This window comes from Acinetobacter silvestris, from assembly GCF_002135235.1.
GTDB classification, from domain to species: Bacteria; Pseudomonadota; Gammaproteobacteria; order Pseudomonadales; family Moraxellaceae; genus Acinetobacter; species Acinetobacter silvestris.
Genome location: NZ_NEGB01000003.1, coordinates 286,256 through 341,341 on the forward strand (window position 1 = coordinate 286,256; position 55,086 = coordinate 341,341).

The following is a 55,086-nucleotide window of genomic DNA, read 5'->3' on the forward strand; positions in this document are numbered from 1 at the left end:
CTCAGGGTTGTCATATGTATTCAAACGACGCGTCATACCCATGAAACCAAGGATATAAAGTGGAATAAATGCAAAATAGAAACCGAAGAACCAGAACCAGAAAGATGCTTTGCCCCAAGCTTCACTTAACTTCCAACCAAACATTTTTGGCCAGTAGAAGGTGATACCTGCAAACATACCAAATACCACACCACCAATAATTACGTTATGGAAGTGAGCAATCAGGAACAGTGAGTTATGTACCAAGAAGTCAGCTGGTGGAACAGCCATTAATACACCCGTTAAACCACCAATACCGAAAGTTACAAGGAAACCAATTGTCCAGTACATCGGGGTAGTAAAGGTAATGCGACCTTTATACATGGTGAATAACCATGAAAAGATTTTAACACCCGTTGGGATTGCAATAACCATGGTCATGATGCCGAAGAACGCATTAACGTTTGCACCTGCACCCATGGTGAAGAAATGGTGAACCCATACCACGAACGCAAGAACTGTAATCGCGATAGTTGCATATACCATTGATTTATAACCAAACAATGATTTACGGCTAAATACAGAAGTCACTTCAGAGAAAATACCAAACGCAGGTAAAATCAAGATATAAACTTCTGGATGACCCCAAGTCCAAATCAAGTTCACATAAAGCATTGGACTACCGCCAAGCTCATTGGTGAAGAAGTGGAAATCGAAGTAGCGGTCCAGCGTTAACATTGCAATCGTTGCAGTTAATACTGGGAATGATGCAATGATCAATACGGCTGTACAAAGTGCAGTCCAAGTAAAGATCGGCATATCCATTAAGTTCATGCCAGGTGCGCGCATTTTAATGATGGTAACAAAGAAGTTAACACCCGTTAATAACGTACCTAGACCTGAAATTTGCAGAGCCCAAATATAGTAGTCAACACCGACACCAGGAGAATATTGAATGCCTGACAGAGGAGGGTAAGCCATCCAACCTGTTGCAGCAAATTCACCTAATACAAGCGATGCCATCATTAAGCCAGCAGCACCAGCAAATAACCAGAAACTTACAGAGTTTAATAATGGGAATGCAACGTCACGTGCACCAATTTGAAGTGGTACAACGATGTTCATCATACCTACAACTAGACCCATGGCTACGAAGAAGATCATAATCACGCCATGTGCGGTGAAGATCTGGTCGTAATGGTCAGGATGTAAGTAACCTTCACCGCCACCTTTAGCAAGGAACAGTTGAAGACGCATCATAATTGCATCTGCGAAACCACGAAGTAGCATCACAACAGATACAAGGATATACATAATACCGATTTTTTTATGGTCTACAGATGTAAACCAAGTTTTCCAGAGGTAGCCCCATTTTTTAAAATAAGTAATACCACCAAAAACTGCAATTGCACCAAGAGCCATAATGACCATTGTTACAAGTACAATCGGCTCTTTAGGGATCGCATCCCAGTTGAGTTTACCTAATAACAACATGTCTTATTCCCCATGAGAAGCATTAACATGTTCAACATTTGCATGTTCAGCACCTTGATGGTCTGCACCATGATAGTTGCTCATGTATTTGGTGATAATGCTTTCGAACAAGTTAGGCTCAACTGAAGAATAATAAGTTACAGGATGAGGCTTAGTAGGGAATGGACCTTTACGTTCAGCTTCTTCTGCAAGGGCTTTTTCTTCTGGTGTGTGAGCATTGTTAAGCATCGCTTCAATTTGGTGCGTAGAACGGTCACCATCTTTAAGAGAATCAAACTCTGCTTTATCTAAAACAGTTTTTTGAACAGCTTCAGGATTGATTGAAGTGCCGTTACCTGCTTTCACTGCAGCAATCCAACTATTAAAGTCGGCTTCTGTCACACTGTGTGCTTTAAAGCGCATTTGTGTAAAGCCATAACCGCTATAGTTCGAAGAGATACCACGGTATACACCAGGTTCATTTGCTAACATGTGAAGTTGAGTTTTCATGCCTGCCATCGCATAGATTTGACCTGCTAATTTCGGAATGAAGAATGAATTCATTGTGAAATTAGAAGTAATATTGAAGTTGACAGGTGTTTTCTCAGGAAAACGTACTTCATTGATTGTTGCTATTTGTTGCTCAGGATAAACAAAAATCCATTTAAACTGTTCAGCAATAACCTGAATAGTTAATGGTGCTTTGTCTGATTCTAATGGTCGATATGGGTCATACTTGTGTGAGCCCCACCATGTTAGATAAGCAAGAATAGCAATAATAATACACGGGATACCCCAAACAACAATTTCAATTGCTGTAGAGTGTGCCCAAGTAGGTTTATAGTCTGCATCTTTATTTGACGCGCGATATTTCCAACCAAACCATAATGCCATGATGATTGATGGAATCACCACCAATAGCATTAAATAGATCGCTTTCATCATCAGGTCACTTTGACCTTCTGCTACTGGACCTTTAGAGTTCAGAAGTACCATATCACCACCACACCCTGTTAAAAGCGCGGCAAGCGTTGATAAAGACAATACAGCTAAAATCGTTTGTCTCATTTTACAACCTCGGTGAAGAGTCCCATTCCCTAAATTAATATGGGATAGCGATTAAAGTGTCGCATGATTGAGAATTAAAATTATTTTCATAAATGAAAAGCATTCTCAATCATATGACACCGCTACGTTGTAGGGCATTATGCCTTATATCAACAAACTAAGCTATAGATGCACGGGCATTATGTTGATGTTAAAATACTTGATATTTTTAGTCGGAATTGTCGGTATTTTATTTATAATAATGTTTATTATTGAATGCCTTATAAGAAAAAAGAGGCGAAAATCGCCTCTCTATTAATTTGAAATATCAATGACTTTTGTTTTTGCAAGGCGATCATGCAAGCTATTGTTTCCTTTGTAGAAAAACAATACTAGATCGGCGATAAAGATCAGCGCGATTATAGGTAAAATACTGATGAATTGCGATAAGACTAAAAACAGAAATGAACGTATAAAAAAGCCACGTAACTGTCCAGGGAGTTGATTGGTTTCTGCGTCAACAATTTGAAGTTTAAATAGCTTTTTACCGATGCTTTGTCCTGATTTAGTAATGAGTAAGTTTTGAATGAAAAGTAACACAAGTGTGTAGGCTAATAATGCAAGTGGTACCCATGTTGGCATGCTATCTTTTAGCATTTCGGCGAGGCGTATTTGATTTTCAACTGAAAAATCCGTACTTTGTTGGATTACCTCAGTGGGGATAAAAAGCATTGTGACGATGATTTGCGGTAAAATTAACAAAGCAAGATCAATCATTTTTGCTGAAATACGTTTACCCACGGATGCAGCTACAATTACTGTAGTGCCTTCTTTTTTAGGGGCAACTTTCTTAATTTCATCTTGATGGTGCCATTGGGCGTGCGTATTTTCTGTTTTTGGGGCAATATAATCCGTAGGTTCATAAACAAGTTTACCTTGCGTTATTTCACCTAATGCTTTCCATTCAGTCATACCTTGATGCCAAACTAAATCGGTAAGTAACACTTGTTGGCTTGCGAGCATCTGATTTAATTGCTCAACGGTATATGGCCCAGCTTGTTGATTATTTCTCGCCAAGTAAATTTGCATAAAACTAAAATCTCAATCTAAAAAAAGATGGGTAAAAAAAAGACCCATGCATGGGTCTTTTTTAACATGTTTTATTACACTTGTTTAGTCTTTTCTTCTGCTAAGAAGAACCAAGTTTCTAAAACTGAGTCTGGGTTTAATGAAACAGACTCAATTCCTTGTTCCATTAACCATTGCGCTAGATCTGGATGATCAGAAGGGCCTTGACCACAAATACCGATGTATTTACCAGCTTTACGACAAGCATGAATGGCCATAGAAAGCAATGCTTTTACTGCTGGATCACGTTCGTCAAACAAATGCGAAACGATACCAGAATCACGATCTAGTCCTAAAGTTAACTGAGTTAAGTCATTAGAACCGATAGAGAAACCATCGAAATGCTCAAGGAATTGTTCAGCCAATAATGCATTGGTTGGCAATTCGCACATCATGATCACTTTAAGACCATTTTCACCACGTTTAAGACCATTAAGCGCCAATAACTCAATAACACGTTTCGCTTCTGCAACTGTACGTACAAAAGGAATCATGATTTGAATATTGGTTAAGCCCATTTCATCACGTGCTTTTTTCAAGGCGCGGCATTCTAGCTCAAAACAATCACGGAAGTTGTCAGAGACGTAGCGACTTGCACCACGGAAGCCCAACATTGGATTTTCTTCTTCAGGCTCATACAATTTACCACCAATGAGATTCGCATATTCATTTGACTTAAAGTCAGACATACGAACAATCACTGGTTTATTAGCAAATGCAGCGGCAAGTGTAGAAATACCTTCAACCAATTTTTCTACATAGAATTCGATTGGAGATGAGTAGCCCGCAGTACGTGCCAGAACAGCTGCACGTGTTTCACGTGGAAGGCTATCGATATTTAGAAGTGCTTTAGGATGCACACCAATCATACGGTTGATGATGAATTCTAAACGTGCAAGACCGATACCTTCATTTGGAATTTGAGCGAAGTCAAATGCACGGTCAGGATTACCCACGTTCATCATAATTTTGAACGGAAGTTTCGGCATAGATTCAATTGAGTTACGTTGAATTTCAAAATCCAAAGCACCTTCATAAATAAAGCCAGTATCGCCTTCGGCACATGAAACTGTAACTTCTTGACCATCGACCAAGACTTCAGTTGCATTACCACAACCGACGATTGCAGGAACACCTAATTCACGTGCAATGATTGCAGCATGACAGGTACGACCACCACGATTGGTAATAATCGCAGCAGCACGCTTCATAACAGGTTCCCAATCTGGATCAGTCATGTCAGAAACAAGTACGTCACCGTCTTGGACTTTGTCCATTTCTTTAATTGAAGAAACAATACGAACACGACCTGAACCGATACGTTGACCAATCGAACGCCCTTCACAAACCACAGTACCTTTTTGTTTTAACAGGTAGCGTTCCATGGTGCCGACGTTTTCACGACTTTTTACTGTTTCTGGACGCGCTTGAACGATGTAAAGTTGTTCGTCATCACCGTCTTTTGCCCACTCGATATCCATTGGAGAACCATAATGTTCTTCAATAATTAACGCTTGTTTAGCCAGTTCTTGAAGTTCTAAATCATTTAATGCAAATTGTTGACGTTCTTGTTTTTCAACATCAACGACTACAACAGACTTACCTGTAGAACCTTCTTCACCATAAATCATTTTTTGGTGTTTAGAACCGAGATTACGACGAATTACAGAGTGTTTACCGTTACGAAGCAATGGTTTTGAAATGTAGAATTCGTCAGGGTTAACCGCACCTTGAACGACCATTTCACCCAAACCATAAGATGCAGTAATAAATACGGCATCACGGAAGCCAGATTCTGTGTCTAATGTAAACATGACACCAGCAGCGCCCGTTTCAGAACGAACCATGCGTTGAATACCCGCAGAAAGGGCAACCACATCATGGTCAAAGTTTTGATGTACACGGTAAGCAATTGCGCGGTCATTATAGAGTGACGCAAATACTTCTTTAATTGCAATTAAGACGTTATCGATACCGCGAATGTTCAAGAAGGTTTCTTGTTGTCCAGCAAATGAAGCATCTGGTAAATCTTCAGCGGTTGCAGACGAACGTACTGCAACAGCAACATCTGGATTGCCTTTAGACAGTTCAGCGAAAGCATCGCGAACTTCTTTTTCGAACTCAGCTGTAAGTGGCGTATCGATAATCCATTGGCGGATTTTTGCACCTGTTTCAGCCAGTACTTTTACATCATCAACGTTCAGTTGTTTTAATTCAGCAGAGATTTTGGCATTTAAACCACTTTGCTCTAGGAATTCACGATACGCAGCAGCAGTCGTTGCAAATCCACCGGGAACAGATACACCAGCATTTGCTAGATGACTGATCATTTCTCCAAGTGAAGAGTTTTTGCCACCCACGATCTCAACGTCGTGTTTCCCTAGTTTTTCCAGACCGATTACGCGTGCTTCCAAAGTTGTTGCTCCACTTTTGCAGTATTAATCACTATCTTGGCATGAAATTATAACAAAAAACTTAGCATTTTGATCTAACTAAGTGATAGTCATGTAAGATGAGTTCACTATAAAGATTATACAGTGCTAAGACAAATGTTTGAGGAGAATTTTAATGTCAGAAAGTAACCAAATAAAGCGTAGCGTGTTTTTTATTTCGGATGGCACTGCAATTACAGCTGAAACCCTTGGACATTCACTACTTGCACAATTTCCGCATGTTAAGTTTGATATTCATATTATTCCTTATATTACCTCAGAAGAAGCCGCAATGAATGTGGTCGAAGAGATCAATCAACGGGCTGAAAAAGATGGGCAACCCCCTTTAGTTTTTGATACTTTGGTTGACCCTTATGCACGTGATATTATTAACACTGCAAATGCTATAAATCTTGATGTATTTGAAGGTCTTATTAGTAAGTTGTCAGATGTTTTGGGTACGGCGCCTACAACTTTAGTCGGACAGACCCATGCAGTAACTGATTCAGAGTCCTATAAAGCAAGAATTGATGCAGTACATTTTGCTTTGGACAATGATGATGGTGCGCGGACGCGTCATTATGATAAAGCTGATTTAATCTTGATTGGTGTATCTCGCTCAGGGAAAACACCCACTTCAATTTATTTGTCATTACAGTTTGGTATTCGTGTTGCAAACTACCCACTGACTGAAGAAGATTTAGACGATAATCGTTTGCCGAAAGTCCTTAAAGAACATAAGAGTAAGTTGTTTGGTTTGATGATTGATGCGGAGCGTCTTGTCGCCATACGAACTGAACGTAAGGCAAACAGTCGTTATGCCAGTTTTAGTCAATGTCAAATGGAACTACGCGCTGTTGAAGGGATTTATATTTCAGAAGGCATTAAATATTTGAATGTCTCTGAAATGTCGATTGAGGAAATTTCAACACGCGTTTTACAAATGACAGGTTTGAAACGTCGTATTGGTTAATGGTCATTAGATTATTCTATAGATATAAGAGTCTCTGTGTAGGCTCTTATTTTATCTCATAAATAATAAACAGAATGGGTGAGTTATATGAAAAAAATATCAAAAATTACTAGTTTTATGATCTTCTCTGTTGGTTTTTTAAACCATAGTTATGCCAATACCACGACTTTAAGTACTTTGGAACAACAGGTTTATACAAAATATGCTGCGCAAGACTTTTATACAGTCAATCAACAACTTGAAAGTGATGTAGTCAAGCTGATTGAAAAAAATGCAGATAGTTATGCTTATCGCTTTCCCAAACTTACCAATAGTTTGGGCTTAACTATTCATTACACGCCTGATCAATTGTTTAAAACCTATACTTTTGATGTTGGCGGCGGTGGCACCATGGGGACCTATTCATCTTATGCGCAGTTTAAAAATGCGCCTAAAAAGAAGCTTCAAACCATTGAGGCGGGTTTTATTCGAAGTGTTGATCAAGTCACGATGTCTGGACAGCCTATTTATTTGATCCAAAGTTACTATAAAGGCGATAGTTGTGTAGGTGCTTATAAAATACAAGCCTATAAACAGCAGAGAAATCAGTTGAATCCAGTACAAATTTTCCAAACCAAAACCAAAAAATTGGACACGATTGGTGTGGATTATAATTGTCAATATGATGCCGAGCGTAAAGGGGATTATATTCGTGTCTCGAAGGATATGAAGTTTATTGATATTAACTTGTTAGATCAAAATACTAAACCAACGGGTAAATACCTACGCTATCAAAAAACTACCAACAATTATCAATATATTGGTGTCGTGAAATAGAGCTGAAAAGAGGCTTTCAGCCTCTTTTTTTTGATATTCAATAAGTCGTAATAATGATATCAACTAGATGCTCAATTCCTTCCATCGTTTGAATCGAAGTTTCTGTAACTTTTATAATTGGCCAAGTAATTAAGTGACAGTTTTCACGCTGCAGTGTGGAATAATAGCGATCAGATTTGAAGAATACTTTATGCTCAGCGGCTGAGTTTGGCATCAGTTGACGTTTTAACCATTGATCCTGAATTTGAGAATCCAAATAGCGAATGGCCAATAATGATTTCACCCGATTATTAAATAAACGCCGATTTTTAATAATTAAGGGATGTGAAACTAATCTGTGAATACCTTTTTCTGTATGTGGTAGTACAAAATGTGGGGTGATTTGGAAAACTTTTACACATTTTGCCTGTTGAGTAATGGTTTCCAAATGCATGACTGTTTGCTGGTTTGCACCAATAATAGCAACTTTTAATGCTGTGAAATCAGTTGCTTTAATATCCTTGGCAGATATTAGTTGCCCATTAAAACTTTTAAAAAACTCTGGCGTATTTTGAAAAAAACCGTCCTGTTGGTTATTTTTTTTGATGACCATATTCATATCCTTTTTTTATTTTAGTGTATTACAGTAAGTTTTGACGTTAATTGATATATCTAAGATAGAGTCTGAGGTAAAGATATTTATAGAATCTAGTCAGTCATCTTCATACTGGTATGGATGAAAATGTGAAACTATTTTTGCTTAAAGTTGATGGTGTTGCGTGTGAAATAGGATGATTAGTTGATCTGAAAAACAAGACTTGTTCTGAGAGAACAAGTCTTGTTTTTCAATGTCATAGAAGGTTTGATCATAATGGGAAAAAAGGAAATAGCTTGCTTTAGCACAGCTTAATTTTGTTCATTGTCATATTCTATATTTTCAACGGGTGTTTGTGAATAATGAGGAACACTTGGCATTTGTGTATGCATTCTAAGATAGTCTAAATCTCGAATATTCTTTTGTACGGCAACTGCACCAAATAAGCTAAGTAAAAAAGCCATGATATAAAAGCCTTTTTCACTCAATTCAAGTGAAGCATTCCATAGACCAATGCTCAACAATGCGACACAGATTAAAATTGAAACCCAACAGAGTCCAAAATAAATAGCGGTTACATGAACGCCTTCAAGCTTATCTCGGATAATTTTTTGCAAAGATACTGCGGCGAATAAACCATATAAAATAAGAATTAAATAATAACCTTTTTCATTGAGTAGCATGTCTGCATTCCACAAACCGACCATATACGCTGCTGCACCTGCAATCAGAGCAACCCAACTGGCAGCGATAAATGCAGATGTTGGTTTATTAATATATTGATTCATTCTGTTTTCCATTTTTGTATTGGATTATTTTTTATATCACTATATATGCAGAAGTTGAATAAGATCGCAAATGCTGTTTAATCTGAACTGAGTAAAGATGGTGGTTTGCAATAAAACATAGCACCTGTCTAAGGTACTATGTTGGGAAGTATTAAAGTGATTAGGCGTTTTTGATATTCATTAATAAACTAAAATTTTCCAGTCGTTGTTGAGTATCATAAATATCACAAGTGAAAATAAATTCATCTATTTGATATTTTTCTAACAAACTTTCTAGACCTTGTTTGACTGTTTCTGGAGAACCAATTTGCGCCATTGCGAGGAAGTTTTGTACTGCAATTTTTTCTGAAGCAGACCAGCGTCCTTGCATACTATCAACCGGTGCTTTGAGTTTTAAGCTTTGACCCGTGAGTAAGCTTTGAATACGTTGATATACGCTGGTGGCTAAATATTCTGCCTGTGCATCTGTCGCTGCGACGACCGTTGGAACACCCATAGACACGTAAGGTTGTGCTAAATATTCAGACGGTTCAAAATTGTCCCGATACAGTTGAATGGCTTGTCCCAACATTCGCGGTGCAAAGTGTGAGGCAAATGAGTAAGGAAGTCCTAATTTTGCAGCCAATTGTGCACTAAATAAACTTGAGCCTAAAAGCCAAACGGGTACATGTGTGCCTTGACCTGGTGTGGCAGTAATTCTTTGATTCGGTTGTGCATCTGCAAAATAATTTAAAATTTCAATGACATCTTGCGGGAATTGTTCTTCTGTTTCCTGACGCCCTCGTCTTAAAGCACGCATAGTGACTTGATCAGTACCAGGTGCACGACCTAAGCCTAGTTCAACTCGATTAGGATACAAGGTAGCTAAAGTACCAAATTGCTCTGCGACAACCAAAGGTGCATGATTGGGCAGCATGATGCCACCTGAACCGACTCGAATTTTTTGAGTATTGGCTAGTATATAACCGAGTAAAACTGCAGTTGCAGAACTGGCGATACCATCCATATTGTGATGTTCTGCTAGCCATAAACGCTCATAACCCAATTTTTCAGCATGCTGAGCCAGTTCTAAAGCGTGTCTAAGTGAAAATTCAACGCTTTGATCATCTCGAACTGGGGCAAGTTCAAGGATTGAAAATTTGGTATCTTTTAATGTGAGCATTTTATTGTCGACCTAAGGTTTTAAACTCTATATCGAGATAATACGATATAAAGTGTGTTTTGTATATCGATTAATTGCGATATATTGTGTGTGTTAATATTCACCTTAGATGAAAAAAGCACCCGAAGGTGCTTTTAGTATGCTTTAGAGTTAATCATTCCAGTGGCGATTTTTATGGTGACCTAAGTGACGACCATTGTCGTGGCGATATGCTCGGTCATTATAGCGATATTTATTGTTGCGATAGTCGTTACTATAGTGATTTCTATCATCATAGCGGTCGTTGTAACGATCATCAGAACGACGGTCATCACTGACTTTACGACCTAAAGCTGAGCCACCAGCAGCACCTAAACCTGCACCAACATAGCCACCAGTGGTCCCACCTACATTTTTACCAACGGTATAACCGCCGACACCCCCAAGTGCACCCCCGATTGCAGCACCAGTTCGGTTATGACGATCGCTTGAAGCGGCTGCGCCACCCGCACCACCAATGGCAGAACCAATCATGGCACCTGTTGAACCACCCATTTTTTGACCGACAGCTGCACCAACGACACCACCTAAAGCAGAAGTAAGGGCGACACGGGTTCCATTGTCTGCGTGTGCTGTTGTCATCATTGTTGCTGTAATGATGGTTGCAGTCATTATTGCTTGTAATTTCATGTTCAAACTTCCTGTCGGAGCTGCTGTAACTGGTTTATCTTGTTGCTAAATTTACTTAAAAATTACGATTTGATTGTGAATAGCAATGTAGTAAAGAAGCATAAATTAGTTAACCGATTGTAAGTTGACTCAGTTATTTCTTCATATTGTTCTATATTTTGCTTAAATCTAGCAGAGGTCTATTCGCTCAATGTGCTAAGCCATTGTCGATTAAAATCATAAAAAGATAAAAAGGGATCTGTAAAAGGGTGGTGAATGATCATATTCGAAAATCATTTAATATTTTGAAGTCATAAATTGATGCTGTGTAAATATATAAAAAAGCACTCAAAGGTGCTTTTTTATATCATTCATAAATCAATGGTGACGATGTTTTCTATGGTGTTTTTTGTTGTATTTACGATTGTCATAGTGACGATCTTCAGAGACCTTTTTACCTAGAACTGAACCACCGGCAGCACCCGCAGCAGCACCAATATAACCACCTGTTGAGCCACCTAGGTTTTTACCCACAGTGTAACCACCAACACCACCTAAGCCACCACCAATTGCGGCAGCCGTACGATCACGACGATTTGTTGCAGCGGCAGCACCACCAGCACCACCAACAGCAGAGCCAATCATAGCGCCTGTATTACCACCTAATTGCTTACCAATTGCGGTACCTGCAACACTACCTAATGCTGAAGTTGCCGCAATACGAGTTGAGTTGTCAGCATGTGCGCTTACGGTAAACATTGAAGTTACTGCAAGGGCAGTACTTAATAACATGGCATTAAATTTCATCTGTTGCTCCATGTCCTTATTTGGACAGCTCTATCTCTATTTGATGCAGCAAATGTAACAAAAATGATTCCAAAGAATATGGAGATGAATCTGCATAATTCGCGTATTTGTTATTTAAATGTATATATTCTAGTGCGATCGCCGATAAAATAAGCAATTTTACTAAAAAGCTCATCATATGCAGTACATAATTTAATTGATCTGTGAAAGTTATCGACCTTTAATTACTTTTTAATTGGCTAAATCGTCAGTGTTTGATAAAGGGATGTTAATTAAAACTCAGAATCGGTAAACTATAGGTAATTATTGTGTTTGCTTATCTTACTAAATTTTCTTTAGATAAATTTATCTAGAATTTTAAAGCTAAGGTTGAGATTGAGAATTTATTTAAAATGAAAGAATCGTTACGTTTACGATTAGATCAACTTTGTGATCGACATGAAGAGTTAACTGCACTATTGGCTGATATTGAAGTGATATCGGACAATAAACGGTTTCGTAATTTGTCACGTGAGCATAATGATTTAACTGAAATTACAGATGTTTGGAAAAAATACAAACAAGCTGAAGAAAATATTGAAACGGCTGGGGCAATGTTGTCAGATCCTGACTTTAAGGAAATGGCACAGGAAGAAATTAAAGAAAGTAAGGCCATCATCGAGCAGCTTGAAGCAGATCTTAATATCTTGATGATTCCGAAAGATCCAAATGATGCAAATTCTGCCTATTTGGAAATTCGTGCTGGAACGGGTGGCGATGAAGCAGCGATCTTCTCTGGCGATTTATATCGCATGTACAGTAAATACGCTGAAACGCAAGGTTGGCGTCTTGAAGTGCTGTCTGAAAATGAAGGCGAGCATGGCGGTTATAAAGAAGTGATTTGCCTGATTAATGGTGATGGTGTTTACGGTCGCTTGAAATTTGAAAGTGGTGCACATCGTGTACAGCGTGTGCCTGCGACTGAATCGCAAGGGCGTGTTCATACTTCTGCATGTACCGTGGCAATTTTACCCGAAGTCGATGTGGATACTTCGGTGGAAATAAACTCATCAGAATTACGTATTGATACCTATCGTGCTTCGGGTGCGGGTGGTCAGCATATTAATAAAACTGATTCCGCTGTTCGTATTACCCATTTACCAACAGGTACGGTGGTGGAATGTCAGGACGAGCGTTCACAGCATAAGAATAAAGCCAAAGCGATGGCATTATTGGTGTCTCGCTTAGAAAATGCGAAGCGTGCAGCTGCAGATGCTGCTACTTCGGAAATGCGTCGTGACTTAGTTGGTTCCGGAGATCGTTCAGAGCGTATCCGAACTTATAACTATCCACAGGGTCGCATGACAGATCATCGTATTAACTTAACTTTATATAAGTTGGATGCGGTAATGGAGGGTGATTTGACCGAGTTACTGGATAGTTTACATCGTGAATATCAAGCTGATCAGTTAGCAATGCTTGCACAACAGAATGGTGGCTAATGAATATTGCACAGGCTTTAGCCTTACGTGGTGAAGCAGAAAGCTACGAACGCCAAGAAAATGCGTGGTTACTTGAATATATTACCAAAATTGATTCATTTGATTTGGTGATGAAAAAGGCACAAGAACTGACTGTTGAGCAAGAGCAAGCTTATGTGGCTGGTTTGGCACGTATTGCAGCTGGAGAGCCATTGGCTTATGTCACAGGTTCGCAGCCCTTTTGGACGTTGGATTTAAAAGTAACAAAAGATACTTTGGTACCACGACCCGATACAGAAGTTTTAGTTGAAACAGTTTTGCATCTAGAGCTACCTGAAGATGCACGTATTGTCGATTTAGGTACAGGTACAGGTGCTATAGCTTTGTCTCTCGCCAGTGAGCGAGCGAATTGGGCGGTGACTGCGACTGATATTTATGAGCCGACCTTAGAAGTTGCTGTATTTAATGCTGAAAAACACGATTTACCACAAGTGAAATTCTTCTTAGGTGATTGGTTTAAAGCGTTGAATCGACAATATTTCGATGTGATTGTTTCCAATCCACCTTATATTGATGCCGACGATGAGCACATGCCAAATTTGGCCTCTGAACCTGAACGTGCATTGGTGGCAGACCAACAGGGTTTATCTGATATTGAACATATCGTTCAGCAAGGTAAAAAATGGTTGGCAGCAGAAGGTTGGATTGTACTCGAACATGGTTATGATCAAGCCGATGCAGTACAGAAAATTTTTAAAGATGCTGGCTTTCGTCAAGTGCGTACCGTTAAAGATTATGGCGGCAATGACCGCGTGACTTTAGGGCAATGGCTGAATTAGTCAATCCGATGAATACTTAATTTTGCACCATAAAAAAACGACTCGATTGAGTCGTTTTTTTATGGTCATCAGGGTTAAATTGGATAATCTTGTAGACTATCTGCAATTTCAACGTATTTGAGCGCATCTGATTCTAGAGCCAAACACAGTGCAACAATTTTAGCGGTATCCGCAAGATTGTCTTTTTTTAGCGATGAACCTATTTGAATCGCCTCAATTTGATCTTTTGAAATATCAAGTGCTTGAGCAACTTCAGTAGCATCATTTTGAGAAAAGAAATCTGCAATTGCATGATTCAGTTCAATATCTGATGCATTTATAATAGCCATCATTAATTCATCGGTTGGTTCAGTTTGACTGGAAAGCGAGTTCAGGAAATTTTGTACAAGATTTTGTTCAAATACATCAATCATCTTAAGCATGGTATGACCTATCTTGAGGGTGAAGCAAAAAAATAGCAGGGAGAAGTACAGCCAGAATAAGCATAAAATACGCTTTTAATTTGGGTGAAAAATAACCTATTTTTAAAGTAAAAGCAAACTAATGAGGCAGATTGAAATGCGCTTAAGGATGATATGTCTGCTCAAAACATACAGATCTATTTAATAATTAAGAAAATGTGATTTTGTATATTTATGTGAATGTTTTAGTCTATTCATCCTTTAATTCTCGATATGCACCTGGACTCACGCCCGTCCATTTTTTAAAAGCCCGATGAAATGCACTTGGATCATGAAAATTAAGTTCATCGCTAATTTGGTGTAGTGATTTTTTAGTTTTTGTGAGTTGTTCGATGGCAGTGTCACGCCGGATATCATTCTTAAGTTGTTGATAGCTCATACCCTCAGCTTTTAAACGCCGTTGAATGGTTGCTTCTGAGGTATTTAAATGCATCGCCAACGCATGTAATTCTAACCATTCAGATGGATGGACTTGCATCAGCTGTTTGCGAATAATGGAGCTTAAGGCATTCGGATTTTTAAAACGCACCAATAAATTGTGCGGCGTATTTTGGATAAATTGATGCCATGATTTTTGATCTTGCTTAATTGGATACTTTAAGTAATTAGCATCAAACTGCATGTAGTTTTCATCGGCATGGTATTGGATATTCTCACAAAAGCGAACTTTATAATCTTGATTATCTAAGGGAGGATTGCATTTCAATTGAATTCGGTTGAGTAAGACCCGTTGCCCGATAAGCCAGCACATTAAGCCATGAATCAGCATTAAATAGGTGGCATAGCTGAACATACGTTTGGTCGGTTGGCGGTCATAAATGACGATATAAGCATAATTTTCTTCAACCAATAACTTACTTTCAAAATCATCTAAAATCAGATTTAAAAACTGCAAAGTTTGTTGTACGGCTTTGCCCAGAGTTTCTGCATGTCTGACCATTTTACACAATAACTGATAACTGCCACGCCGCATGGGATGTGAATCCATAGCGAAGAACTCATCATTCATCGTGTCTGCAAGTACAATCCATAATTGTGCATAAGCACTCACAGATACACGAGTTTTAGTTGAAGACATTAACTCAAGTGCAATCCCTGCTTTTTGTAAAAGTTGTTGTGTATTTAAGCCTTTATCTTGTGCAGATATTAAGGCTTCATGCACAAGGCTGATGGAAATTGTCCCTTTGCTATAGTGTAGTTGTTGTTGATCCACTGCATATTCCATTATTTTCGTGAGGCTGAATTGTCCAAATACATCATATAGGATGCAACTTTTGGAAATTGTACTCAAGCTTAACTGTGTTTAATCTGCATCTTAAGCCGAGTTGTCATTAAATAAAGAATAGGAAAGCAACATGAATATTACAGGAAAAGTATTTGTCGTGACGGGTGGTGCATCTGGTTTGGGTGCAGCAACGGCTACATATTTAGTGGGTAAAGGTGCAAAAGTGATTATGGTTGATATGAACCAAGCACTTGGACAAGAAATGCAAAGCCGACTGGGTGCTAATGCTAAATTTGTAGCACTTGATGTGACTGATGAACTTAGCGTAGAGCAGTTCTTTAAAGAGATCGAACAAGAATATGGGCAGCTGAATGGTTTAATTAACTGTGCAGGTATTGGCCCATCGGCGAAAGTATTGGGGAAAAATGGTATTCATGCACTGGATGCATTCCAAAAAGTCTTGAATATCAACGTAACGGGGACATTTAACATGTTGCGGTTTGCAGCAGATGTAATGTCTAGATATGAACTCAAAGCAGGTGAAGAAGAACGTGGTGTGATTGTGAATACTGCTTCAGTTGCCGCTTTTGATGGTCAGATTGGTCAAACGGCCTATGCCGCTTCAAAAGGGGCTGTCGTTGCAATGACATTGCCTTTAGCGCGGGAATTGGCTAGAGAGTGCATTCGTGTGATGACGATTGCGCCGGGGATTATGGAAACACCAATGCTGAAAGCTTTGCCACAAAACGTGCAAGATGCTTTAGGACAGATGGTACCTTTCCCACCACGTTTGGCCAAGCCTGAAGAGTTTGCACATTTGGTTGGGCATATTTGTGAAAATAGTTATTTAAATGGTGAAGTGATTCGCTTAGATGGTGCAATTCGGATGCAACCTAAATAATAGGTTTGATAAAGGATTTATTCTAATTTTTATCCTTTGATACGAAATTAAAAGGTTTATATAAGCTGTTTAATATTCGCAGTAAATTTTTATTGCTGTGAATTATTGAGATATAAATCATTTGGTTACTTTTATTTTATTGAAAGTAACCAAATGTCTTCGAATGACTTTTTTACTGCATATCAAATTTTCTTAAAATTTCAATACTTTATTCATGTGATTTCTAAGACTTCGCATAGGTATTTTATCACCTAAATATATACGAGAGGGATGCTCAATGATTTTAAATGATGAACAAAAAATGGTTCAGGATATGTTGCGTAGTTATTCACAAGATAAACTGAAACCATCTGCTGCTGAACGAGATAAAACCCATCAGTTTCCGACACAAGAACTTAAAGAATTGGGTGAGTTGGGCGCTTTAGGAATGACTGTTCCTGAGCAATGGGGTGGTGCAGGTTTGGATTACATCTCATTAGTGCTTGCAATTGAAGAGATTGCCGCAGCTGATGGTGCAATTTCGACCATTGTTAGTGTACAAAATTCTTTACCATGTGGCATTACTTTAAAATACGGATCCGAAGCTCAAAAACAAAAATATTTAACAAAACTCGCAACAGGTAAATGGCTTGGGTGTTTCTGTTTAACCGAACCCCAAGCAGGTTCAGATGCAGGTGCGTTGGAATGTAAAGCTGAACGTGACGGTGATGAATGGGTACTGAATGGGTACTGAATGGAACCAAACAGTTTATTACCACAGGTAAACATGCACAGGTTGCGATTGTTTTTGCAATAACGGATAAATCGGCAGGGAAAAAAGGCATTTCTTGCTTTTTAGTACCCACAGAGACACCGGGTTATATTGTTTCGCGTATTGAAGACAAAATGGGGCAACATTGTTCTGATACCGCAACGATTGTTTTAGATAATTGTCGTATTCCAGCTGAAAACCTGCTTGGAAAAGCAGGTGAAGGTTACAAGATAGCACTGTCTAATTTAGAATCAGGCCGCATTGGGATCGCAGCGCAATGTGTAGGGATGGCACGTGCAGCTTTTGATGCAGCAGTAGAATATGCCAATGACCGCAAAGCTTTTGGGGTGGAAATAGTGCAACATCAGGCCATGGCTTTTCGTTTAGCAGATATGGCTACGCAAATAGAAGCTGCACGTCAATTAATTTTGCATGCAGCCAGTTTAAAAGATGCAGGATTACCATGTTTAAAAGAAGCCTCTATGGCCAAATTATTTGCATCTGAAATGGCAGAAAGAGTTTGTTCTGATGCGATTCAAATTCATGGTGGTTATGGCTATGTCTCAGATTTTCCAGTTGAGCGTATTTATCGCGATGTACGTGTTAGCCAAATTTATGAAGGGGCATCGGATATTCAGCGTTTAGTGATTGCAAGGGAAGTTACCAAAGCTTAATTTTAAAGCTTAAGTTAAAAATTAGAGGCATCCGTCAATATCTCTGTCTTACTAGGATGAATATTTATTCATCCTATTTTTTGCTTAAATTTTGATTTTTGAGGTTATTTGAGTCTAAATCTGAGGAATTTCCAAAAGCTGCAATACGAATGAGGTCTTTGGAAATTGATGTGCAAGTATATCCATGATTATCTATAGGTAGAAATAGACTACACAGTTCAATGATTGAGCTGAGTAATACAACAACAAAACGGAATATGGATATGCAAAGCAAGTTGCTTTGTCAACAACAGGATGAGAGGTTGCCGTCATGAAGACACTAGAACAAGCCTACCAAGAATTTAATTATGAAACATTAATTCATCAACAATTGGCTGGTACACCACAAGCGATTAATGCATATGTAGAATGCTGTGGGAGACATTAGGTTCAAATAAAACAGCCTTAATTTGGGAAGGTATAAATGGTGCAGTCGAACAATGGAGCTTTGAACAACTGGCGGAAGCTTCAGGAAAACTTGCCAATTACTTAACCACACTGGGTTTAAAAGCAGGTGATTGCATCGCAGGTTTATTACCTCGGACACCTGAATTGCTGATTACGATTTTGGCCACATGGCGTATCGGTGCGATTTATCAACCTTTATTTACGGCATTTGAATCTAAAGCGATTGAGCACCGCGTGGAAACCGCAAAGACACAACTCATTGTGACCAATGAAGAGCAGCGTTCAAAGCTGAATGGGGTTCATCTTCCGCATATTTTAACGGTGCATGCTCAAAATACGATTGAACCAAAAAATGCAGATTTTTGGCAGGTAGTGGAGACACAATCTACGGACTTTGAGCCTGTGATGCTAAGTTTCGAAGATGATTTTTTGATGATGTTTACCTCGGGAACAACAGGTTTAGCTAAGTCTGTGCCTGTGCCTTTAAAAGCGGTATTGGCATTTAAAGAATATATGCGACATGCTGTTGATTTACATTCTGAAGATTCATTTTGGAATCTAGCAGATCCGGGTTGGGCATATGGTTTGTACTATGGAATTGTTGGGCCATTGGGCTTGGGTCATAGCATCATTCTGAACGAATCTGCATTTAGTGTGGATAATGCAGTACAAGTAATTAAAAAATATAAAGTTAGTAATTTGACAGGCTCACCAACTGCATTTCGGATGTTCTTTGGTTTTAAAGAAAAATTTGATGCTTCGATTAAAGCGCATTTACGTGTCGTGAGTAGTGCAGGTGAACCACTCACACCTGAAGTCATTCATTGGTTTAAGCATGACTTAAATGTCAATATTTATGATCAATACGGACAAACTGAATTGGGGATGGTGGTGGGTAATCATCATGCCTTGCAACATCCCATTAAAGTTGGATCAGCGGGTTATGCAAATCCGGGACATCGTTTTGCTGTGTTGAATCAAAATAATGAAGAGCTTGAAGTGGGTGGCATTGGTACACTAGCGATTGATTTTTCACAATCTCCCTTAGCATGGTTTAAAGGCTACGGCGGCAATAATCGTAAATCATTTGTTGGGCATTATTATTTAACGGGGGATACTGTTAAATTAAATGAATTGGGTGGTGTGGATTTTGTTGGTCGTGCTGACGATGTCATTACAACGTCAGGCTATCGTGTAGGGCCTTTTGATGTTGAAAGTACGTTGCTTGAGTGTGCAGAAGTACTGGAGTCTGCAGTGGTGGGTAAACCTGATCCTGAACGCACTGAGATTGTAAAAGCCTTTGTAGTACTGAAACCGCAAGTTTTAGCTTCTGCGGAATTAAATACTAAATTAAAGGAATATGTACGTTCCCGTTTATCAAAGCATGCTTATCCTAAAGAAATTGAATTTGTAGATGCTTTGCCTAAAACATCCAGTGGTAAGATTCAGCGTAATTTACTTAAACAACAAGAAATTGCCAAAATGCAGGGAATTCAGCAAGTCAGTTAATTGGTTTTGAATTTTTAACGTTGCATGCTTCGCACCTGTAAAAAGGTGCTTTTTTTAATATTAAAACTATACCTTATAACAGCCTATGTATTAAGGTGGTTTCCCTCATTCAGTAATAAGAGATAGGACACACCAGTGGTTCAGCTTATAGACACAGATTTAGAACTTACAGAAGAAGAAATGCACTTCTATTCTCGCCAAATTTTACTGGATGGCTGGGACATTGAGGCGCAAGAAAAACTTAAATTGGCTAATGTGCTAATTGTTGGCTGTGGTGGTATTGGTTGTACCACAGCAGAATTACTTGCACGTGCAGGTGTGGGGAAAATTACCCTTATTGATGCAGACACCATTGAAGTGAGTAATCTGCAACGTCAAATTGCGTATACAGCGCAAGATATTGGATTTTATAAAGCTGATATTTTGGCCAAACGCTTATATCAGGTTAACCCACATATTCGTATAGAAAGCTATATCACTAAACTCGATGCAAGCAATGCTCAACAACTGATTATAAATCAAGATTTGGTTTTAGATGGTTGTGATAATTTCACGACGCGTTATTTAGTTAATCAAATTTGTACACAATTGAATATCCCTTTAATTAGTGCCTCAGCAATAGGTTTTCAGGGTCAACTATTTATGGTTGAAGGTGAGTCTGCCTGTTATGAATGTTTATTTCCAAAACAACAGCATGCCAGTGAAAGCTTACGTTGTGCAGATTCAGGTGTACTTGCAACCACACCCAATGTGATGGCAAGTTTGCAAGCCCATCATGCATTATTATTTTTAGGTTTAGCCAAAACTCCTCTTAAGCAAAAGCTGCTGCTGTGGGATGGTTTAACGATGCAACAACGCATTTTGGCATTTGAAAAAGACAGAGATTGTGTAAACTGTCAGGCAAGCCATTCTGCACATCCCCATTAATTTGTTACACTCAGACTAATTTAATTCTACTTAGAGATTATGAAAAACAATATCTGGTTAGATGGACTGCGCTCAGTTGCCCGAGTTGGGGAAACTGCGGTAATTGCAGCAAGAGCAGGCATTAAATATGCCACTGAAAAACCAAGTAACGCAAAATTGATGCGTGAAACATTTGAGTCCTTGGGTTCTACCTATATTAAATTGGGTCAATTTATTGCCAGTACGCCATCATTATTTCCACGTGAATATGTGGAAGAATTTCAGGGTTGTTTGGATCAAACTCCATCACTACCTTTTAGTTATGTGCAAGGTGTTTTAGCTTCTGAATTTGCAGGTCGGAATTTAGATGAAATTTTTGCGTCAATTGAAGAAAAACCTTTAGCTTCAGCATCGATTGCACAAGTTCACGCGGCTAAATTGGTGAGTGGTGAAGATGTTGTGATTAAAGTGCAAAAGCCAGGTGTGGAAACCATTCTCTATACCGACTTAAATGTATTGCATTGGGCAACTAAAATTTTAGAAAAAGCAGTACCCAAAGTAAAGTTTGCTTCGCTAGCAGATATTGTTGATGAAATTAAAACGCGGATGGTACGTGAAGTTGATTTTATTGAAGAAGCACAAAATTTAGATGATTTTATTAATTATTTGAATGTCACACAAAATCAAGCTGCAACAGCACCAAAAGTCTATCATCAATATTCAACCCGCCGTGTACTGACCATGCAACGCCTATATGGTGTACCTTTAACCGATTTTGAAGTCGTGAAAAAGGTAGCGAAGGATCCATCTCAAGTGCTGGTTACGGCAATGAATACTTGGTTTGGTAGCTTAATGCTGTGTAAGAGTTTTCATGCTGACTTGCATGCTGGTAATCTGATGTTACTGGAAGATGGTCGCATTGGATTCATTGATTTTGGTATCGTTGGACAGTTAAATCCTAAAGTTTGGACTGCGTGTATGGCCTTTATGGATGCATTGCAACGGACGGATTATCCAGCAATGGCCAAAAATATGTTGAATATGGGTATGACCAGTAAACATATTGATACCGATGTTCTCGCTGCAGATCTAGAGCGTTTATTTAGTGGCGTAATCATGGCAGATCCACAACAAATACTCAGTTCAAATCCTGCGGATTTAAACGATATCATGATGGATATGGTGGGTGTAGGTGAGCGTCATGGCATTAAATTCCCACGAGATTTTGCCTTATTGTTTAAGCAGATGTTGTACTTTGATCGCTTTATGCGCATTCTTGCGCCATATACTGATATTTACGCAGACCAACGATTGCAAATGGTGCAAAATATTGATCCTCAGATACTGTTGAAAAATTAACTTTAAATCACGACTCATCTCTCTTTGGTTAGGGGGATGATTCAGTGAGAAATGAATAAAAGGTTTGCTATGGATGCAATTGTGATCGAAGGTTTAAAGGTGGAAACAGTCGTTGGTTGTTTCAATTGGGAACGTCAAATTATTCAACCTTTAATGTTAGATATGAACATTCACACTAATTTAGAGCAAGCATCTAATTCAGATGAATTACAGGATACGTTGAACTATGCAGAAATTTGTGAAATTTCAGCAAAAGTCATTCAAACCGCAGCTCCGAAATTGATCGAACATGCTGCTAAATTAGTATTAAACGCGCTTTTTACTACCTTCCCAGCGATAGATTCGATTATGATTACCATCCGTAAGCCTGCCATTATCGCGCAAGCAAATTCTGTAGGAATTCGTCTTGAACGCCACCGAAACGATATTCGCCCTAGCATTGGCGAGTAATTTTCATCCTAAACAAAACTTTGAAACTGCAATTGCACAAATTTCTGCTTTAGGTGAAGTGATATTTTCTAATATTTATTTGATCCCTTGTCGGGATGGTGTTGGCTCAGACTATTGGAATTCTGCATGTTTGTTGAAAAGTCATTTAGCCGTAAATGAAATGATGACTTTACTGAAACAAATGGAGGCTGCTTCGGGGCGGATCCGTCCATCACATCATATTTCACTAGATGTCGATTTAATTGCATGGGGTGTAGATTTGTCAGTAATGCAATTTAATCCGAAGAAAATACCTTTGGCTTTAGATGTTAAAATTCCAATGCAAGACGTTTGGAGTGATGAAAAATTTAGTCATGCGCAACATCAGTTTCCTATCGTAAGTTGTGATGCAAGAACTGAATAAAATGAGAAGAATATTTTTAAAATAATACTATTTCATATTGCTTGAAATACAATCCAAATTGTTTTTGTGGTTTTGTAAAGTTAGGATATGGATTCTTTATTTTATTAAATTCAACTTTTGAAAATATAGAGCCAACTCATATTGAAGTGGCTAAAAATATTGAATTGATTAGGATTCTAAGCAGAATATTGAATTATTGGTTTTCTGCAGCTTGAGCATGTTTTTTCGCAATTTCTGCATACTGTTGCTGATATTTCTTTTGAGTTTCAGCATCACTTTTTGCTGCAAAAAAAGCCATAACAATAATAAAAATAGGAACTAAAAGTCCTAATCCCATGAGTAACCACGGTAGAGGTTTTTTCTCAGTAGTTTTTGGGTTCATGTTGGTTTTTCCAAAATTGATCTCAGCGGCGCACTATAGCAAAATCTATTGGATTGCCCAAGTGATCAGAAAAGCTAAACTCTTAAATAGATTTTAAAAGTTGGCAGTTAAAAATAAGTTCACTACTCACTAAGAGGTGAACTTATTTTTAACTGTTTATGATCGAAAATGTGGAAATAAATTAGATAAAATAACTGGTTTTGGTCATCAGTTTAGAAATAGCAGTCATGGTAATTTTAACTGGAATGGGTAAATCGACACCGCCTGCATTTAAAGCCGTATCACGATGATGTAATTCATCTTCATTCATTTGCACTAAAATTTGACGTGAACGTTCATCTTGTGCAGGTAGCTGACTAATGTGGTGCTGTAGATGCATACTAACTTGGCGTTCAGTTTCAGCCACGAAACCTAAGCTATATTTGTCACCAGCAAGCCCTGCAATCGCGCCCATTCCAAAAGAAAGGCCATACCAGACAGGGTTGAATAAACTGGTATGACTATCCAGTTCTTTTAAACGCTCTTCACACCAAGCTAAATGATCTTGTTCCTCAATTGCAGCAAATTCCATTTCACGACGTACATTGGGAAGTTTGGCGGTTAAAGCCTGACCATGGTACAGTGCCTGAGCGCAAACTTCGCCACTATGATTGACACGCATTAAGCCCGCAACATGACGAGCCTCACTCACGCCTAATTTAGTCTCTACATCATTTGAAGGACTTGTTCTTTGTGCAGAAGTCACACCAGGAACCAGACTTCTTAAAGCTTGATCGAATGAATTGATCAGTTTGTCTATACCCGTGTATTGACGCATGTTAGTCCTCCAAGAAAATAGGGGTAGAGGCTGCCAACGGTTTAAGCCGTAGGAGTAGCCAAATACTGAAAATGGCACTGAAGATCGCAGTGATACAAAACAGTATTTTAATATCAATTTTAAATATACTTAAGATAATTATAGAGAAAACTGCGGAACAGACCATGAAAATAGCATTAAAAATATTATTTGCTGCAACGACACGAGCACGGTGTGATTTCGGTGCATACGCTTGCATCATGGCATAGAGCGGTACGATATAAAAACCACCACTTATTCCCAATAATGTCACCGCAAGCATCACGTGGTAATAGGCCATTCCTAGATGAAACATATCGCTAATGCCAATCAGGTTGCCTGTGCGTGTCGGAATAAAGGCTAAGCTGGCAGCCAAATAAAGTGCAAAAACAGTTAATCCAATTGCACCAATAGGAACCATTTTAATATTCACCGCAGCCCCCCCAATTTTTCGGCAGAGTAGTGAGCCTACACCAATACCTACCGAAAAAAAGGTGAGTAATAAACTCACGACATTTTCATTGGCATGTAAGTTTTGTTGCGTCAGTTGGGGAATTTGTGTGAGATAGGTTGCCCCATAAAACCAATACCATGAATTACCCAATAATATTAAAAACACTAGGGGTAAACTTTTTGCATATTGGATGGTTTGAAAACTGGTACGGAAAAAATTCCAATCTATATCTAAGTCTAAATTTGTGGTGGGTTGTTTTAAAATAAAACGACTACAGATGTAACCAATCACTGCAATTAGAGTCACGGTTAAGCTAATCCAAATGAGATTGCCTTGTGAGCTTGAAATCACTGCACCACCTAAAATCATCCCAATGAGAATGGCTATTGATGTTCCTGATTGGAATAAGGCATTGCCTGACATAAGTTCATTTGGTTTTAAAATATCAGGCAAAATCGCATATTTAATGGGGCCAAAGAAGGTGCTATGAGTTCCCATTAAAAACAGAGCAAATAAAAGTATCCATAAATTCCCCAATAAAAAGCCGATTGAAGCAATCAACATGATGACAATTTCTAATATCTTAATACTTCGAACTAAAAATGAACGTTCATACTTGTCTGCAATCTGTCCTGCAGTCGCAGAGAAAATAAAATAAGGTAAAATAAATAAGAGTGCAGCAAGATTGTTTAATGTGCTTATATGGGCAGATTGATGTTGAATCCACCCATAGGTAATAACCAGTAACAATGATTGTTTAAAGACATTATCATTTAAGGCCCCAAAAAATTGGGTGAGGAACATCGGTAAAAAACGACGTGTACCTAATATATGCTCATTTTTTTCCATTGTTGAATGTCTTCACTAAGTTTTATTAAGAAATGTGACGAATTGTTAACTGTATCGCAAAATCATGTATGATGTTTTAACCTTAAAAAAATGTCAAAAAACCACCTTATTTATATGTAATGTAGCACTTTAGTTCGCGATTTTTACATCAATTAAACAATGAGATTTAGAGCTCGGTATGCCAGCAAAAATTAAATTTAAAAAATCCGTGCTTGCTTATTGTTTGCAGAGCATGTTGAACACAAATGATATCAATAAATTGTTGTGTACAAGTATTTTTTTAAGTGTATTTGCTACGCCTTGTGCTTTTGCAGAACAAAGTAATGCTGAGGTTGTTCCAACAACAGCGACCTTATCCGATCAAATATTAGCGGATGCTGATTTAAAACATGCCCCAGAACAATCTAAAAATGGATTGAATCAGCCAGATTTAGCATCGAAGCAAATAGATGGCTTAGTTCAAAAGAATCAAAATACTCAACAGCAAAGTACATTTGATAGTGCGTTGATGTTACAACAACAAGAACAAAATCCAAATGAGATTTCTGATTTTAAACCGATTCAATTTGATGATTTAGAGAATTTATCCATTGCTCCGGTAGATCCCTCTTTGGTTAATGATATTTACCAAGAAGCAGAATCAGCGAAAAATGAAGCCATAAAATTTAGAGCGAATGTTAAGGTTACACCAGAAAAAACTGTTGCAGATGCGACTCATCAAGAACTCACGGAAATCAGTCAAGCACCTGTGAATGTTGATCAGTTGATCAACAGTATTAAAGCAGATAGCAAAATTGTGGTTGAGGCAAATGAATCAGGAAAGACGCTAGCGGAATCGGTATTGGATCCATTGGGCCAAGAAAAAGAAGGGCCGAATTTCTTTAAACGGTTATTACATAAAGTTCGCCCACCACAAGATAATGTGGTTGCTGTAGCCCGTATCAGTGCGGTTGTAGAGGGGGCACCAGCGTCTTTGGCCAATAATATTAAGGCACAGTTATCAAGTTTTACCACTGAAGCATTTTCAGACTTTAACTCGGCAGTTCCTCAATTACGAACGCTTTCTAATCAAGCAGCCCAAGCAGTGGGCTACTACAATGCTCAATTTAAATTTGAAAAGTTGAATCATGAAAAAGTTAAAGTTCTTGTTACACCCAATGATCCAGTCAAGGTTCAAGAGCAAAATATTGAGTTTACAGGTGCAGGAAAAAATTTAGCGCAATTTCAAGTCATTCGTGTCCTGCCTGAATTGGATATTGGCGATATTTTAAATCAAGGTTTATATGAAGCGACAAAAACTAAAATAGCAGATGCTGCAACCAATAACGGATTTTTCGATAGCTATTGGCGGTTACATGATGTCAAGGTTGAGCAACCACAAAATAAAGCATTTATAAATTTAAAATATGAAACAGGTGAGCGTTATAAGTTAGGTGAAGTCGAATTTAGAATGAGTGATCCCACTAAGCCATTACCGCTTGATTTAAAAATATTAAAAACTTTGGCGCCTTGGGAAGATGGAGCTGATTATACGGCTTGGCGTGTCAATGGTTTAGCGAATAATTTAACCAACTCACGTTATTTTAATTATACTTTGGTGGATGCAGTCAAGCCTGATCCCATTCAAAAACCATTAGAATTACCACCTGATTTACAAAAATTAGTAGATCAACAACATATCGCTGAGTCGGCATTTTTCGATCAAACTGAAGTGAAGAAAGATCTAGGTTCATCTAAGGAAGTGACGCAAAATGTAGTGGATGAAAAACAATTTGCGGGAACCAGCCCAGCTGAAGTTAATCCAAATTTACGTCAAATGAATGTACAACAACAGGCTAAAGAATCTGAAGAAGATTTATTGAGAGATCAAGCGCGTGCCGATAAAAAAATCCCAGTGATTGTGACCTTAAATGCAGACCAATTAAATAATTTAGAAGCAGGTGTTGGTTATGGCACAGATACAGGGGTACGTTTGCGGGGGCAGTATCGCCGTGCCATTGTCAATCATCTTGGGCATTCTTTTGATGCCAATATGGAATTATCACAAATTCGTCAATCTTTTGATAGTCGCTATAATATTCCCTATAAACATCCATTAAATGATTTTATTAGTGTGGTTGGTGGTTATGAGCGCGAAGAGCATGGTGCTGTCGGTAACGACCTCAGTTTGGTGATTGAGTCTGCCGTAGCAGGTGTAGATCGAATTATTAAAGGTTCACGCAAAGAGTGGCAACATATTTTTGGTGTACGCTATCGTCTAGATCGCATTACTCAGCAAGGAATTATTGATAGCAGTGATATTCCAGATGCTTTTTTAATACCTGGTGCGCAACCGCAACAACAATCCTTACTACTGGGTTATGAAACAACCAAAACAAACAGTGATAATCGTCTGAATCCAACACGTGGTTTTAAACAAAGTTATAAGATTCAACTTGGAAGTGAGTCATTATTGTCAGATACTGATATGGTGATTACCAATGCCAATTGGAGTGCTTTATATTCATTTGGGCAAAATAATGATTATCAGCTTATTGCTAGTGCTGATCTGGGATATATTTTTGCAAAAGATTTTGAAAAAGTTCCTTATAACTTAAAATTTTTTGCTGGTGGGGATCAGAGTTTACGCGGGTTTGATTATAAAAGCTTATCGCCCATAGAATATGGCTATAAAGTCGGTGGACAGGCTTTAGCCGTTGGTTCTTTGGAATATAATTATCAATTTAAAGAAGGTTGGCGCGCAGCAGTATTTACAGATTTTGGTAATGCATATGATGATAAGTTTAAAAATGGTACAGAATATAGTCTAGGTTTGGGGATCCGTTGGAAGTCTCCAATTGGTGCTATTCGTCTAGATATCGCATCCGGTATTTCAGATCCAGCACATCCTATTCGACTACATTTTTTTATCGGTCCACAAATTTAATAGCTTAAAAATAAATAGAGAGTTTTGGAACAGTTATGGCTGAAGATGAGCAGCAAGTGCAACAATTACCTGAACAGCAAGAAAAAAGACGTCATACTCTACGTAATGTGTTGTTGAGTCTTGCACTCGTTTTAGGCGTGTTAATTGCAGCTTTGGCCGTTATGTTTTCTACAGACAAAGGTAGTAAATTTTTACTTGATCGAGTTTTGTCTCATCAACAAATGATCAAGTACCAGTATGAAAGTGGTAATTTACTTCATGGGATTATTCTAAAAAATATTTTAGTCAGCTTAAAACCTGTTGATATCCAAATTGATCGTGCTGATGTTTCATTAGGATGGCGTGCCGTTTTAGATAAAGAAATTCATTTGAGTCATGCAGACGTTAATAATTTACGCATTATTACTAAATCTCCTCCTAGTCATGAGCCATTCAAGTTTAATGAAATTAAACTTCCTTTTATTTTACGCGTAGATCATGCCACGCTTGATCATCTAGCGATTCAAGTGGCTGCAGTGACTGTCGATTTTCATGAAATTGAATTGAATAAGACATTATGGTCGGGTACTGCATTAACATTTGAAAATACTAAAATGGATATGGGGTACCTTGCGGTCAAAGGTGCCACAGGCAGTATTAAATTTGAAGGTAAATATCCAATTGATGCGAAAGCCATTGTGCATTTGCCGTCATTGCAAAGTCTAAATATCAAAGATATTCATGTCCGCGCACGCGGGACATTAGATACAATTCGTGCAGGTGTGGCGACGACGACACCAGATTTGCTCACGGGATGGGCAGTTGTACATCCGATGCGACCACAAGTTCCGATGAGTGGTGCTCTAATCTTTAAAAATTATCATTGGCCATTATTGCTTGATCAAAAGTTATTGTCTAAAGAAGGGGTAGCCAAATTTTCTGGCAATATACAAAGGCTCGATTTGGAGGTTAATACTGACATCAGTGGTCAAAATATTCCTGAGGGTAAATATACTGCAACGGCACATACCGACCTAATTCATCAATTGGATATTGGCCAGTTAAATGGTCAATTAATGGGTGGCTCAGTTAATATAGCCGGTTTAGTTAGTTGGCAAGATCATGTGCATTGGGATTTAAATGGACGTTTAGACCGAATTAGTCCAAAAGATAAAATTATTCCGCAGGTGATTCGTGATTTTTTACCGCCGAGTTTAGATGCCAAAATCGAATCCAAAGGCGCCTTAAAACAAGGTCTGCAAGTTACCGCAAATGTCGCTTTTGATAAATTTGAAACATGGAATGTTAAACTTAATCAGGCAGCACAGAAAAATCAAAAACCTGAGCCAATGCTGTTAGATGTTGACTGGAAAAATATTGATCGTGCAGTCCCTTATATTGGTTGGTTAGCAAGTAACTCGGGCAATGTAAAACTTACTTTACATGAGGGTAAGCAAGATATTCATGTTGCAACAGTCATTAGTAAACATGATCAGGCAATGCTTCCAGCAGGTAAATATGATGCTCAACTCAATGTAAAATATAATAATTTAAACATACCAACTTTTAGTTATTTGGCAGATAAAGGCAGTTTGACTGGGAATGCAGTGGTGCAACTACCCGATACCAAGCAACAATTAAAATGGAATGCATTGTTAACTGCAAAAGATTTTAATCCCCAAACTGTTGTTACAACAGCACCGATTAATCTTCTCAATGGGCAAATTAAGGCTCATGGTTATGCAAAACCGAATGAACAAATTATTCAATTGGCTTCCATTGATTTAACGGGACAAATTGCGAATCAAGCTAATCCTGAAATAGTTAAATTAACAGGTAAAAGTACCGTTGCTGTTCAGTTTTATGATGCAAAATCGGGTGGTGGATTTAAAAGTTTTGGGGTGCAATATGACGGTGCATTGAATGCAAAACAAATGCAGCAAGGTAACGGCTTATTAAAATTTAAAGTAGCGGGAACTCCAGAGCTAATTAAAATTTATGAATTAAAACATGATGGTGTGGCTGGTCAAATTTTAGCGAATGGTTCGGTTTATCTAAATAAAGCCATCATTTGGGATTTAAATGCATCATTGGTGCATTTCAAACCACATTATTTTATTTCATCTTTACGGGGTGAAATTTCTGGAAATGTCAAAACCAAAGGGACTTGGAGTGATCAACTTAAGCGCATTAATATTGAACGGCTGAATTTGGCAGGGATCATTAACAATAAACCACTGCGTGGCCGTGGAAATTTAGCCGTTGTTTTAAATTCGAATCAAAAAGGTTTTTTACCACAACAGTTTGAAGCAAATAATTTATTCTTGTCGTATGCCAATAATCAATTGCAAGCAACAGGCAATGCTCAAAATCTTAAATTAAATCTGAATGCACCAGCACTGTATGAGCTTTATCCTGGACTCCGTGGAAAAGCTTATGGTTATTTAAATATACAGGCTCAGCCACGACTGAGTGCAACAGCAAATCTAGCGGTAGATAATTTTGGATTCAATGACACATTGAGTGTCAAAAAAATCAGTCTGAAAGGTGAATTACCAACTTCTGAAACTGTAGCGACTAAAATGGTGGCACAGTTAGATAGCTTACGTAGTGGTGGACGTGAAATTCAACATGCTGCACTAACCCTTTCGGGGACGCGAAAAGCACATTTATTGCAACTCCAAGCTTGGAATTATTACTCGAAATTTTACGTACAATTAGCTGGTGGATTTAATCCGCAAAATGATTGGCTCGGTCAAATTCAAAAAGGTGAGTTTGACTCGGTACGGATCCATTTGCTGCAAGAGCAGAATGCGCCAGTTATTTTTACATCTGCAAAGTCTGAGTTATTTGTAGGGCAACATTGTTGGTCGAGTCAACAAAGCCAACTTTGTTTTGATCAACCTATTCGCGTTAGTAGTGCAAAGGGAAATGTTTCATTCTTAACTAAAAATTTAGATTTACATGATTTTTCTACCTTTATGCCAGAAGGTTTAGCCATGACGGGTAAATTAAATGGTTACGCCAAAGCATCTTGGGCACAGGGTGGACAACCTAAATTAGATGCACGACTGGTTACACGTAATGGCGAAATTGGTTTGGCTGCGGCAGATCCAGAAGATATTGCATCGACGATGCATTATGACGAAGCCAGTATTATTGTTAAGAGTGTAGCGAATGGGTTACTTTTACGTACTGATTTAAAAGCCCCTAATATTGGTACAGGTTATGCAAATGTGATTATCAATCCATATGTCGCCAGTAAACCTATGCGCGGTGAAGTCGCTTTTAATGATGTGCAGCTCAAAATTTTAAAACCATTTATCGCGGATGTACGAAAAATCGAAGGCTCATTGGCCCTTGCAGGAAAAATAAGTGGAACGCTGACACAGCCGTTATTTGATGGTGAAATGCGCTTAAAAAATGGCGCCATCAGCATGATTTCTTTACCTGTGGATTTAACCAATATTCAAGTCTACTCGTCGATCCAACAAGATCATGCCACCTTAAATGGTGCATTTAATAGTGGTCGTGGCGTAGGTACTTTAAAGGGAAATATTGATTGGAAAAATGATCCAAGTGTACATTTACAATTAAATGGCAAGCAGTTACTGGTGCGTCAAGCTCCATTGGTGACAGCAATTGTGGATACAGATATTGCGGTTGATATATTGCCAATTAGTAAAAAAATTGCAGTAAAAGGCAAAGTAGATGTACCACGGGCACTCATTTCAATGCCTGAGGCGACGGCTACAGTGGTGAGTGTTTCTCCTGATGTGCGTGTTGTGCATGAGGGAGATGATCAACTCGCTATACTTAAAGCCGCGAAACCATGGGATATTCGTGCAGATCTTGAGGTGAGTTTGGGTAATCAGGTTGTCTTTCAAGGCTTCAATAGTCGTATTCCTCTGGTTGGCCGTCTTTATTTATCTCAACGAGGCTTGGAAACTGCAATGCGTGCCAACGGTGCGATTGGCGTAAGTCAAAAAGTAACGATTGAAGCCTACGGTCAAAAACTGGATTTGAACCGTGCCATTGCGCGTTTTAATGGTCCATTGGCGAATCCGACTTTGGATGTCGATGCGAATAAGAGTATTTCAGGAAGTGTTGTTGGGGTACGTGTGATTGGGACGGCAAGCAGTCCAAATATTCAAGTTTATAATGATGCTGGATTATCTGAACAAGAAGCGATGAATGCACTACTGACAGGGCGCATCAATGAAGGTACAAGTGGTTTAAGTAATGCGGAAGGGTTTAAATCTGACGTAAATAATACGATTGCTGCTGCTGGTATTAGTTTGGGCTTGGGCGGAACGCGCGCATTTACCAATCAAATTGGTCGAAATTTTGGTTTAAGTGGTTTGGCATTAGATGCACAGGGAACAGGTGATGATACGCAAGTAAGCCTAACAGGTTATATCACACCAGATTTATATATCCGTTATGGTGTTGGAGTCTTTACCCCAGTCAATAAGCTTACGCTACGCTATCAAATGAACAAACGATTATATTTGGAAGCCAGTCAATCTTTAGAAAAAGCCATTGACGTCTTCTATCATTGGCGATTCTAAGTATTTCCCTCAAAATATTTTCAAAAAGCCCATCAAACGATGAGCTTTTTCTGGGGCTAATCTAAAATGGTTGGCGCAGACTTTATTCTGAAGTTATGCTTATGTTGGGACTATGACTCAATTAAGATGCGTTATAAAGTAGAGAAAAATCCATCTGTAGAGGGTATATTTTTGCTTAAAATAAATAAGAAACGCTCCCATTTAGGCAAAGATTTAGTATGATATGCGGTATGAGGAGAGACGTAATGAAAAAGTTAGTGATCTTGGGTGCAATTAGCACTGTTTTAGTTATGGCAGGCTGTTCTGAAAAAAAACCTGCGACTCCTGAAGAAATTTGGAAAGGCTATTGTACCAGTATTGGAAATGCTGCGCGTTCGATTACATTAGATCGTCAAAACGGTATTACCCAAAAAGAAGCTGTGGAAAATGCCAATAAATTGACAGATCCAACGACTAAAGCATTTATTATAGCACAAATTGAAAAAATTTATGCATTGCCACAAGAGCAGCTTAAAGCGGATAAAGATGCTGTTCAAGCTCAGTTTAAACAACAAGCTTTTGAGATATGTTTAAACACACCGCATGACCCAGCTAAAATGCCAGATTACAAACCGTTCTAAGGAACGGTTTTTTTCTTAAAGTTTAATGTTCGATATTTTATGAAACAAAAAAGGATTAGCATAAAAACAGAAAAGCTTATATAAAATATTAATATAATAAATAAAAAGTACAAGGAGCTGAAAATGGAAGTAGTCGCATATTTACATAATGCAGATTTGCTCTTAGAAGACGAGCGAGGTGTCGCTGTGATTGGCGGAAGTCATTATGTGCTGAGTTTAGGTGATAAAGTCATTATTCAACAAATGATTGATGAGCATACTCAGTTATATCAAGTACAAATTTCATTTGCCTGTGCGGAACATGCTATGCTGCATACAGATGAAATCCAAATGAAATTTGAAGGCTGCCGTGAGCAGTTTAAACAATATCAACAAAATACAACTGTCCACTAAGGTGGAATGTACTTAAAACCGAATAAGAGGCAACATGAGTTGCCTTTTTTATGGCAATAAACGAGTCAAAAGTAATGCAATGAAACAGCACGTTTTGCTGTTGAAGGGGTGTTGTTTAGATGCAGCTACAGTTAAGGTATTTATTTACAAAATAATGGGCATCACGAATAAACACGCTACTTGCATTAACTTTTGACTCGATTTTTAGTAAAATTTGATAGTCCATATTACTTGTGAAGCTTTAAAGAAGCTGGAATTCATAAGTAATTTTTTAAAAAAGAGGAATAACACCGTGCTAGAAGCTTACCGCCAACACGTAGAAGAACGTGCTGCACTCGGAGTCCCACCGAAGCCACTTGATGATGTTCAAACTGCTGACTTGGTTGAACTGTTAAAAAATCCACCGGCTGGTGAAGAGGCATTCTTAGTTGATTTGCTTGAAAATCGTGTTCCTGCAGGTGTTGACCAAGCTGCTTATGTTAAAGCTGCATTCCTTGCTGCTGCTGCAAAAGGTGAAGCAACTTCACCTTTAATTTCTAAAGAGCGTGCTGTTTACTTACTCGGTACTATGCTTGGTGGTTATAACGTAGCACCTTTAGTTGCATTGCTTGATGATGCTGAACTGTCTGAATTAGCTGCTGAAGCGTTGAAAAAAACACTTTTAGTATTTGATGCATTCCATGACGTTGCTGATAAAGCAAAAGCGGGCAATGCCAATGCACAAGCTGTTATGCAGTCTTGGGCAGATGCTGAATGGTTTACAAGCCGTAAAGATGTTCCTGAAGAAATCAAACTGACTGTATTCAAAGTCACTGGCGAAACAAACACAGACGACTTGTCACCTGCACAAGACGCTTGGAGCCGTCCAGATATTCCATTACATGCTAATGCGATGTTGAAAAACGTACGTGATGGTATTAACCCAGAAGTTCCGGGTGAAGTTGGTCCATTAAAGCAAATTAAAGAACTCATCGCGAAAGGCAACCAAGTCGCTTACGTTGGTGACGTTGTTGGTACGGGTTCAAGCCGTAAATCTGCAACGAACTCTGTGCTTTGGTTCTTCGGTGACGACATTGCGCACATCCCGAACAAAAAAGATGGCGGTTATTGCTTAGGTTCTAAAATTGCGCCGATCTTCTTCAATACGATGGAAGATGCGGGTGCTTTACCGATCGAGATTGATGTTGCTAACATGAACATGGGCGATGAAATCGTTCTTAAGATTGATCATGCTGCTGCAAAAGTAACTGCGTTCAAAGCTGGCGAACAAATCGCTGAATCTGAACTTAAAACGCCTGTTCTTCTTGACGAAGTTCGTGCGGGTGGTCGTATCAACTTAATCGTTGGTCGTGGCTTAACCACTAAAGCGCGTGAAGCTTTAGGTCTTCCAGTTTCTACATTGTTCCGTGTTCCAGTACAACCTGCTGCTACTGGCAAAGGCTTTACTCAAGCACAGAAAATGGTTGGTCGCGCATGTGGTCTTCCTGAAGGTCAAGGTGTACTTCCAGGTACTTACTGTGAACCTAAGATGACGACTGTTGGTTCGCAAGATACTACAGGTCCAATGACGCGTGACGAATTGAAAGACTTGGCTTGCCTAGGTTTCTCTGCTGACCTTGTTATGCAATCTTTCTGTCATACAGCTGCATATCCAAAGCCAATTGATGTACAAATGCAACACTCGCTTCCTGATTTCATCATGAACCGTGGTGGTGTGTCTTTACGCCCAGGTGACGGTATTATTCACTCTTGGTTAAACCGTATGCTTCTTCCAGATACTGTTGGTACTGGTGGTGACTCACATACGCGTTTCCCAATTGGTATTTCGTTCCCAGCGGGTTCTGGTCTTGTAGCATTTGCTGCTGCAACTGGTGTTATGCCATTAGACATGCCTGAATCTGTACTTGTTAAGTTCAAAGGTAAAATGCAGCCTGGTATCACACTTCGTGACCTAGTACATGCAATTCCTTACTACGCGATTCAAGCGGGTGACTTAACTGTAGAGAAGAAGGGTAAGAAAAACATCTTCTCTGGTCGTATCTTAGAGATCGATCTTCGTGAAATGGAAACTGACCTCACTGTTGAGCAAGCATTCGAACTTTCTGATGCTTCTGCTGAACGTTCTGCTGCTGGTTGTTCTATCACGCTTTCTGAAGAGAAAGTTGCTGAATACCTGAAATCAAACATTACCATGCTTAAGTGGATGATCTCTGAAGGTTATGGCGATGCACGTACGATGGCTCGTCGTGTAGAGAACATGGAAAAATGGTTAGCGAATCCATCACTTCTTCAAGCTGATGCTGATGCTGAATACACGAAAGTGTATGAAATTGATCTTGCTGACATTAAAGAACCTGTTCTTTGCTGCCCGAACGATCCAGATGATGCAAAACTTCTTTCTGACGTTCAAGGCGTGAAAATTGACGAAGTATTCGTTGGTTCTTGTATGACAAATATCGGCCACTTCCGTGCGACTGGTAAATTGTTAGAAAAAGTTCCAGGCGGTGTATTGTCAACTCGTTTGTGGATTGCTCCACCGACGCGTATGGACGAACGTCAATTGATGGAAGAAGGTTTCTATAACATTTATGGTAAAGCTGGCGCGCGTACTGAAATGCCAGGTTGTTCATTATGTATGGGTAACCAAGCACGTGTAGCTCCGAACACGACTTGTGTGTCGACTTCTACGCGTAACTTCCCGAACCGTTTAGGTCAAGGAGCTAACGTTTACTTAGCTTCTGCTGAACTTGCATCTGTTGCTGCTGTACTTGGTAAATTACCAAGCCCAGAAGAATATCAACAATATGCAGCTCAAATTGACAGCATGTCTGCTGACATCTATCAGTACTTAAGCTTCGACAAAATGGGCGACTATACTGACGCTGCTGCGAATGTTGATACGAAGAAAATTGCTGCTGCTCAATTGTCTTAATTGAATAAGTAGTTGAAAATAAGGGCTGATTTATCAGCCTTTATTTTTTATATATAATGCATTTTCAGAAAGTTTAATCAAGTACGTACTGTGATAATTAAAATTAATCAAAAAAATTAAATTCTTCTAATTCACCTATAAACAAAACTTTTCTATTAGCGATCCATTCTGATCCACTTCTTTCATCGACGTCGATTAAGTAGAAATAATTTATAAAGAAACATCCAATATGTTCACTAAAACTGAAGCCTAATTGTTTCGAATTATCTTGAAAAATGTGATATGACATTTCTGTTTTTCCAATAGGCGAGTGAAAACAATCTTTGCCAAATTTTATTATTATTTCTTTATTTAAACTCATGGTAATTTTCAAACCAGTATTGAAGAAATCTCGATCATTTTTAAGTATTTCGACTACATCAAAAGGAACTTCAAAGTCAGGATTTGCATAAATTCGGCATCCGAAAGATTTTAAAAAATATTTGAATAAATTAGTTTGTTGGATAGGAAAATCATCTCCGTATACTTCTTCGAAATCAATAAAACGTTTTTCTAAAATTAAATCACTATTATCTATAACGTATCGAATAAATTGATCGTATGCATGGTCATAAGGTTGAGTTAGTTGATTGTTACATTGCTTACATAAATCTTTTGGATTTTTAAGTACATCAGAGTTTGCACCTTGAAGTTTGGTTTGCTTTCCATCTTTATAATGAATTGGTTGTTTTTCTCCTAAGCTAGAATATGAACCTTTGCCATAAGCACGAACAATATCGGCTTTTTTTAAAGCATGTTCAGAAGTATCTGCAATATTAGTATTACATATCCAACATAAGCGAGATGCATTCATATTTGTAATCATTAAATCCTTCTTAATATTTTGTGTTTTGACTTTTGAACATTCTAAATAATTTTCTCTATTAGTTCTTTTTTTAAACTAGCATATTGATACTCTGTAATTAGCTTAGCTAATTAACAGTCCATTTGAAAGTAGCTTCTAATATTGATTTCCGAGAAAGATAAACATAACAAAAATCTGTACTTTACACCTAATCTAATAAATCGTTTAATCACCGCATGATTCAGTGATTTAAAAAGTTGATGTAAAAATGGCAAAACAAGCACGGTTTTTATGTATTGGTGGGTTTCTTAACGGATCAGCCGTGAAAGACCAAGGTGACAGCTTTGAATGTATTGAGCAGTCAAAAAAAGTGACCTATCGAAAGCTTGAAATTTTTCATCCCGATTTATGGGATGACTATTACTATGTGTGTGAAACAACCACGGATAAACAAGCTCAAAATTGGGTGTATGACATCGATTCTAACTAATTGTTTATAGATAAATACATTTTTAAACCGAGGTTCAGATTGTAAAAATGATTTGAGCCATCAAACCTAAGTGATGCCAATTTAATATGTATTCATAGAATTCATCATGGCGTGCTTTACACTTTTCTAGCCGAACTTTTAAATTTAATGATGTATTGAAAAACAAATGATTGCCGCTTTAGCGGTTTTTTCATGCCAAAAATATAGGAGTGGTTCATAAATGCTTCACTGAGTATCAAAGATTTGCCATGGTTATTTAAAATTACGATGGGTGTAATTATGAAATTCACCTTCAGCGTTGCAATTAGCTTATATGGCGGTTCAGCATTTATCGAATACTATGAGCTCAGTCATTACTCACACATGGTGCAGGGGTTTGTGATGTTGATGTTTGCGGTATTTGGAATGCTCTGCATAGGTATCATTTATCAGGCAGTTCAATTATGGAAAGGCAAGACATTGGCTGAAATTATCACTGAAGTAAGAGCAACATTCGGAGCAATATTTAAATGAAGATGATTTTTGATAAATTGCGTGAATTATGTGGTGGGCAGCTCACTCAGAAACAAGTTGATGCTGCCAATACTGCAATCGCTACAGCTTCAGATACTGTAATTTCCGATATGCTGGGTATTGCTGTAGATGTAATGACAGTCAGTAAATTTGGTGTGGATCTGATCTGTGGTTTTGAGGGAAAGCGACTAGCTGCCTATGATGATGGAGTGGGTGTCTGGACCATTGGTTTTGGTACCACGATCTATCCAAATGGCATACGTGTTAATAAAGGTGATACTTGCACTGAAGCACAAGCCAAAGCGTATATGGCACATGATTTAAAGAAATTTGAACAGGCTGTAAATGATGCTGTAAATACACCTTTAAATCAGAATCAATTTGATGCGTTAGTATCTTTAACCTACAACATTGGTACTGGGGCATTTAAGAACTCGACTTTACTTAAAAGACTCAATGCAGGGGATTATCAAGCTGCTGCCAATCAATTTGATGTTTGGGTAAAGGCTAGCGGTAAGACGATGCAGGGTTTGGTAAATCGACGGAATTCTGAAAAGTCATTGTTCTTAAAGTGAAGTTTTTAATTATTATGCTGTGCATCCATTTCTCAGGTTGCACAGCGCAAAAGAGGTAGTGAATGAAACGAAAATATTGGATTTTACTTTCACCAATAATTTTGATTGCGTGTAGCCAAGATTGGAAAGCTGATCTAGGCTTCGGATGCCATATGAATGGAAAACTTTGCTTTGAATCTTTTGATTATTCAAACTCTAGTGCGACCAATCTTATTTTGACATCCAATAATACTGACTATCAAATAGAAGTTAAAAATTTTTGGACGAATTGGTTGGGATGCAAGGCTATAGATAGTGTAACAACCATTTGCTCAGCACAACAGTTGACGATATCTTTAAATGACTTGGATAAGCAGTGTGAGGGAAAAATTGATATTGTACAATACCCAAAAAATAAGTGGGTTTTAAAGTATTATATTATAAAATATAGTAATAATACCGTCCCTCCCTATGTAGTCAAGGAGGTAGATATTTATGAATTATTAAGAACAATGGAATTAGAAGAATGGCAAAAAAAACAATTTATTAATTATAAACAAGAGGTATTATGTGGCGAATAATTATTATGTCGTATGTTCTAAAATTAACATAATACACCTTATGCGAAATACTTAAATATAAAGCTGGTATGTGGGTAGAGTTGGTAGGAAGAGCGTTACAGGAATGGGTGAGTCGATAGAAGTCTGAAAAGTTATTGTTCTTAAAATGAAGTTTTTAATCATTATACTGTGCATCTCATTCTCAGGCTGAACAGCACATTCGATTATTACGAGTGGTATTGCTTATTTAAATACTTAAGCAAATGACATACCAACCAATAGATTAAAATAGGAATACCAAGAATAATCAGAGTAGATAAAATATATGAGACCCACACTGGTACTCCAAACCCAAAAGAAAAAGTAAACACTAAATTATTTAGAGCCTCAATTGGATTAAGATCAAAAAAACTAAATTCACCCCCACTACCTGAAAAAAAATAGCAAAATGATAAAAAAATAAAAAATGCGAATAAGCCGCTAATAAATTGATATAGTTTCATAGGGTTCTCAAGCAGACCATTCAGTTTTAATCGTAAATTGTATGTAAAGGCAGAGCCATGTTTTCATTTTTTCTCTAATTATTTTGTATAAAAATTGATAATATAATAATTTTAAATTTGGTTCGATTAAGTGTAGACAACTTATTTGTTACGCCAGCTTTTACGTAAATAGCTTGTAAGTTGTTGATTTTATATGTTAAAAAGCCCCGTGGTTAGGGGCTAGTCGTATATAAGTCAAGCTCATATACTGTAAGAGGCTCATCTCAAACTGAGGGTATTAAAACACAAATACAGATAATTTTCAGCAAAAGAATTCTAAACTTACTCAATCAACATCAAATCTGCAGCATTCGCCAACTTCAAAGGACGTAAAGCAAAAATAGAACGGGTATGACGAACGGCTTTCATCGAGTATAAATTCTTACGCAAAAAACGCTCATAATGCTCAGAATTTTTTACTGCAACTTTCACCAAATAATCATAATCACCTGTAACCAAATGCGCTTCAATCACTTCAGGCATATTGGCTAAGGCGTCACTGAACTCATTGAGAATTTCATCATCATGACGTTCTAAAGTAATTTCAATAAAAAACAACTCATTAATACCAATCGCTTTCGGATTAATATTTGCTGTATAGCCCTCAATGACTTTTAGTGATTCAAGACGTTTTACCCGCGTCCAACACGGTGAAGAAGACAAACCGACCATGTCTGCCAATTGGGCAACGGTTAAACGACCATCTTGTCTGAGTGCCGATAAAATTTTCCGATCAATCTTGTCTAGTGTGTATTGACTATCATTCATAAGCGATACCACAGTAAATATTTTCGTAAAATATAGTAATAGTGAAATTTAATTCCGAAAAACATCTAAATTAGATTCATATACGGGAAACATTCCGTACTCCAATCTTATAAAATAATCTTATTCAATCAAAGACATTTGGGAGAGTGGCTTTGATTCTATAGATCATATCTTTAACGGAAGGGTGCCATTAAAGATGTGATCTATAACCTCATTTATAATAAAAGTTACCATACTGTATTTCAGCTTTTCTTTATTTTTAGCCAATATGCCAAACTCAAACATGCGATCCACACAGGGATTAGCATTACTGCAATACGCATATCTGGCGTCATCCACATAATCACTAAAATACACAGCATGAAAATCACGCAAATATAATTGGTGAGTGGATAAGCAATACTGGGAAAAATACTCACTTTTTTAAGCTGAAGCATACGTTGTTTAAATTTAAGATGGGTTAGTGAAAGTACCATCCAATTAATCACGATGGCTGAAACCACAAGACTCATTAATAACTTAAAGGCTTTTTCAGGGAACATGTAGTTTAAAATAACGCAAATTAAGGTGACCAAAGCAGAGGTTAAAATCGCAGTGTAGGGAATACCACGTTGATTAATTTTGCTTAAGAACTTCGGTGCATTGCCTTGTTCAGATAAACCCAACAACATTCGGCTGGTGCCATAACTTGTGCCGTTATAAACTGAAATTGCAGCGGTTAATACCACAAAATTAAGAATAGTTGCGACAGATTGGCTGCCTAAAGAATCGAAAATTAAAACAAAAGGACTGCCACCTTCTGCAATTTGGTTCCAAGGATATAAAGACAATAAGATAAAAATGGTACAGATATAAAATAATAAAACGCGATAGACGATTTGGTTGACTGCTTTAGGAATTGTTGTCGTTGGATCTTTGGCTTCGGCCGCGGTAATGCCGACCAACTCAATACCACCGAAGGAGAACATGATAATCGCCATGGCCATGACTAAACCAGAAATACCATTCGGGAAGAAGCCACCTAAAGCCCATAAGTTGGAGACAGAAGCTGTTTCACCAGCATGACCACTCGCCAGTAAATATGCACCAAAGCCAATCATGCCAATAATGGCTAAAATTTTGATGATGGAAAATAAAAATTCCATTTCACCAAAAACTTTGACATGCATTAAATTAATGATATTGATTAGAATAAAAAAGCCTAACGCAGAGACCCAAGTTGGAATTTCAGGCCACCAATATTGCACGTACAAGCCAATCGCACTCAGTTCCGCCATACAGACTAAAACATTGAGTACCCAGTAGTTCCAACCCGACATAAAGCCTGCAAATGGGCTCCAATATTTATAGGCAAAAAAACTGAATGAGCCACTGACGGGTTCTTCCACCACCATTTCACCGAGTTGGCGCATCATAAAAAATGCAATTAAACCTGCAATGGCATAACCAAGTATGACTGCTGGGCCTGCAAGTTGAATGGTTTGCGAAATTCCGAGGAATAGACCTGTACCAATTGAACCACCGAGGGCAATCAATTGAATGTGACGATTACTCAAACCATGCTTGAGTTGGCTTTGCTTTTGCGAAGACATAAATGATCCATTTATGTGGTGTAGGCGGAGTGGAAAACAGCAGGGCTGAAAATAGCTGACTAATATAATAAATATTTATCAATTAATGAAATTTAATTTATGTATATTCGGTGTCCAAGCCATCTTTATAATTAAATATTGAGTTTAGTAGAGAAATTTTTAACTTAATTTGTGATTTAGAGGAAGGACGTATTACCATAGCTCTTTAGAAAAAAATAAAAGCATGGCGCATGAGACTGACTGTTTGGTACACCCTCAGAAAATTTGTATATGACAATTTACATAATGAGGCATATGAAACGATTTTTAGTCGGAGTATTAATTATTTTCTGATTTTGCTCATTATTGGTAATGTCATTGCTGTACTTTTAGAATCAGTGAATCCGATTTATCAAGCATATAAAATTTATTTTGATAGTTTTGAAAATTTATCCATTCTGATTTTTAGTGTGGAATATATTTTGAGATTTTGGTGTATTGTTGAAAAAAATCCATTTGAATCTGCATGGAAACAACGTTGGCAGTATGTGACTAGTGGCGCAGCGATTATTGATTTATTGGCGATCTTACCAGCCTATATCAACTTCTTTGTCCATATTGATTTACGTTTCCTACGGATTTTACGTTTACTTCGACTGTTAAAACTAACACGTTATTTTGTCTCATTACAAATTTTACTCCGTGTCATAGAGCGTGAAAAAGGTTCATTTCAAGCGGTTATTTTTATCTTGATTATTATGATTGTGATGGCCGCTGCAGGTGTATACATGGTTGAAAGCAGTGCTCAACCAAATGTGTTTAGCTCTATTCCTGCATCCATGTGGTGGGCTGTGGTGACCTTAACCACTGTTGGTTATGGAGATGTGACTCCAATAACGCCTTTGGGGAAGTTTTTAGGTGCGTTGATTACTATTTTAGGTGTAGGTTTAGCTGCATTGCCTGCGGGTATTTTAGCCAATGGATTGGCCAATGAGCTAGAATTACGCAAGCAAAAATTAGAATTAAAATTTAGAGAGTTATTGCAAGACAGTGAAATTGACGTGATTGCCGATGAAGATAAGGTTGAAGTATTACGTAAAGAAGTTGGATTAACTCCCGAACAAACGCAGGATATATTGTTGCAGCTAATTCGTGAACAACAGCAGAAAGCAATTGAAAAAGAAAAGACTCAATATTGTTTTTGTCCTCATTATGGACACCAGCTACCTGAATGACCGTATTGGATTGAAATGAGCCAGTCTTAATGAAGAGTGGTTTTAGATTCATGAGAAAATTTTATAGTATTTCGATTGTTAGCAGATAAGTTGATTAGCAGTGTCACAATATTGAGTGATGATAATACTAACTAAAATAAAGGAACTATATTTTGGTTGTTGCATGAGAAATTACAATAAAATTTTTTAGCGCGAATAGTACAAAGCGGATTCTTAATCAGAGACTTAAAAACCAAGGAAATGGATTTAAGGATATTTGATGTATTTTACATTTTTATAGCTGAGTTTATTGCGCATTTGGGGTTTAAATAACAACAAAAGGATAAATGAATACTTTATAAGAGGCTAAAATGAGCTTTCAGATAGATGCCTTTGGCACACTGGTTATTGCAGTTATTGTTTTATTTATTGGGCGTTTTTTAGTTCAGAAAATTACATTTTTAAAAAACTATAATATCCCTGAGCCTGTTGTGGGTGGGTTGATTGCAGCATTGTTGGCATTGTTGTTGTATAAGTTTTTTGGCATGAGTGCCACCTTTAGCGCAGAAATACAAAATACATTTATGTTGATGTTCTTTACTTCAATTGGGCTCAGTGCAAGTTTTGTTAAATTAAAAGAAGGCGGCTCAGCACTTTTCATCTTTTTACTCTGTGTGGCTGGATTTGTACTGGTTCAAAATGCAGTCGGTATTAGCTTGGCCAAATTATTAGGGTTAGATCCTTTAGTGGGTTTAATTGTGGGATCAATTACCTTAACTGGTGGACATGGTACCGCAGGTGCATGGGGTGAGGTTCTAGAAACGCAGTATGGTATTCAGGGTGCTGTTGTTCTAGGAATGGCGAGTGCTACATTTGGCTTAATCATTGGTGGGGTGATTGGTGGCCCAGTTGCGAAGTTTCTCATTAAAAAGTATCAACTGGCTGGGAAAAGCATAGATAATCAGGAGGATGAAACTTCAGCACATGCCAATGCAGCGGCGTTTGAATATCCACGTAGAACTCGTTTAATTACTTCGAATAATGCAATAACCACATTGGGAATGTTTTCACTGTGTATTTATGTTGCAAATTGGATGACGAAAATGAGTAATGGGCAGTGGTTTGAACTGCCTACATTTGTATGGGCACTGGGTAGTGGTGTAATTTTAAGAAATATTCTAGAACATGTGTTTAAAGTAAATATCTTTGATCGTGCCATCGATGTTTTTGGTAATGCCTCGTTATCACTTTACTTGGCCATGGCTTTGTTGTCGTTAAAGTTGTGGTTGTTAGCAGATCTAGCTGGCCCATTGGTAATCATTCTTCTGGTACAAACTCTAGTTCTCGCACTTTATACCGCATTTGTGACCTTTCATATTATGGGTAAAAATTATGATGCGGCTGTTTTAGCCGCGGGTCATTGTGGTTTTGGTATGGGGGCGACACCGACTGCAATTGCAAATATTCAGGCAGTTACAAATACCTATGGCCCATCGCATAAAGCCTTTTTAATCATTCCTTTATGTGGTGCATTTTTTATTGATATTATTAATGCGGTGGTGATTCAGACCATTATTAAATTATTTTAATGCACATATTTGACTGTGGTTGAATCATTCTTTAAAAGTTTACAATTACCGATGACAAGAATGAATAAGATATAAAAAATCTCTCCAACTGTAATGAGTGACAGATCTGCATCAACTTGTGCTTACCAGTGATTTGCTTCAACTGCATAAGTTTTTTTACAAATTTAGTTTGTGTCGTTTTAGCTTTCCAGTCGCTTGCTTCAGCAAATTTAAGTTCACGTTTTGCACTAAGACGTGGGTGTCCGATAATGTGCGAAGTCATAGCCCTGATATTTTCCATTTTTTTCAATAAAGAACAATTTTTTCGTTGAGGACATCATGAAATAAAAAAACATGAAACAAACTAATTAATTTAGTGATAATATGAATTTTATTCATTAAAACCGTGTTCTGTTTAGATGCATGCCTTGGCTTTGGCATGTGTCAGTCTGTATTCAGATCACACGGCATTGGTTTGGTTGTTTGCTCATGTTAGAAATTCGTCACTTAAAAACCTTAACAGCATTACGTGAGCATGGTTCATTGGTTTCTGCTGCAAATGATCTTTGTTTAACACCATCAGCGATTTCGCATCAACTCAAAGAGTTGGATCATTGGTATGGTGTTGAAGTGGTTAATCGTCGAAGCCGTCCAGTCTCTTTTTCGAATGTGGGGCAGCGTTTATTAAAATTAGCAGATGATGTTTTACCACAAATTCAAATTACCCAAACAGACATCACGCGTATTGTGCATGGGCAAACAGGCCGTATTATTTTTTCATCTGAATGTCATAGTTGTTTTGACTGGCTCATGCCGTTATTGAATCAATATCGCCATCAATATCCCGATGTTGACTTAGATTTTGCTTCAGGATTTGAATCTAATCCACATGAATTACTGCAAAATGCCGAGTTCGATTTACTTATTACAGCCGATCCAATTGCATTAAAAGGGATTGAGTATTTTCCTATTTTTGAATATGAATCACGTTTAGTATTATCTAATACGCACCCATTGGTTCGTGCTGAACATGTGACTGTTCAAGAGTTGGCAGAAGAAACATTGATTACTTATCCAGTGGATAAACATCGTTTAGATATTATGTCAAAATTGTTTATTCCAGCGAACATTTTACCAAAGCAGATCCGAACTACAGATTTAACTCAAATGTTAATTCAGTTGGTTGCTAGTGGTCGTGGAATTGCAGCATTACCGGATTGGGTCGTGAGTGAGTATGAGCAAAAAGGCTGGGTGACATCACGCCGTTTAGACTGCGTATCTGCTACAGGATTACGCCGTACTTTATATGCAGGCTATAGAACGGATGAAAAAGAAAAAAGTTATTTTGAGGGTTTTTTAAAACAACTTGAAAAATTTTCTCAAAAGCGCACGCATTATTATTCAACTTAAATAGCGTTAGATGGATTCATTTATTTTAAACATCCATAGCAGTCAATTCTATGGATGTTTTATTTCAGCTCAGGACGTACCAATTAATAACGATAAAATTCCTGCTGCGATTAAAGGTCCAACAGGCACACCGCGCAGTACCGCAACTCCAGCGACCGTACCAATTAAAAGACCAGCAACGACATCAGGTTGATGTGTCATGAGTTTTACCCCGCGACCGCCCAACCAAGCCACCAATAAACCAATGACAATGGCCAGAAAAGATTTCCAGCTCAAAAAGGATTTTAAAATAGTATCGCCAGCAATTTTTCCACTTGCAATGGGCGTTAAAACGCCAATGGTCAATATAATAATGCCAATGTTTAAACCATGTTGCTGTACAAAGGGGAAAAATTCACTGAGCGGTGTAATACGAAAGACAATAAGTACGCCAGCTGCAATTGTCACAGCAGAGTTATGACTAAAAATACCGCAGGCCAGTAGTATCAATAAAACTATTAAATTTAAATCGAGGTGCGACATCATAACGGATAGAGCAAGTGCAAGAGTTGAATATTGTAGCTGCTTTTAGATGTAGTTTCTGCTTCGTTTTGAATAAAGCATAAAGTCCATAATAATTTCAGTTAGAATGCCGTTTGTTTGATTGATGGAAAGGTATCGAAAATGTTTCTTGAAAAAATGTTGCAGTCACAAGGTTTTGGTTCACGGAAACATTGTCAACAATTGATTAAAAATGGCGCTGTAGAAATTAATCAGACTGTGGTTGATTCGCCTAAATATAAATTGGATATTGATCAGCTTTGTTTTAGCGTGCATGGAACAACTCATCAGTATCGAGAGAAAGTTTATATTGCTTTGAATAAGCCACAAAATTATGAGTGTTCACATCAAGCCACACATCACTTTAGTGTTTTTGATTTTTTTGATGATATTTTAATGAATCGTGGAATTCAGTGTGTAGGACGTCTAGATCAAGATACTACGGGTTTGATTCTGTTGACTGATGATGGACAGTTTTTACAAGCCTTAACCCATCCTAAAAAGCATGTTCCAAAAGTGTATAAGATGCAAACGGCAGATCCAATTACAGATGAACAGTTATTACAGCTTGAACAGGGCGTTGAACTGAGAAATGAAAATGGCGTATTTGCAGCAACTCAAGTGGTACGACTGACTGAATATGAATTACAAATGGCAATTCATCAAGGCGTATACCACCAAGTGAAACGGATGTTGGCTGCTGTTGGGAATAAGGTTGAAAAATTGCATCGTGCACAAATTGGACAATTGCGACTTGATCATTTGGCTGAAGGTGAGTGGATTTATTTAAGTGCTGAGCAGGTTTTAGCTGCAAAAAATCTTATTGAGCAAGAGCTTTCAATCATTTAAGGAAGCAATGGTAAATTTGGAACTCATCATCTTTAACAAATCCCATTGTTTCGTAGAGTTGGTGTGATTGGAAATTATTTTTCTGTGTTTCTAAGCTAATTCTTAACGCATTTTCTTGTCGTGCAAACAAAATAGCAGTATCAATTAGTTGCTTGGCTGAACCTTGCCTGCGGTAAATCGGTGTCACATAGACATCATCTAAAATATAATAGATTGAGCAGGCAAGAGAAGAAAAACCTAAATACAGTAATACAAATCCAGTTAAGACATCATCTTTAACATGAATAAAAATGACACTTTCTTTGTTTTCAAAGCGCTGTCTTAAAAAATTAAATGATTCTTTTAAATTCGAAGATGCACCATAGAATTGCCGATATTCATCAAATAAAACAGCCAGTTGTTGTAAATCGTCTAGAGTGGCTCTACGCACAATCATTTAGATACTCCTTGCAGTTTTTTATCCTGCACATCAGCATACCTAAAAAAGGTGACTTGAAATTTTAAATATTGTTTATAAATGCGACACTGTTAAGTTTTGTCGCTTTCCCCCAAAATCGCATTCAATTCCGCAAAAATATCATCGTCATCCAATACATCATGATCCTGAGAAAGTGGAGGATTATGTTGGTCTTGTTTAATTTTTTTTAGCTTTAATAATTGTTCCATATTAATGCTTTGATTTTCGATTGCAAAAGGAATGGATTTTGTTAACACGACTTGTTTGAAGAACAGACGAACAGCTTGAGCAGGGGTGATCCCCAATTGTTTAAACACCGCAAAAGCTTGTTTTTTTTCTTGTGAATCAAGTCGAACTTGATAGACTTCTGTTTTTCTCATGAATAGAACCGAACCACTTAAGTTTGAGATATATTTTAATCAAAATTGGCGCAATTTCAATCATTAATCAAAAATAAGTCCAGCTAATGTCATTACATTGAAATTATAATGTCAGGTCTAAGTCAGAACAAAAATGCATAGGCCGTAATGAAATAGGATCTTTAAAGTTTATTTCTTTGGCTAAAAGTTGTAGAGGTTGTGAAAAATCATGCTCTGGCTTATGTATTACACTTGGGTAAAAGGGGTCATTTTTAATGGGAATATTCAAATAATTTAAATGAACCCGTAATTGATGCTGTTTACCTGTTAAAGGTTTTAAACAATATTTAGCCCAGTGTTCGTTATGTTCTAAAATTTCAATTTCTGTATGGCTGTTATTTTTACCTGCAATCACTTGCATCGTATAGAACGGTTCACCTTTCTCCATTCTTAAGTGAACGGATTGTGGAAAAGTTAAATCGGGTCGAAATGGTGCAATGGCATGATAGGTTTTTTCAACCAATCGATCGGCGAACATTTGTTGATAGATTCCGCGTGTTTCTGGGCGTTTAGAAAATAAAACAACGCCTGCTGTTTCTCGATCTAAACGGTGAATAGGTGTTAAATTAGGATTATCAGTTGTTCTTTTTAAACGAACCAATAGAGTTTGTTGGACATATTGCCCAGTAGGACTCATGGTTAAAAAATGTGGTTTATCAACCACCAATAAGTCGTCATTTTCAAAAATTATTTTTTCATCAAAAGGCACATGGATTTCATGCGCTAAAAAGCGATAATAATAAATATGGGTGTTGGCCTGATAGATGCTATTTACAGTCAAGGCATGACCTTGCATATCTAAAATTAATTGATCTTCAAATCTTTGTTGCCATTCTGTTATTTGAATATGTTGGAAATGTTCACATAAATATTCAAATACAGTATAGGGTTGTATTGCTGATTGCGGTAAAAAGACTTTACTGGCAGAGACACCTTCAATCATAGGAGGGGTGTAATCTTTACAATTTCCATATTTGATACTTAACATAGGGCTGAGGCTGCAGTTGGGTAGAAGATTGGCGTAAAACCCTGTTGAAATGCTTTTACTATAGATCGTGGAGTAAGGACTTTGAGCAAGGTGTGGGCAGGAATATCAGTACGGTATAGATAACCATCAAAAGACCAGTTTAAATAGTAATTTTTTTTAGTAATCATAAAAGTTTCAGACTGATATTCAAAACAAGTACCAATAGGTAAATCTGCTAAAACAGCATCAAACGTTATTTTTTGTTGATCGATCGTGATTCTTTCTTGATGAACTTGTGTACCTATTTCAGCTAATTTTAGTTTTTGATTTGGTCGATTGGTTTGTATCCACGCAGTTTTAAATTGTTGACTACGATCATGTTGGCATTCTGAACAAGGTCGATGACCTGCTGCGAAAGCAGTTGCCTCATCTAGAAAAAATAATTCTGAATAACGTCCTTCTGCAAATATTTCCCGTTTATTGCCCTTGAATTGAGTTAGACAGCTGATCCATGCTTTAAGCTTCCAACTTCGAATAATTTTCTTTTCTTTGTTATGCAATACACCACGATTACCCATTAACATCGCTTTTTTTGATGGATTGGATTGTAAATTTCCCCAAGGATCAATTCTATTTTGAAGTGTCATATCCAGTTACTGAAAAGTTGTGGTGAAAATAGGCAGATTACACGGCCTTAATAGGCATTATTGCCTTGCAATGCTATCATATTGTTTGCTTTGGATCATGTCGTGAGTGCTATGCAATATTCATTTAAATTAAATTTGGGTAATGAGCAAGATACACAAAAATTAGCGCAAAAATTAGCGCAAAATATTACTCAGGGTGTGATTTATTTGATAGGTGATTTAGGTGCGGGGAAAACCACACTTACGCGGTATTGGTTACACAGCTTAGGGCATCAAGGTGCAGTAAAGAGCCCGACTTATACTTTAGTTGAGCCCTATCAAATAGCAGGTAAAGAGGTTTTTCATTTTGACTTGTATCGTTTAAATGACCCGTATGAGCTTGAGCTAATGGGTATTCGTGATTATTTAGATATAGCTGATGCATTGTTCTTATTCGAGTGGCCATCAAAAGGCGGTGATGAAATTCCGCAAGCGGATTGTATTGTCGATATTCAAAAAACTGAGGATGATGAAATACGCGAAGTCACACTTAGTTTTCATTCAGAAGCCTTGCTAAAAGTACTTCAAACCTAAATAGAGCCAATGAAATGTGTACGGTGAAAAGAAATAATGCAGCGCGAAGAAATTAGTCTAAGACGTATTCATCATCTAAACCCAGCATTGGCGAACCAAATTGCTGCGGGAGAAGTGATAGAGCGTCCGTCATCTGTGGTTAAAGAATTACTTGAAAATTCAATTGATGCTGGTGCAACTGAGTTGATTATTCGGGTCGCACAAGGTGGTAGTACGTTGATTGAAATTATCGACAATGGACGTGGTATTCATGCTGAAGATTTAGCTTTATCTGTCACCCGTCATGCGACCAGTAAAATTCAGACCGCAGAAGATTTACAGGCAATTGTCAGTTTGGGTTTTCGAGGTGAGGCTTTAGCCTCCATTGCGGCAGTTTCGCGTTTAACTTTGAGCAGTAGTCAAGATGACTCAGGTATTGGTTATCAATTAGAAGTCAATGGAACTGCATTTGATCATCAAAAAATTCAAGCTGTTGCCGCGCAGCAGGGTACGCATATTCGTATTCAGGATTTATTTTTTAATGTACCCGCACGACGTAAATTTTTAAAAAAACCAACCACAGAATTTGGTCATATTGAAGAAATTGTACGTCGTATGGCTTTAACACATTTTGATATCCGTTTTGTATTAGAACATAATGATCATATTCGTTTAAACCTGCCGATTGCAGATAGTGGTGAGTTGCGTTTTCAGCGTGTGCAACAGTTATTAGGTCGTTCATTTACTGGAAATGCCTATTGGATAGATGCCGATAGTATCCAAATGCGTTTATCTGGATGGCTCGGACATCCTTCAGATGCACGTGCGCAGGCAGACCTACAATATGTCTATGTGAATGGTCGTATTGTTAAGGATAAAACCATTTCCCATGCATTGCGCATGGCTTACGATGGTATTTTGCATGGCCATCAACATGCAGGCTATTTATTATTTTTGGAAGTTGATCCTGAAAATGTGGATGTTAATGTACACCCCACTAAACATGAAATACGATTTTTAAATCAACGCGAAGTACATGAGTTTGTACGACATTATGCCAAAGCAACTTTAGCGCAATTTCAAACCGCTTCTACCGATTTAGCTCAAGCGATGAAGTCTGAGGTAGCTGAAACGGTGGGGCAACTAACTCAACCGCGTTATCAGGAACAATTTCAGTTACATCGTGATTTAAATAATCAAAATCAAGCCAATCAGTTAACTCAGAATCAGCCAATACAAGAGAACAATAATCTCAATCACGAAGCCTCTATGGAGGCACTTACTGATTTTAGTTCGAATCGACCGCAAAGTGTTGCTTATCAGTCACAGACTCCGTATGCAGGGACTCAACAGCTTAACAATGCACTAAAAAGTTATTTGGCGCCGTTAAGGGAGCATTCTGTATCTGCCTCGCTGGGGGCTGATGATCAAAGTTTTAATGCTCCAATTGAAACTGTAACAAGTCGAGTGGATGAGTTCCCATTAGGTATCGCAATTGCTCAACTTCATGGTATTTATATTCTTGCGCAAAATACCGAAGGTTTAATCATTGTGGATATGCATGCCGCACATGAGCGTATTTTGTTGCAACAAATGAAACTTGCATGGGACAAACCAAGCTTTTGGATGTCACAGCAGTTATTGATTCCGAAAGTGATTTCGATTACGCGAATGCAAGCGACACGGATTGAAGAGCTGAAGCCACAATTGGAACGTCTAGGTTTGGATATTGATCAATATGGCGATGAACAGGTTATTGTTCGTGGTGTGCCTGCAATTTTACACAAAGCTGATTTTAGTGCTTTAGTTCCAGAATTGTTGAATGATCTTGATCCAAATGATGAAGCGCAGGCGTTGCAACAGAAACGAGATCAAATCTTAGCGGGAATGGCCTGCCATGGTGCTGTACGTGCTCATCGAATGCTAAGTTTGTCGGAAATGAATGCGTTGTTGCGTCAGATGGAACAAACTGAATTTGCCAGTCAATGTAATCATGGGCGTCCAACATGGCGTGCTTTTCCATTGACTCAATTAGATAAATTATTTGCTCGAGGAGAGTAGTTGTACATGTCAAATCAATTGCCCGTGATTAACTTAATGGGACCAACGGCAAGTGGGAAAACCGCTTTGGCATGTGAACTCTATGAGCGAGGAAATTTTGAGCTTATCTCCGTCGATTCTGCGCTTGTATATCAAGATATGGATATTGGTACAGCAAAACCAACTAAAGAGGAACAGGCACAATACCCGCACCATCTGATCGATATTATTACGCCGTTAGAGGTCTATTCTGCAGCGGAATTTGTAGAAGATGCTTATCGTCTCATTGATGAGATTCATGCACGTGGTAAAACCCCAATTCTCGTGGGGGGGACGATGCTGTACTTTAAATCGTTATTGGAAGGGTTATCTGAAAATTTACCCAGTGCCGATTTAGCAATTCGCGCTGAAATAGAAGCTAAAGCGGAACAGCAAGGTTGGCAGGCTGTATATGATGAACTGAAATTAGTAGATCCTTTGGCGGGTGAAAAATTTAAAGTTAGTGATAAGCAGCGAATTATTCGTGCCTTAGAAGTTTTTAAAATCACAGGTCAACCAATTACGAAACTTCAGGCGGAGCAGCCGAAGAACGTGGCATATCGTTACAATTTTCATAATTATGCTTTAATTCCTGATCGAGCTGAATTACATCAACGAATTGAAATGCGCTTGAAGAAAATGTGGGAAATCGGATTTTTAAATGAAGTTGAATATCTTATGATAAAATACGATTTAGACGAGAATTTACCCTCTGCTAGATCCGTCGGTTATCGCCAAGCACTAGATTTTCTTAAAAATAGTGATAAAAGTCATAAAAATAAGTTAGAAATGGAAGATAAGTCTTTGTTTGCGACACGACAATTGGCGAAACGTCAATACACTTGGTTACGTTCTTTGCAAGAAGCACACCAATTTAGAACTTATTTAACAATAAAGCAGGCACAAGAAGACTTGCGAAACTTACATGGATAAAGCAAAATTTAGCTACTATCTTTTTTATAATTTTTAATTGAAAAATAAAGATAGTTTTTGCGCTGAATTTTAAATTTTTTTGGAGTATAAAATGTCTAAAGGTCAAACTTTACAAGATCCGTTCTTAAATTCTCTCCGTAAAGAACGTATTCCTGTTTCTATCTTTCTTGTAAACGGTATTAAATTACAAGGTCATATTGAATCTTTTGACCAATATGTTGTGTTATTGAAGAATACTGTAAGCCAAATGGTTTATAAGCATGCAATTTCTACAGTTGTACCTGCACGTAATCCACGTCCTGCTGGTGCTCCTGCTGGTGCTCCTCAAGCTGCCGGCGGCTTCGGTGGTCAAGGTCAAGGCGGCTTCGGTGGTCAAGGTCAAGGCGGCTTCGGTGGTCAAAGTCAAGGTGGCTTCGGTAGTCAAGGTGGCTTCGGTAGTCAAGGTGGCTTCGGTGG

General features: G+C 38.0%; 48 protein-coding genes and 2 pseudogenes (1 of these 50 running past the window's edge). 28 read left to right on the forward strand and 22 right to left on the reverse strand.

All coding sequences use genetic code 11. The annotated features are described in order from the left end of the window. From cyoB to ppsA, 4 genes are all read right to left on the reverse strand, one after another. A protein-coding gene (gene cyoB, locus B9T28_RS07565) for a cytochrome o ubiquinol oxidase subunit I (protein WP_086203379.1) crosses the window boundary here: on the reverse strand, positions 1-1,473 show its 5' portion. 516 nt of this gene lie to the left of the window's left edge; 1,473 of the gene's 1,989 nt are visible here — the first part of the coding sequence; it begins with the start codon at positions 1,471-1,473; the stop codon falls past the left edge of the window. Positions 1,474-1,476: 3 nt separating this feature from the next. Further along, positions 1,477-2,520: a ubiquinol oxidase subunit II gene (gene cyoA / locus B9T28_RS07570; RefSeq protein ID WP_086203380.1), complete on the reverse strand. Its 1,044-nt coding sequence runs from the start codon at positions 2,518-2,520 to the stop codon at positions 1,477-1,479. Positions 2,521-2,814: 294 nt separating this feature from the next. Next, a complete protein-coding gene (locus B9T28_RS07575; protein ID WP_086203381.1) occupies positions 2,815-3,588 on the reverse strand; it encodes an RDD family protein in 774 nt (257 codons plus the stop codon). Between the two features lie 74 nt (positions 3,589-3,662). Then, positions 3,663-6,041: a phosphoenolpyruvate synthase gene (ppsA, locus tag B9T28_RS07580; RefSeq protein ID WP_086203382.1), complete on the reverse strand. Its 2,379-nt coding sequence runs from the start codon at positions 6,039-6,041 to the stop codon at positions 3,663-3,665. Between the two features lie 154 nt (positions 6,042-6,195). On the opposite strand from ppsA, the gene ppsR reads away from it, so the two are divergent. Next, a complete protein-coding gene (gene ppsR, locus B9T28_RS07585) occupies positions 6,196-7,032 on the forward strand; it encodes a posphoenolpyruvate synthetase regulatory kinase/phosphorylase PpsR (RefSeq protein ID WP_086203383.1) in 837 nt (278 codons plus the stop codon). Positions 7,033-7,119: 87 nt separating this feature from the next. Next, the gene (locus tag B9T28_RS07590) at positions 7,120-7,848 is read left to right on the forward strand and encodes a hypothetical protein (protein ID WP_086203384.1); all 729 of its coding nucleotides are present in this window, start codon (positions 7,120-7,122) and stop codon (positions 7,846-7,848) included. Between the two features lie 37 nt (positions 7,849-7,885). Here B9T28_RS07590 and B9T28_RS07595 read toward each other — a convergent pair whose 3' ends face one another. The 5 genes from B9T28_RS07595 to B9T28_RS07615 form a co-directional block, all read right to left on the reverse strand. Continuing rightward, positions 7,886-8,446 (reverse strand): NAD(P)/FAD-dependent oxidoreductase, encoded by a 561-nt coding sequence (locus B9T28_RS07595; RefSeq protein WP_434057122.1) that lies wholly within the window; start codon positions 8,444-8,446, stop codon positions 7,886-7,888. A gap of 287 nt (positions 8,447-8,733) precedes the next feature. Next, positions 8,734-9,210, reverse strand: coding sequence for an inner membrane protein YiaA (yiaA, locus tag B9T28_RS07600; RefSeq protein WP_086203386.1), 477 nt, complete (start codon positions 9,208-9,210; stop codon positions 8,734-8,736). A 160-nt stretch (positions 9,211-9,370) separates the two neighbouring features. After that, the gene (locus tag B9T28_RS07605) at positions 9,371-10,372 is read right to left on the reverse strand and encodes an LLM class flavin-dependent oxidoreductase (RefSeq protein WP_086203387.1); all 1,002 of its coding nucleotides are present in this window, start codon (positions 10,370-10,372) and stop codon (positions 9,371-9,373) included. Between the two features lie 150 nt (positions 10,373-10,522). Beyond that, positions 10,523-11,041, reverse strand: coding sequence for a hypothetical protein (locus tag B9T28_RS07610; RefSeq protein ID WP_086203388.1), 519 nt, complete (start codon positions 11,039-11,041; stop codon positions 10,523-10,525). 357 nt (positions 11,042-11,398) lie between these two features. Further along, positions 11,399-11,827 carry a hypothetical protein gene (locus B9T28_RS07615; RefSeq protein ID WP_086203389.1) on the reverse strand — a complete coding sequence of 143 codons (429 nt, stop codon included), beginning with the start codon at positions 11,825-11,827 and terminating at the stop codon, positions 11,399-11,401. Positions 11,828-12,219: 392 nt separating this feature from the next. Between B9T28_RS07615 and prfA the strand changes: the two genes are divergently transcribed. Both prfA and prmC read left to right on the forward strand, forming a co-directional pair. Then, positions 12,220-13,308, forward strand: coding sequence for a peptide chain release factor 1 (prfA, locus tag B9T28_RS07620; protein WP_086203390.1), 1,089 nt, complete (start codon positions 12,220-12,222; stop codon positions 13,306-13,308). Further along, complete coding sequence (gene prmC / locus B9T28_RS07625; RefSeq protein ID WP_086203391.1) at positions 13,308-14,126, forward strand: peptide chain release factor N(5)-glutamine methyltransferase; 819 nt, start codon at positions 13,308-13,310, stop codon at positions 14,124-14,126. Before prfA ends, prmC begins: the two co-directional genes overlap by 1 nt. 74 nt (positions 14,127-14,200) lie before the next feature. Here prmC and B9T28_RS07630 read toward each other — a convergent pair whose 3' ends face one another. Further along, complete coding sequence (locus B9T28_RS07630) at positions 14,201-14,548, reverse strand: hypothetical protein (protein WP_086203392.1); 348 nt, start codon at positions 14,546-14,548, stop codon at positions 14,201-14,203. Between the two features lie 229 nt (positions 14,549-14,777). Beyond that, complete coding sequence (locus tag B9T28_RS07635) at positions 14,778-15,812, reverse strand: AraC family transcriptional regulator (protein ID WP_086203393.1); 1,035 nt, start codon at positions 15,810-15,812, stop codon at positions 14,778-14,780. Positions 15,813-15,942: 130 nt separating this feature from the next. On the opposite strand from B9T28_RS07635, the gene B9T28_RS07640 reads away from it, so the two are divergent. From B9T28_RS07640 to B9T28_RS07670, 7 genes and pseudogenes are all read left to right on the forward strand, one after another. After that, entirely contained in the window at positions 15,943-16,713 is a 771-nt protein-coding gene (locus B9T28_RS07640) for a 3-hydroxyacyl-CoA dehydrogenase (protein ID WP_086203394.1), read from the forward strand. Positions 16,714-16,990: 277 nt separating this feature from the next. Next, positions 16,991-18,138: pseudogene (locus B9T28_RS07645) on the forward strand (acyl-CoA dehydrogenase family protein). A 310-nt stretch (positions 18,139-18,448) separates the two neighbouring features. After that, positions 18,449-20,094 (forward strand): annotated as a pseudogene (locus B9T28_RS07650) (AMP-binding protein). A 180-nt stretch (positions 20,095-20,274) separates the two neighbouring features. Beyond that, entirely contained in the window at positions 20,275-21,021 is a 747-nt protein-coding gene (locus tag B9T28_RS07655) for a HesA/MoeB/ThiF family protein (protein WP_086203438.1), read from the forward strand. 39 nt (positions 21,022-21,060) lie between these two features. Next, entirely contained in the window at positions 21,061-22,359 is a 1,299-nt protein-coding gene (locus B9T28_RS07660) for an ABC1 kinase family protein (RefSeq protein WP_086203395.1), read from the forward strand. 69 nt (positions 22,360-22,428) lie between these two features. Continuing rightward, on the forward strand, positions 22,429-22,809 hold the full coding sequence (gene folB / locus B9T28_RS07665; protein WP_086203396.1) for a dihydroneopterin aldolase: 381 nt from the start codon (positions 22,429-22,431) through the stop codon (positions 22,807-22,809). Beyond that, positions 22,766-23,212 (forward strand): 2-amino-4-hydroxy-6-hydroxymethyldihydropteridine diphosphokinase, encoded by a 447-nt coding sequence (locus tag B9T28_RS07670; protein ID WP_086203397.1) that lies wholly within the window; start codon positions 22,766-22,768, stop codon positions 23,210-23,212. The genes folB and B9T28_RS07670 overlap by 44 nt, the downstream gene beginning before the upstream one ends. Before the next feature lie 193 nt (positions 23,213-23,405). Here the strand turns inward: B9T28_RS07670 and B9T28_RS07675 are convergent, their stop codons facing one another. The 3 genes from B9T28_RS07675 to B9T28_RS07685 form a co-directional block, all read right to left on the reverse strand. Continuing rightward, positions 23,406-23,594 (reverse strand): hypothetical protein, encoded by a 189-nt coding sequence (locus B9T28_RS07675; protein WP_086203398.1) that lies wholly within the window; start codon positions 23,592-23,594, stop codon positions 23,406-23,408. 181 nt (positions 23,595-23,775) lie between these two features. Beyond that, a complete protein-coding gene (gene coq7, locus B9T28_RS07680; protein ID WP_086203399.1) occupies positions 23,776-24,411 on the reverse strand; it encodes a 2-polyprenyl-3-methyl-6-methoxy-1,4-benzoquinone monooxygenase in 636 nt (211 codons plus the stop codon). A gap of 1 nt (position 24,412) precedes the next feature. Continuing rightward, a complete protein-coding gene (locus B9T28_RS07685; protein ID WP_086203400.1) occupies positions 24,413-25,732 on the reverse strand; it encodes an MFS transporter in 1,320 nt (439 codons plus the stop codon). Between the two features lie 178 nt (positions 25,733-25,910). On the opposite strand from B9T28_RS07685, the gene B9T28_RS07690 reads away from it, so the two are divergent. The 5 genes from B9T28_RS07690 (at position 25,911) to B9T28_RS07715 (ending at position 37,153) form a co-directional block, all read left to right on the forward strand. Beyond that, positions 25,911-28,658 (forward strand): autotransporter assembly complex protein TamA, encoded by a 2,748-nt coding sequence (locus tag B9T28_RS07690; RefSeq protein ID WP_086203401.1) that lies wholly within the window; start codon positions 25,911-25,913, stop codon positions 28,656-28,658. Between the two features lie 35 nt (positions 28,659-28,693). Next, positions 28,694-33,208 carry a translocation/assembly module TamB domain-containing protein gene (locus B9T28_RS07695; protein WP_086203402.1) on the forward strand — a complete coding sequence of 1,505 codons (4,515 nt, stop codon included), beginning with the start codon at positions 28,694-28,696 and terminating at the stop codon, positions 33,206-33,208. Positions 33,209-33,453: 245 nt separating this feature from the next. Beyond that, the gene (locus B9T28_RS07700; protein WP_086203403.1) at positions 33,454-33,828 is read left to right on the forward strand and encodes a hypothetical protein; all 375 of its coding nucleotides are present in this window, start codon (positions 33,454-33,456) and stop codon (positions 33,826-33,828) included. A 123-nt stretch (positions 33,829-33,951) separates the two neighbouring features. Beyond that, a complete protein-coding gene (locus B9T28_RS07705; protein ID WP_086203404.1) occupies positions 33,952-34,221 on the forward strand; it encodes a hypothetical protein in 270 nt (89 codons plus the stop codon). Between the two features lie 292 nt (positions 34,222-34,513). Further along, positions 34,514-37,153, forward strand: a complete 2,640-nt coding sequence (locus B9T28_RS07715) for a bifunctional aconitate hydratase 2/2-methylisocitrate dehydratase (RefSeq protein ID WP_086203405.1) — start codon at positions 34,514-34,516, stop codon at positions 37,151-37,153. Positions 37,154-37,256: 103 nt separating this feature from the next. Here the strand turns inward: B9T28_RS07715 and B9T28_RS07720 are convergent, their stop codons facing one another. Continuing rightward, entirely contained in the window at positions 37,257-38,006 is a 750-nt protein-coding gene (locus B9T28_RS07720; protein ID WP_086203406.1) for a hypothetical protein, read from the reverse strand. A 259-nt stretch (positions 38,007-38,265) separates the two neighbouring features. Between B9T28_RS07720 and B9T28_RS07725 the strand changes: the two genes are divergently transcribed. From B9T28_RS07725 to B9T28_RS07740, 4 genes are all read left to right on the forward strand, one after another. Beyond that, positions 38,266-38,487, forward strand: a complete 222-nt coding sequence (locus B9T28_RS07725) for a hypothetical protein (RefSeq protein ID WP_086203407.1) — start codon at positions 38,266-38,268, stop codon at positions 38,485-38,487. Positions 38,488-38,703: 216 nt separating this feature from the next. Continuing rightward, on the forward strand, positions 38,704-39,000 hold the full coding sequence (locus tag B9T28_RS07730; protein ID WP_086203408.1) for a hypothetical protein: 297 nt from the start codon (positions 38,704-38,706) through the stop codon (positions 38,998-39,000). Further along, positions 38,997-39,575, forward strand: coding sequence for a lysozyme (locus B9T28_RS07735; protein WP_086203409.1), 579 nt, complete (start codon positions 38,997-38,999; stop codon positions 39,573-39,575). Before B9T28_RS07730 ends, B9T28_RS07735 begins: the two co-directional genes overlap by 4 nt. 62 nt (positions 39,576-39,637) lie before the next feature. After that, the gene (locus tag B9T28_RS07740; RefSeq protein WP_086203410.1) at positions 39,638-40,135 is read left to right on the forward strand and encodes a hypothetical protein; all 498 of its coding nucleotides are present in this window, start codon (positions 39,638-39,640) and stop codon (positions 40,133-40,135) included. Positions 40,136-40,938: 803 nt separating this feature from the next. Here B9T28_RS07740 and B9T28_RS07750 read toward each other — a convergent pair. Further along, a complete protein-coding gene (locus B9T28_RS07750; protein WP_086203412.1) occupies positions 40,939-41,424 on the reverse strand; it encodes an Lrp/AsnC family transcriptional regulator in 486 nt (161 codons plus the stop codon). A gap of 242 nt (positions 41,425-41,666) precedes the next feature. After that, complete coding sequence (locus B9T28_RS07755; protein WP_086203413.1) at positions 41,667-43,016, reverse strand: amino acid permease; 1,350 nt, start codon at positions 43,014-43,016, stop codon at positions 41,667-41,669. 230 nt (positions 43,017-43,246) lie between these two features. Between B9T28_RS07755 and B9T28_RS07760 the strand changes: the two genes are divergently transcribed. From B9T28_RS07760 to B9T28_RS07775, 3 genes are all read left to right on the forward strand, one after another. After that, on the forward strand, positions 43,247-44,230 hold the full coding sequence (locus tag B9T28_RS07760; protein ID WP_086203414.1) for an ion transporter: 984 nt from the start codon (positions 43,247-43,249) through the stop codon (positions 44,228-44,230). Between the two features lie 350 nt (positions 44,231-44,580). Further along, positions 44,581-45,798 carry a sodium/glutamate symporter gene (gltS, locus tag B9T28_RS07765; protein WP_086203415.1) on the forward strand — a complete coding sequence of 406 codons (1,218 nt, stop codon included), beginning with the start codon at positions 44,581-44,583 and terminating at the stop codon, positions 45,796-45,798. A 468-nt stretch (positions 45,799-46,266) separates the two neighbouring features. Beyond that, the gene (locus tag B9T28_RS07775; RefSeq protein WP_086203439.1) at positions 46,267-47,187 is read left to right on the forward strand and encodes a LysR family transcriptional regulator; all 921 of its coding nucleotides are present in this window, start codon (positions 46,267-46,269) and stop codon (positions 47,185-47,187) included. A 69-nt stretch (positions 47,188-47,256) separates the two neighbouring features. On the opposite strand, the gene B9T28_RS07780 is transcribed toward B9T28_RS07775, so the two are convergent. After that, a complete protein-coding gene (locus B9T28_RS07780; RefSeq protein ID WP_434057126.1) occupies positions 47,257-47,709 on the reverse strand; it encodes a DUF441 domain-containing protein in 453 nt (150 codons plus the stop codon). A 141-nt stretch (positions 47,710-47,850) separates the two neighbouring features. Between B9T28_RS07780 and B9T28_RS07785 the strand changes: the two genes are divergently transcribed. Further along, positions 47,851-48,576 (forward strand): pseudouridine synthase, encoded by a 726-nt coding sequence (locus B9T28_RS07785; protein ID WP_086203418.1) that lies wholly within the window; start codon positions 47,851-47,853, stop codon positions 48,574-48,576. On the opposite strand, the gene B9T28_RS07790 is transcribed toward B9T28_RS07785, so the two are convergent. The 4 genes from B9T28_RS07790 to B9T28_RS07805 form a co-directional block, all read right to left on the reverse strand. Then, positions 48,569-49,012: a GNAT family N-acetyltransferase gene (locus tag B9T28_RS07790; protein ID WP_086203419.1), complete on the reverse strand. Its 444-nt coding sequence runs from the start codon at positions 49,010-49,012 to the stop codon at positions 48,569-48,571. The two genes, B9T28_RS07785 and B9T28_RS07790, sit on opposite strands and share 8 nt — an antisense overlap. A gap of 92 nt (positions 49,013-49,104) precedes the next feature. Next, on the reverse strand, positions 49,105-49,413 hold the full coding sequence (locus tag B9T28_RS07795) for a type II toxin-antitoxin system RelB/DinJ family antitoxin (RefSeq protein ID WP_086203420.1): 309 nt from the start codon (positions 49,411-49,413) through the stop codon (positions 49,105-49,107). Between the two features lie 103 nt (positions 49,414-49,516). Continuing rightward, complete coding sequence (locus B9T28_RS07800; protein ID WP_086203421.1) at positions 49,517-50,440, reverse strand: RluA family pseudouridine synthase; 924 nt, start codon at positions 50,438-50,440, stop codon at positions 49,517-49,519. After that, positions 50,434-51,066, reverse strand: a complete 633-nt coding sequence (locus tag B9T28_RS07805; protein ID WP_086203422.1) for a hypothetical protein — start codon at positions 51,064-51,066, stop codon at positions 50,434-50,436. Before B9T28_RS07805 ends, B9T28_RS07800 begins: the two co-directional genes overlap by 7 nt. A gap of 111 nt (positions 51,067-51,177) precedes the next feature. Between B9T28_RS07805 and tsaE the strand changes: the two genes are divergently transcribed. The 4 genes from tsaE to hfq form a co-directional block, all read left to right on the forward strand. Next, a complete protein-coding gene (gene tsaE / locus B9T28_RS07810) occupies positions 51,178-51,639 on the forward strand; it encodes a tRNA (adenosine(37)-N6)-threonylcarbamoyltransferase complex ATPase subunit type 1 TsaE (protein ID WP_086203440.1) in 462 nt (153 codons plus the stop codon). A gap of 36 nt (positions 51,640-51,675) precedes the next feature. Next, positions 51,676-53,679, forward strand: a complete 2,004-nt coding sequence (gene mutL, locus B9T28_RS07815; protein ID WP_086203423.1) for a DNA mismatch repair endonuclease MutL — start codon at positions 51,676-51,678, stop codon at positions 53,677-53,679. Positions 53,680-53,685: 6 nt separating this feature from the next. After that, on the forward strand, positions 53,686-54,630 hold the full coding sequence (gene miaA, locus B9T28_RS07820) for a tRNA (adenosine(37)-N6)-dimethylallyltransferase MiaA (protein ID WP_086203424.1): 945 nt from the start codon (positions 53,686-53,688) through the stop codon (positions 54,628-54,630). A gap of 91 nt (positions 54,631-54,721) precedes the next feature. Next, positions 54,722-55,086, forward strand: a 365-nt coding sequence (gene hfq / locus B9T28_RS07825; RefSeq protein WP_086203425.1) for an RNA chaperone Hfq, incomplete at its 3' end; no start/stop codon positions are given.

Excerpts from the sequence above, each read along its gene's own strand:
- cyoA (WP_086203380.1), bottom strand. The coding sequence starts at position 2,520 with ATGAGACAAACGATTTTAGCTGTATTGTCTTTATCAACGCTTGCCGCG.
- B9T28_RS07575 (WP_086203381.1), bottom strand. The coding sequence starts at position 3,588 with ATGCAAATTTACTTGGCGAGAAATAATCAACAAGCTGGGCCATATACC.
- ppsR (WP_086203383.1), top strand. The coding sequence starts at position 6,196 with ATGTCAGAAAGTAACCAAATAAAGCGTAGCGTGTTTTTTATTTCGGAT.
- B9T28_RS07590 (WP_086203384.1), top strand. The coding sequence starts at position 7,120 with ATGAAAAAAATATCAAAAATTACTAGTTTTATGATCTTCTCTGTTGGT.
- B9T28_RS07595 (WP_434057122.1), bottom strand. The coding sequence starts at position 8,446 with ATGAATATGGTCATCAAAAAAAATAACCAACAGGACGGTTTTTTTCAA.
- yiaA (WP_086203386.1), bottom strand. The coding sequence starts at position 9,210 with ATGAATCAATATATTAATAAACCAACATCTGCATTTATCGCTGCCAGT.
- B9T28_RS07605 (WP_086203387.1), bottom strand. The coding sequence starts at position 10,372 with ATGCTCACATTAAAAGATACCAAATTTTCAATCCTTGAACTTGCCCCA.
- B9T28_RS07610 (WP_086203388.1), bottom strand. The coding sequence starts at position 11,041 with ATGAAATTACAAGCAATAATGACTGCAACCATCATTACAGCAACAATG.
- B9T28_RS07615 (WP_086203389.1), bottom strand. The coding sequence starts at position 11,827 with ATGAAATTTAATGCCATGTTATTAAGTACTGCCCTTGCAGTAACTTCA.
- prfA (WP_086203390.1), top strand. The coding sequence starts at position 12,220 with ATGAAAGAATCGTTACGTTTACGATTAGATCAACTTTGTGATCGACAT.
- prmC (WP_086203391.1), top strand. The coding sequence starts at position 13,308 with ATGAATATTGCACAGGCTTTAGCCTTACGTGGTGAAGCAGAAAGCTAC.
- B9T28_RS07630 (WP_086203392.1), bottom strand. The coding sequence starts at position 14,548 with ATGCTTAAGATGATTGATGTATTTGAACAAAATCTTGTACAAAATTTC.
- B9T28_RS07635 (WP_086203393.1), bottom strand. The coding sequence starts at position 15,812 with ATGGAATATGCAGTGGATCAACAACAACTACACTATAGCAAAGGGACA.
- B9T28_RS07640 (WP_086203394.1), top strand. The coding sequence starts at position 15,943 with ATGAATATTACAGGAAAAGTATTTGTCGTGACGGGTGGTGCATCTGGT.
- B9T28_RS07655 (WP_086203438.1), top strand. The coding sequence starts at position 20,275 with ATGCACTTCTATTCTCGCCAAATTTTACTGGATGGCTGGGACATTGAG.
- B9T28_RS07660 (WP_086203395.1), top strand. The coding sequence starts at position 21,061 with ATGAAAAACAATATCTGGTTAGATGGACTGCGCTCAGTTGCCCGAGTT.
- folB (WP_086203396.1), top strand. The coding sequence starts at position 22,429 with ATGGATGCAATTGTGATCGAAGGTTTAAAGGTGGAAACAGTCGTTGGT.
- B9T28_RS07675 (WP_086203398.1), bottom strand. The coding sequence starts at position 23,594 with ATGAACCCAAAAACTACTGAGAAAAAACCTCTACCGTGGTTACTCATG.
- coq7 (WP_086203399.1), bottom strand. The coding sequence starts at position 24,411 with ATGCGTCAATACACGGGTATAGACAAACTGATCAATTCATTCGATCAA.
- B9T28_RS07685 (WP_086203400.1), bottom strand. The coding sequence starts at position 25,732 with ATGGAAAAAAATGAGCATATATTAGGTACACGTCGTTTTTTACCGATG.
- B9T28_RS07690 (WP_086203401.1), top strand. The coding sequence starts at position 25,911 with ATGCCAGCAAAAATTAAATTTAAAAAATCCGTGCTTGCTTATTGTTTG.
- B9T28_RS07695 (WP_086203402.1), top strand. The coding sequence starts at position 28,694 with ATGGCTGAAGATGAGCAGCAAGTGCAACAATTACCTGAACAGCAAGAA.
- B9T28_RS07700 (WP_086203403.1), top strand. The coding sequence starts at position 33,454 with ATGAAAAAGTTAGTGATCTTGGGTGCAATTAGCACTGTTTTAGTTATG.
- B9T28_RS07705 (WP_086203404.1), top strand. The coding sequence starts at position 33,952 with ATGGAAGTAGTCGCATATTTACATAATGCAGATTTGCTCTTAGAAGAC.
- B9T28_RS07720 (WP_086203406.1), bottom strand. The coding sequence starts at position 38,006 with ATGAATGCATCTCGCTTATGTTGGATATGTAATACTAATATTGCAGAT.
- B9T28_RS07725 (WP_086203407.1), top strand. The coding sequence starts at position 38,266 with ATGGCAAAACAAGCACGGTTTTTATGTATTGGTGGGTTTCTTAACGGA.
- B9T28_RS07735 (WP_086203409.1), top strand. The coding sequence starts at position 38,997 with ATGAAGATGATTTTTGATAAATTGCGTGAATTATGTGGTGGGCAGCTC.
- B9T28_RS07740 (WP_086203410.1), top strand. The coding sequence starts at position 39,638 with ATGAAACGAAAATATTGGATTTTACTTTCACCAATAATTTTGATTGCG.
- B9T28_RS07750 (WP_086203412.1), bottom strand. The coding sequence starts at position 41,424 with ATGAATGATAGTCAATACACACTAGACAAGATTGATCGGAAAATTTTA.
- B9T28_RS07755 (WP_086203413.1), bottom strand. The coding sequence starts at position 43,016 with ATGTCTTCGCAAAAGCAAAGCCAACTCAAGCATGGTTTGAGTAATCGT.
- B9T28_RS07760 (WP_086203414.1), top strand. The coding sequence starts at position 43,247 with ATGAGACTGACTGTTTGGTACACCCTCAGAAAATTTGTATATGACAAT.
- gltS (WP_086203415.1), top strand. The coding sequence starts at position 44,581 with ATGAGCTTTCAGATAGATGCCTTTGGCACACTGGTTATTGCAGTTATT.
- B9T28_RS07775 (WP_086203439.1), top strand. The coding sequence starts at position 46,267 with ATGTTAGAAATTCGTCACTTAAAAACCTTAACAGCATTACGTGAGCAT.
- B9T28_RS07780 (WP_434057126.1), bottom strand. The coding sequence starts at position 47,709 with ATGTCGCACCTCGATTTAAATTTAATAGTTTTATTGATACTACTGGCC.
- B9T28_RS07785 (WP_086203418.1), top strand. The coding sequence starts at position 47,851 with ATGTTTCTTGAAAAAATGTTGCAGTCACAAGGTTTTGGTTCACGGAAA.
- B9T28_RS07790 (WP_086203419.1), bottom strand. The coding sequence starts at position 49,012 with ATGATTGTGCGTAGAGCCACTCTAGACGATTTACAACAACTGGCTGTT.
- B9T28_RS07795 (WP_086203420.1), bottom strand. The coding sequence starts at position 49,413 with ATGAGAAAAACAGAAGTCTATCAAGTTCGACTTGATTCACAAGAAAAA.
- B9T28_RS07800 (WP_086203421.1), bottom strand. The coding sequence starts at position 50,440 with ATGTTAAGTATCAAATATGGAAATTGTAAAGATTACACCCCTCCTATG.
- B9T28_RS07805 (WP_086203422.1), bottom strand. The coding sequence starts at position 51,066 with ATGACACTTCAAAATAGAATTGATCCTTGGGGAAATTTACAATCCAAT.
- tsaE (WP_086203440.1), top strand. The coding sequence starts at position 51,178 with ATGCAATATTCATTTAAATTAAATTTGGGTAATGAGCAAGATACACAA.
- mutL (WP_086203423.1), top strand. The coding sequence starts at position 51,676 with ATGCAGCGCGAAGAAATTAGTCTAAGACGTATTCATCATCTAAACCCA.
- miaA (WP_086203424.1), top strand. The coding sequence starts at position 53,686 with ATGTCAAATCAATTGCCCGTGATTAACTTAATGGGACCAACGGCAAGT.